A 57,671-nucleotide genomic window follows, 5' to 3' on the forward strand; every position below is an offset into this window, starting at 1 on the left:
AAAAAGACAGGTGGGGCGGGGCCCGCGGGAATCCGCAAGCGCCGCCCCACTCACCAGGCTGCTAGACCGCTGCGCCAACCGTCTCGGGCTCGGGCACTGCGTTGCGCACTGAGCGGTTCACAGCAGAAACGATGGCCTTGAGCGTCGCACGGCTCGTGTCTGGGTCGATGCCGACGCCCCACAGGCGCTGGCCGTCAACCTCGAGGTCAACGTAGGCAGCTGCGACGGCGTCGCCGCCTTCGCTCATCGCGTGCTCGACGTAGTCGAACAGCGTGACGCTGTGGCCGGAGGCGTTGAGGTTGTTGATGAAGGCGTCTACGGGGCCGTTCCCACGCGATGTTTCCTCGCGCTGCTCGGCGCCGTCGCGGAATTCGACGGTTAGTTCGGTGATCCCGTCGCCGGCGCTCACTGTCGAGGTGCGGAACAGCTCGTAGCGTCCCCAACGCTCGACGCCGTCGGCGCCAGCGGAAGGAAGGTACTCGTCCTGGAAGATGCTCCAGATCGCGTCGCTCGAAACCTCGCCGCCTTCGGTGTCGGTGACACCCTGCACGACGGCGCTGAACTCAATCTGCAGGCGACGCGGCAGGTCGAGTGAGTGGTCGGTTTTCAGCAGGTATGCGACGCCCCCCTTGCCTGACTGCGAGTTCACGCGGATGACGGCCTCGTACGAGCGGCCGAGATCCTTCGGGTCGACGGGCAGGTACGGGACGGCCCACTCGACGTCGTCGATCGAGACGCCCGCGGCGTCTGCGTCGGCCTGCATGCGCTCGAAGCCCTTCTTGATCGCGTCCTGGTGCGAGCCGGAGAACGCGGTGTAGACGAGGTCGCCAGCCCAGGGGCTGCGCTCGGGCACGCGCAGCTGGTTGCAGTACTCGGCTGTGCGGCGCACCTCGTCGAGGCGCGAGAAGTCGATCATTGGGTCGATGCCCTGCGTGAACATGTTGATGCCGAGGGCGACGAGGTCGACGTTGCCCGTGCGCTCGCCGTTGCCGAAGAGGCAGCCTTCGATGCGGTCGGCGCCCGCCATGTAGCCGAGCTCAGCGGCAGCGACGGCGGTGCCGCGGTCGTTGTGCGGGTGCAGCGAGAGGATGACGTTCTCGCGGTGGTTGAGGTTGCGCCCCATCCACTCGATCGAGTCTGCGTAGACGTTGGGGGTCGCCATCTCGACGGTCGACGGGAGGTTGATGATCACCTTGCGCTCGGGCGTCGGTTCGAGCACCTCGAGCACCGCGTTGCACACCTCGGCGGCGTACTCGAGCTCGGTGCCCGTGTACGACTCGGGCGAGTACTCGTAGTAGATTTCGGTGCCAGCGGCGATCGGCTCGGCGGCCTTGCAGAGCTTCGCGCCTTCGACGGCGATCTGCTTGATGCCCTCGCGGTCGGAGCGGAAGACGACGTCGCGCTGCAGGATCGAGGTCGAGTTGTACAGGTGAACGATCGCCTGCTTCGCGCCGACGAGCGACTCGTATGTACGGGTGATGAGGTGCTCGCGGGCCTGGGTGAGGACCTGGATCGTGACGTCGTCGGGGATCGCGTTCTCTTCGATGAGCTGGCGCACGAAGTCGAAGTCTGTCTGGCTCGCCGAGGGGAAGCCAACCTCGATCTCCTTGTATCCCATCTGTACGAGCAGGTCGAACATGACGCGCTTGCGCTCGGGGCTCATCGGGTCGATGAGTGCCTGGTTGCCGTCGCGGAGGTCGACCGCGCACCAGCGGGGCGCCTCGGTGATGGTCTTCGTCGGCCAGGTGCGATCAGGCAACTCGACGGGAATGATCTCCTGGTAAGGGCGGTAGCGGTGGACCGGCATACCAGAGGGCTGTTGCGTGTTCTTCATGGCGTTTCCTTCTTCGTTACGTTTCGCTCAGCCAAACACAAACGCCGCGACGAGGGAGGCCAGAGACTGAATTAGTTCGAAGTCGAGGACTCGTCGCGGCAGCTAAGAAGAAGCGAGCCGAACAGCATGGGCCCAGTTTAGCGTAATCTCGAGGATATGCGAAAACTTCTCCGCTCAGCTTCGCTCGCGTGTGCAATGGCCGGGGTGGTGCTCCTCGCACTGTTTGGCGCAACGCCGGCGCAAGCCGATACAGATGATTTCGTCTACGACTCGTGGCACGTCGAGTACCGTTTGGGAACCGACGCGGAGGGCGTCGCGGTTGCGAACGTCACTGAGACGCTATCCCCGCGCTTCCCGGAAACCGACCAGAACCGCGGCATCGTGCGCGGGATCCCCATCGATTACGAGGGCGTCGGGACTGACCCGCGTGACTTCAGCGTCACCGACGCGGCTGGCGAGCCTGTGCCCTTCGAGATCGAGGACGAGGACGGATACCGCATCGTCCTCGTCGGCGACGATAGCTTCGTGCACGGGTCTCAGACCTATGTGGTGAGCTACGCGCTGTCCAACGTGGTGCTCGCTCGCGATGACGGTACCGCGGACGAGTTCTACTGGGACGTCATGGATTTCGAGCACGAGCAGCCGGTCGCGAAGTTCAGCGCAGAGTTCGCCTTTACGCCGGAGCTTGCCGGGGCGCTCGACGGCAACATGCGCTGCTACGCTGGGCCGCCGCGCAGCACGGAGGAGTGCGCGCTGAGCGGGGCGGGCACGCTCGCGGATCCGATCACGCTGAGCGGCATCTCGCTTGATGCCAAGGAGGGCGTCACCGTCGCGGTCGGCATGGCCCCCGGCACCGTGCAGCAGCCCCCGCAGCGGCTGCCGAACTTCGCGCTCGACGGCCTCCCCATGATCATTGGCGGCGGCGGCCTCGCGACGGGTATCGCGAGCGCGGTCGCGGTGAGCAGGTTCAAGGGCCGAAGGAGGACGGCCCGCGGCACCGTGATTGCACAGTACGACGTTCCGTCGGACCTGCCGCCGCTCATCGCAGGCCCTGTCTTCGGCGAGCCCGTGCGCGAGCCGGTGACCGCGGAGATCGTGCATCTCGCGGTGATCGGTGCGACGCAGCTCGCCGAGGAGACCCCCGAGACCAAGAAGAAGAAAAAGAAGAAGCCTGTGCAGGTTGTGCGGGTTGTGGATCCCGCCCGCGCGGTCGACCCGCTCGACGCCGCAACGCTCGAGGCGTTGGTGCCTGGCGCGCAGCCTGGCCTGTCGCGCGCGCTGCCAGCCGAGAGCGAGGAGTTCGCGAGCGCGATGTCAGCGCTCGATGCGGAGGGCAAGCAGGCAGCGGTGGATCGCGGATACCTCGAGCGGGTGCGCGTGCCTGGCGCGAGGGCGTTCGGGTACGCGACGCTCGCGATCTCTGCCGTGCTCGCCGGGCTCGGGATCGCGGGCCTCATCTTCCGCGGTTCTCCGCTGCCGCTGCTGTTTGTCTTCGGCGCACTCCTCACGGCCGCGCTCGCAATGTACGCGCTCGCAAAACACCAGGTGCACACTGAGCGGGGCGCAGAGGCGCGCGAGTACCTGCAGGGCGTGAAGCTCTTCATCGAGGTCGCCGAGGAAGATCGCATCAAGACGCTGCAGTCTTACAGCGGCGCTGAGCGGCGTGAGGTCGACAGCGTCGAGGTGATCCATCTGTACGAGCGGCTGCTCCCCTACGCGATGCTCTTCAATCTTGAGAAGGAGTGGAGCGGGGTGCTCCAAGCGCGCTACACCGCGATGCCCGATTACCAGCCACACTGGTACCCGGGAATCGCAGTGTATGGCCTTGCTGGTTTCTCGGAGAGCCTGAGCCGTTACACCGACGTGGTGACGAGCTCGGTGAGCTACACCTCGTCGAGCGCTGGCGGCTCGACCGGCGGCGGGTTCGCAGGCGGCGGCGGGGGCGGCGGGTTCAGTGGTGGGCGCTAACAGGCAACGCCGCGTGCGCGCGGGCCGCACCGTCGCCGCTCTCGCGCTCGCCGGTGCCGCGCTGCTTTCGGGTGGCGGCGCCTCCCCCGCCACCGCGGGCGTGAATGACTTCCGCTACGATTCGTGGGACGTCGACTACCGCCTGAGCGCCGACGCCGACGGCCGTGCCGTTGCGCAGGTCACTGAGACGATCTCCCCCCACTTCCCAGATACCGATGTGAACCGAGGCATCAACCGCGGCGTCGTGATCGACTATCTCGGCTCGAGTACCAATCCGCGGGATTTCTCCGTCACCACCGCGTCTGGTGACCCCGTACCGTTCATGGTGCGTGACGAGGGCGAGGTGCGGATCGTCGTGATCGGCAACAACCGCTACGTGCGCGGACTCCAGACATATGTGCTCCAATACACGCTCTCAGACGTCATCCTCGCGCGTGACGACGGGCAAGCCGACGAGTTCTACTGGGATCTCATGGACGTCGAGCGCGGCCAGACCATTGAGGAGTTCACAGCGACCGTCTCGTTCACTGACGCCACCGCCCTTGAGCTCACGGGCAACGCCCGCTGCTACACGGGGGCCTTCGGCACCGATGCCGAGTGCACCGTCGCGGGGTCGGGAACAGCCGCCGACCCGTTCGAGATCGGCCCGCTTCCGCTCGACCCGCGGCAGGGCCTGACGTTCGCCGCGGGGCTCGAGCCCGGCACGTACACGCAGCCCCCGAACCGCCGCCCAAGCTTCGCGCTCGAGACGCTGCCGCTGCTCGCAGGCGGAGTAGCCGTTGCTGGGGGCATCGCCGGCTCCGTGCTCGTCCGCACAGGGAAGCGCCGCAGCCGCGTGTCCCGCGGCACGGTCATCGCCCAGTACGACGTACCGGCGCACCTGCCACCCCTCATCGCTGGGCCATTGGCGGGTTCCCGCGCTTCTGCGGGCGCAGCCCAGATCGTGCACCTCGCGGTCACGGGGGCCACGCGCCTCGAGGACGCCCCGCCGATATCACCCGGCCGTAACGCTCAGCCGCAGCAGGTCATCCGTGTCATCGATCCGAGCCGTGCGCGTGACCCACTCGATCAGCAGGCGCTTCACACGCTCGTGCCTGGCGCTTTCCCCGGGGCCGCGATCATCGTGCCGAAGACGAGCACACCCTTCGCCGCGGGCATCGCCGGACTCGAGCGGGCCGGGCAGCAGGCGGCCGAGCAGCGAGGCTACTTCGAGCGCGTGCGCCTGCGGGGCGCTACTCCCGCCGGGATCGCCTCGCTCCTGCTCGGGCTGCTCGCCTTCGCGCTCGGCTGCGCAACGATCGCGATCCGCGGCCCCGGTGTGCCAGCGCTCGCGGTGCTCCTGGGTCTCGGCGCTATCTTCCCCGCGGTGTACGCCATGAAGAAGCACCGCGTCCACACGCCGTTTGGCGCGGAGGCTGCCGAGTGGCTCGAGGGCGTCAAGCTGTTCATCAGGGTCGCGGAGGCCGACAGGATCCGCGTGTTGCAGTCGTACACGGGTGCTGAGCGCCGCGACGACGGCGGCCGCAGCGTGATCGAGATCTACGAGCGGCTGCTCCCCTATGCGATGCTCTTCAACCTTGAGCGCGAGTGGGCCGACGTGCTCGCCGTGCGCTACGAGGCGAATCCGCAGTACGCCGTCAACTGGTACCCGGGCGTCGTATCGCGCCGCTACGGGAGCCTGTCTTCGACGCTCTCGCAGTACACGGGTTCGTTGGGTTCGGCTGCGAGCTACCGGGCTTCGAGCGCTGGCGGCTCACTCGGTGGCTTCGGCGGCGGTGGCGGAGGCGGCGGCTATGTCGGCGGCGGGGGGCGGCGGCGGTTCAGCTCCGGGCGCTAGCCAGCACGGTCTCTAGCCAGCACGGCTGGCCCGGTCTCCCGCTAGTGCCTGACCGGAGCGTACCGCGAGTCGCCGAGGCCGAGGATGAAGTAGCCGATCGGTGGCAGCAGCCAGAGTAGGAACACGGAGAAGCCAGCGCCCTTGCCGTAGTTCGCGCCGATCCGCAGCGCGACGAAGATCGCGAAGATCCAGCCGGCGATGGGGATGAGGTACAGCAGCGACATCCATCCGGAGTAGCCGGCGATTTTCACGAGGATGATGACGTTGACGATCGGGATGAACGCGAGAATGCCGGCGTAGCCAGCCTTCGAGAACATCTTCCACGCGGCGATCGCGAAGACGACGTAGATCGCGATCATTATCACCGACGAGGTGCCGGAGAAGATCATCGCCAGAGCGTCGTCCATGGGTGTGTGTGATTGGATCATGCAGCCAGTCTAGAAGCTGTCACATAGCTGAGCGATAGTTTCCGCGCTTTCGGGACGCGAGCGTTCACCTCTCAGACACCTGCGAGACGCGCGTTCGTTGCGTGCGACTGCTGAGATAGGGGCGGTTCATCCTCCCCTCATCTCAGAAGGAGCATTCGTGCTGCAGCAACAACTCCTGGCAGGCGGCGCTGTTGCGCTCGTCGCGGCCGGGCTTCTCGCCCCGGGCCCCGCGGCGCACGCCGATGTGCCCGCTCCACGCATCTCAGAAGTCGAGTCCTCCGACGGGGTGCCTGGAGACTGGGTCGAGCTCTTCAACCCGAGCGCGGTTCCCCTCGATCTCACCGGGTACGTCTTCAAAGACTCAGACGACAGCCACGCCTACGTGCTCCCCGCCGGCACAGTGCTCGCGCCGGGCGGCTACCTCGTGCTTGACGAGCAGCAGAAGAACAGCAGCGCACCAGGCTTCGACTTCGGTCTTGGCAAGGCCGACTCCGCGAGGCTGTTCGACACGGCGGGCGCACTCGTCGATTCCTTCGACTGGACCGCACACGCCGCGACCACCTACGGCATCACCGAGGCAGGCGACTGGGCAGAGACCAGCGAGCCAACGCCGGGAGCGGCAAACCGCTTCGCGGTCCCGGCGGCCGGAACGGTCGCGCTCAACGAGGTTGACTCGCAGCCGGCAGACTGGGTCGAGCTCGTGAACACGGGCGGCGGCACGCTCGACCTCACCGGCTACGAGCTGCGCGACAACTCCGACGACCACAGCTGGCGCTTCCCGGCAGGCTCGGCGATTGCCCCTGGCGAGTTCCTCGTCGTCACGGAGACGACGCAGGGCGTTATCGGTGACACAACCGGCGCGTTCACGGACGCAATCGGGATCGGTAGTAGCGACAGGATTCGACTCTTTGCGCCCGACGGTACCCTCATCGACGACACCGGCGCGTGGGAGGGCCACGCCGTCATCGACGGCAGGGCTGACCTCGCAACGCTCGCGCGCTGCGTAGACGGAACGGGCGTGTTCGCCCTCGCGCACCCCACCCCTGGCGCGCCGAACGTGTGCGCGGCAGGCCCGGGCACCGAGCCGGGGACCGACCCCGGCACTGGCCCTGGCACCGAGACCCCAATCGAAACTGTGACCTGGCCGGGATCCGCGCTCACCCGCGTCGTCGACTCGTCTCGTATGTTCCTTGAGGACTCGTCTGGGCTGGACACCCACCTCACCGACGAAGGCGTGGTGCTCTGGGCCGTCGACAACGGCGAGGGCAGGTTCTGGAAGCTCAACGCACAGGCAGACGGCACGGCGACGTTCGCGCCCGGTTGGGAGGCAGGCAAGCGCGCCCGCTTCCAGCGCGACGCCGCGAAGCCTGCCGCAAAGGGGCCAGACACCGAGGGCATTACCGTGGCGGGCGACGGCTTCCTGTACCTCGCCTCGGAGCGGGACAACAGCGCTAAGGGTGTCAACCAGAACACCGTGCTGAAGATTGACCCGAACGAGCCAGGACCCGACGTCGTCGCGGCCAAGGAATGGGACGTGACCTCGATCCTGCCAGCGGTCGGCGCGAATCTCGGCATCGAAGCCGTCGAGTGGGTCGCCGATGCGGATCTAGCCGGCAAACTCTTCGACGAGAACACCGGAGCGCCGTATGACCCGGCTGTGTACCCCGGGCACGGCGACGGGCTTTTCTTCGTGGCGGTCGAGGACGGCGGGCAGGTATTCGCCCTTGCGCTCAATGACGACGGCACTTCACAGCGTGTCGCGGAGCTCAAGCCGAGGCTCGCTGGGGTCATGGCCCTCGACTGGGACACGGTGCGCGGCGGACTCTGGACCGTCTGCGATGACGGCTGCTCCGGAGCAGCTGCCTTCTTCACGCTTGACGGAACGCAGACGCCTGCCGTCACCCACTACACCCGCCCAGAGGGTCTCCCGAACACGAACAACGAGGGTTTCGCCACCTCGCCGGCGGTTCCCGCGCTCGCGCCCGCAGAGCGCAGCGCAGCGGATCGCGCCGCAGCGGCGGCGACCGCCGAACGACCGGCGTGGTGGTTCACCGACGGCGCAAAGGTCGGCGCGCTCCGCGCGGGCACGCTGTTCACCGACGTCAAGACTGATCCAGGCACCGAAAATCCAGGCACCGAAAACCCAGGCACCGAAACACCGGGCACTGAGACCCCGGGAGCCGAGACGCCGACCGGCACCGCGCCAGGCGCTGGCACTAATGGCGCGGGTGGATCTGGCGCGGGTGGATCTGGCAGCGAGTTGGCCGCGACGGGTGCAGCACCCTCAGGCCCGGGCCTTGGCGCGCTCGCGCTCGCGGTGCTCGTGGCCGGCGGCGGGCTGCTCACGTTCGCGCGGCTGCGGAGGCAAGAGGCGGATCGCGCCGCGCGCTAGCCCTTGACAGCACGTACGAAAAAGCCGGCGGCTCGCGTATTCAGCGGCCGCCGGCTTCGGCGTGTGTGCGTGTGTGCGTGTGTGCGCGGATATCGCGTCAGCGGCGTTCCTGCCCCAAGCCCGGTGCGAGAACGGGGTCGAGATCCGGAGCGAAAACCCGCGCGAGAACCGGTGTTAGAACCCGAGCCTGCCAAGCGCCTTCGGGTCGCGCTGCCACTCCTTGAGTACCTTCACGCGGAGCGAGAGGTATACCCGCCGCCCGAGCAGCGCCTCGATCTCGTGGCGTGCGTCCTCGCCGATCTGGCGCAGGCGAGATCCACCCTTGCCGATCACGATGCCCTTCTGGCTGTCGCGCTCGACATAGATCGACGCGTAGAGCTCGAGCAACCCGACCTCGCCCTCGTTCTCCGGCTCGCGCTCCTCACGGTCGTCGACCGTCGCCGCGAGCGAGTGCGGGAGCTCCTCGCGGGCCTCGCGCAGCGCGGCCTCGCGGATGAGCTCGGCGATGCGGTCGTCCTCTGTCTCGTCGGTCGACGCCTCGTCCTCGTACAGCGGCGGTGAGACCGGCATGAGCTTCAGCAGCTCATCGCTGAGGATGTCGAGCTGGTCGTTTGTCACCGACGACACCGGCACGACCGAGTCCCACTCGCGCAGCTCGCCGAGCCGCACGAGCTGGTCGTAGATTTCATCCTTCGAGGCCTCGTCAACCTTCGTGAGGATCGCGACCTTCTTCGCGCGCGGGAAGTCATTCAGGCGGTCGTTGATGAACTTGTCGCCTGGGCCGAGCTTCTCGTTCGCTGGCACGCAGAAACCAATGACGTCGACGTCGCCGAGGGTTGCTTCGACGAGCGCGTTGAGTCGCTCGCCGAGCAGCGTGCGCGGGCGGTGGATACCCGGGGTGTCGACGATGATGAGCTGACCGTTCGGGCGGTGAGCGATGCCGCGGATCGCGCGCCGAGTCGTCTGTGGCTTCGGGCTGGTGATCGCAACCTTCTGCCCGACGAGCGCGTTCGTCAGCGTGGATTTACCGACGTTGGGCCGGCCGACAAACGAGACGAAGCCCGCACGGAAGTCCGTTCCCTCCGGCAGCTGGGATCCGTACTGGACCTGCGGATCCGCTCCGGCTGTCGCGTCTGCTTCACTCATGGTGTTTCCTCAATCGTTATGCTGTCCGCGGCTTCCGCGGGGTCTTGGACGGCGCGTGCTCGCGCCGTAATCAGTCGTTTGCGCCTGCGCTCGGTGTCGATGGCCTCGAGTTCGATGCCTTCGCTTGTCACCCGATCGCCAACCTCGGGGAGCCTGCCGAGCCACTTTGCGAAGAGCCCGCCGACGGTGTCGACCTCTTCGTCATCAAGCTCGATGCCGAACAGTTCGCCGAGGTCATCGATCGGGAGCATCGCGCTGACGAGGAACAGCCCTGGGGCCTCCTCGACTACCTCTGGGGTCTCACGGTCGTGCTCGTCGCTAATGTCGCCGATGACCTCTTCGATGAGGTCCTCGAGCGTCACGAGCCCGGAGATCCCGCCGTACTCGTCGACGACGAGCGCGAGATGGTTCGACTCCTGCTGCATGCGGCGCAGCAGCTTGTCGGCGCGCTGCACCTCGGGCACGAACATTGCTGGCTTCATGATTCGCGTCGCTGGCGACTCTTCAGATTCCTCGGGGCGGCGCAGGACGAAGCTTGAGGCGTCGCGCAGGTAGACGACGCCGAGCACCTCGTCGACGTCGCCGCCGATCACCGGGAGGCGCGAGTGCCGTGCGTTCAGCAGCAGCTCGAGAGTGCTGCGGACGGAGACATCCGAGTCAACGGTCACCATGTCGGTCCGTGGGACCATCACCTCACGCACGAGCGTGTCGCCGAACTCGACGATGGAGTGAATGTAGTCCCTGTCGCCCTCTTCGAGCAGGTCAAGTTCGGTCGCTTGATCGACCATCGACAGCAGTTGCTGCTCGTCGCGCACCCTGCCGCGGCCGAGCGCGACCCGCTCGGCGATCCGCCTGACCGCTGTGCTCGCCCGCTCAAACAGCGGGGGAAGGTCGTCGTCGCTCATCGAGCTCACCGTTCTCGAGTGCTAAACGACAACACGAGATCGCGCTGGAGGCCGAACATCTCGGCTTCCTCGTCTGGGGTCCCGTGGTCGAAGCCGAGGAGGTGCAGCATGCCGTGCGTCACCAGTACGGTGAGTTCCTGCTCGAGGGAGTGCCCTGCCGCGTCGGCCTGCAGCACCGCGATCTGCGGGCAGACGACGATGTCGCCAAGGAGCCCAGCGGGCGCTGGTGCGTCCGGCCGGCCTGGGCGCAGCTCGTCCATCGGGAAGCTCAGCACGTCGGTCGGGCCAGGCTCATCCATCCACTGGATGTGGAGCTGCTCGATCGCGGCCTCGTCGACGAACATGAGGCTGAGCTCGGTGTCCGGGTGCACGTACATCGATTCGAGCACAAAGCTCACGAGTCGCTGCAGCCGGTCCTCGCCGACGGCGACCCCTGATTCGTTGTTGATCTCGACGCTCATCGGTCGCGCTTCCCCTCGGTTGTGCTGTCTGTCTGTGAGCGGCGCGTTGCCGTGTGCTCATCGTACGCCGCGTATGCGTCGACGATGCGGCCGACCAGGCTGTGGCGGACGATGTCGTCGGCCGTCATCTCTGAAAAGTGGATGTCGTCTACGCCGCGGAGGATCCCGCTCACGACCCGGAGGCCACTGTGCTTCACGGGGAGGTCGACCTGCGTCATGTCACCCGTGATCACCATCTTCGAGCCGTAGCCGAGCCTGGTGAGGAACATCTTCATTTGCTCGGGCGTGGTGTTCTGCGCCTCGTCGAGAACGACGAACGCCTCGTTGAGCGTTCGCCCGCGCATGTAGGCGAGCGGCGCTACCTCGATCGTGCCGCTCGCGAGCAGTTTCGGGACGAGATCCTGATCCATCATCGAACCGACCGCGTCAAACAGCGGCCTGAGGTACGGATCGATCTTGTCCTCAAGGCTGCCCGGGAGATATCCGAGCCGCTCCCCCGCCTCAACCGCGGGCCTCGTGAGCACGATCTTTGACACCTCACGCCGCTGCAACGCCTGCACGGCCTTTGCCATCGCGAGGTAGGTCTTGCCCGTTCCCGCTGGGCCGATGCCGAACACGACGGTGTTGTTGTCAATCGCCTCGACGTATTCGCGTTGGCCCTGCGTCTGGGGTCGCACCGCGTTGCCGCGCACCGTGAGGATCGGCTCGCTGAGCGTCATCGCTGCACGCGGTCCGTTGCCGTCGCGCACCATGCGCGCGATGGAGCGAACGTCGGTGCTCGAAACGGTGCCGCTGCGCCTGGCGAGTTCGAGGATCTCGCGAACGAGCTCCTCCGCGGCGCGCACTGCGTCGGTCTCGCCGCGAATCGACAGCACATCCTTGCGCGCGTTGAACACGACGCTTGGGTGCTGCGCTGCGAGATCGGTGAGCAGCTGGTCGCGGTAGCCGAGGAATGAGGAGAGTTCGACGCCGGTGAGCGTTACCGTCCGCTCGAGCTGCGGCTCAGGCCGGGTGTGCCCGGTAGCCGCTGGCACCGAGGATTCGTGGGGTGAGTCTGGTTCAGAACCCAATGAGGGATCGCTCCTCGAGGTTGGCGATAACGTGCGCGTGGACATGGAATACGGTCTGACCCGCGCTTGCACCGTTGTTGAAGACGAGCCGGTACTCACCGTTCGCGTGTTCTTCTGCGAGCTGCTTCGCGACAGCGACCACCTCGGCGAGCAACGCCGGGTCGCCGGCGGCGAGTTCAGTGACGTCTGCGTACTCTGTGGTCTTTGGGATCACGAGAATGTGTACAGGCGCCTGCGGGTTGATGTCAGGGAACGCGACAACGCGCTCGGTCTCCGCGAGGAACGTCGTGGGGATCTCTCCCGAGATGATCTTGCCAAATACAGTCTCTTCAGCCATGCGGCCAGTCTACCGACCATCCGCTGTGCCAAGGCGCGGATTTTCTGCGAAGCCGTGCCGCTGTTCGCCACGGGCGTCTGCGGGACGGGCGGCCGCGGTACCGCGGCGATGGTGGACGCGGATCACCATCTGCCGAGCGCGGCGTTCAGCACGGCGAGCGCTGCAGGGCCAGCAGACGATGTTCGCAGCACGTCGTCTCCAAGGAGCACGATCCGCCCGTCACGCGCTGCGGTTTCCCCGTCAGTCTGCCCGGCAAGCGCGGCAAGCTCAGCGTCGCTCAGCCCACCCTCAGGGCCGACGACCAGGTACACGTCGCGGCCGTCGTCTGGGAGCCAGGCGCTGAGTTTCGTCGCTCCACGGGGGTGGAGCACAAGCACGTGACCATCGAGTGCGGCGAGCTCCGCCGTTGTCGCTGGCGACAGCACCTCGGGGATCCACGCCCGCATCGACTGCTTTGAGGCTTCGCGGGCAATCCGCGCCCACTTCGCAACACCCTTACTGGCTTTGTCGTTGCCCCAGCGAGAAACTGAGCGCTCCGCCTGCCAGGGAATGATCGCGTCCACGCCAAACTCGGTCGCCTGTTCGACCGCGCGCTCGTCGCGATCCCCTTTTGCCAGCGCCTGCACGAGCACGATGCGCCGTTCCGGCGCAGCCTGCTCCTCGCTGCGTTCGACGCGCACGCTGAAGCTGTCGCGGTCGACCGCTTCCACCGTGCCGTGCGCGCGTAGGCCGCGCCCGTTGCCAACGATCGTCTGCTCGCCAACCCGCAGGCGGCTCACGCGGACGGCGTGCCGTCCCTCGTCGCCTGAGACCGTGAGGAGCTCACCGGCGAACGTGCGCGCGAGAGCCTCGTCAAAGTATAGATTTGCCACGTTGAGTCTGGGCGCTTAGCCGAAGAAACGGTCGCGAAGCTTGCCGAAGAAACTCTGCTTGAACTCACCGAAGTGCGGCGGCTCGTCTTTGCGGAGTTTCGCGAGCTGTTCAACGAGCGACTTCTCCTTGTTGGAGAGCTTCGTCGGCGTCGCCACCTGCATCGCGATCTTCAGGTCACCGCGTGTCGTCGTTCGGAGACCCTGAATGCCGCGTCCACGGACAGCGACAAGGTCACCCGACTGCGTACCAGCAGGAACCTCGACCGTCACCAGCCCATCCAGCGACTCAACCTCGACCTCGGTCCCGAGGATCGCGTCGGTCATTGAGACCTGCATGGTGCTCAGCAGATCGTTGCCGTCGCGGCTGAAGATGTCGTCGTGCTCGACCCGGAACTCGATGAAGAGGTCGCCGTTCGGGCCACCGAAGGGGCCGACCTCGCCACCGCCGCGCATCTGCATGCGGGTGCCAGTGTCGATGCCGGAGGGAATGTCGACCTGCATGGTCCTGCGCTCGCGCATGCGACCCTTGCCCGCGCACTCAACACACGGGCTCTCGATGATCGTGCCGTATCCCTGGCAGCTGCCGCACGGGTGCATGGTAACGACGTTGCCGAACAGTGAGCGCACCTCGCGCTGCATCTGCCCCTGCCCGCGGCACACATCACAGGTCACCGGGTGCGTGCCGGGCTGGCAGCCGTTGCCGCCGCACGTCTCACACAGCACTGCCGTGTTCACGCTGATGTCACGCTGCACGCCGAAGACCACCTCTTCGAGCTTCACGTCTACTCGGATGAGCGCATCCTCGCCGCGCTCCTCACGAGCGCGTGGACCGCGGGCGCCGCCGCCGAAGCCGCCACCGCCGAAGAAGGTCTCAAAAATATCGCCGAAGCCGCCAGCGCCGCCCTGCGAACCGCCCATGTCGTAGCGCTGCCGCTGCTCGGGGTCGCTGAGCACATCGTAGGCGTGCGTCACGCCCTTGAAGCGCTCAGCCGCCTCCTCGCTCGGGTTCACATCGGGGTGCAGCTGGCGGGCCAGCTTGCGATACGCCTTCTTGATCTCTTCGAGGCTCGCTTCGCGAGAAACGCCGAGCGTCTCGTAGTGATCCGCCACAGTTGTACTCCTAGGTGTTCGTGGGTTGGTGTGGAAAGTCTTCGGTGTCGAAAGTTTTTGGGGTGAAAATCTTCGGACTGGACGGCGCGTGTGCCGTACTCAGCGGTCTTCGTTGAGGAGCCGGTTCAGGTATCTCGCAACCGCGCGGACCGCCTGGATATTCCCGGCATAGTCCATGCGCAACGGCCCAAGCACGCCCAGGCGGGATGCGCCAACCGCCTCGTAGTTCGTCGCGATGATCGACGCGTCTGACAGGCCGTACGCCTCGTTCTCGCGCCCAATGGAGGCCGCGATCTCGCGCTCATCCTGCACGAGTTCGCCAAACAGGCGGAGCAGGGTGACCTGCTCCTCGATTGCTTCGAGCACGGTCGGCAGGGAGCCGGCGAACTCACCCGGGCGCGTGAGGTTCGCCGCGCCGGCAACCGCGATCCGATCGCTGCGGTTCGCCTGCAGCTGCTGCGAGACAGCGCCGAGCACGTGCAGCGCAAGATCAGCGTCCGCTGGCTCCACCCACTCCGCGACCGTTGCCGCAAGCTCGGCCACGTTGCGATCCGCGGCGTCGATGTCCTGGCCGACGACGGTGGTTGCGATGCGCTCGCGCACACCGTTCAACCATGCCTCGGTTGCGCGCGCTGCAGGCAGCGTCGCCGTCTGCTGTTCGACGACCCCGTTTCCGAGGATCAGCACGCACAGCACCCGGCTCTCACCGAGCGCGACGAGGTCGATGTGTCGCACGGCGGTCGTGCGCAGCGATGGGTATTGCACGACGGCGACCTGGTTCGTCAGCTGCGAGAGCAGCCGGACGGTGCGGGCCATGACGTCGTCGAGGTCGCTGGACTCGCCAAGAAAACGCTCGATTGCTACGCGCTGGGCGGCGGTCATCGGCCTGAGCTTCGCGAGCGTGTCGACGTAGAGCCTGTAGCCCTTGTCTGTCGGTACGCGCCCCGATGACGTGTGGGTCTGAGCGATGAGCTCGTCGTCCTCGAGCAACGCCATATCGTTACGGATCGTCGCAGCTGACACTCCGAAGGAGTGCCGCTCGACGATGGACTTCGACCCGACTGGCTCGTTGAGCGCGACGTAATCGCTCACAATCGCGTGCAACACGGCGAGGCTGCGCTCCGGAACCATCACGCACCCCCTTTCTGGCACTCGAACATTCTGAGTGCCAGTCTACTACCGGAGGAGTTTTCCGACGACTGTGTCCGCTAGGAGCCGACCGCGCAGCGTCGGAACGATCCTGCGCTCTGCCCCCGCTATGCCAAGCGCAGCGCGGCCGTCGACGAGGCCGTCGGCGATGAGCTCGGCCACAGCCTGCTTGCCGTGTTCGCTGAGAGCATCGATCGGGAAACCGTCGCGGATCCGCGTCTCGAGGAGCACACGCTCGCTGTGCCGCGCCTCCTCGGTGAGGATTTCGCGTGCGTGCGCTGGCGAGAGTCCCGCCGCCATCCGCTCGGCGTAGGCCCTGGGGTGCTTCACGTTCCACCAGCGCAGCCCGCCAACGTGGCTGTGGGCACCAGGCCCCGCGCCCCACCAGTCCTCGCCCGTCCAGTACGACAGGTTGTGGCGGGAGCGGGTCTCTGGCGTGCGCGACCAGTTGCTGATTTCGTACCAGTCGTAGCCTGCGGCCGCGAGGCGCGCGTCGAGCATCTCGTACATCTCGGCGTGCAGGTCATCGTCGGGCTCGGCGACCTGGCCGCGCCTGATCTGTCCTGCGAGCTTCGTGCCGGCTTCGACAATCAGCGCGTAGGCGGAGAGATGATCGGGGGCGTTCTCGAGCGCGGCGTCAAGCGAGCGCCCCCAGTCGGCGAGCGACTCCCCAGGAGTGCCATAGATGAGGTCAAGGCTCACCTGGAGCCCGACGGCGCGCGCGGCAGCAACGACGACGGGCACACGCTCGGGCGTGTGGGTGCGGTCGAGCGTCTGGAGCACGTGCGGCACCGCTGATTGCATGCCGAAGCTCACCCGGGTGAAGCCTGCCTCCGCGAGCGTCGCGAGGTAGGCCTCGTCTACCGAATCGGGGTTCGCTTCGGTCGTCACCTCTGCGCCTGGAGCGAGCCCCCACTCGTCGCGGATGCGCGCGAGCAGCATCGCGAGGTCGCTCGCCGGCAACAGCGTCGGCGTGCCACCGCCGAAGAACACCGTCGAAACCGGTCGCTCTGGCAGCCCTGCGCGCCGCATGACGTCTGCGCCGAAGCTCAGCTCGTTCGCGGCCTCGGCCGCGTAGCCTGCCTGACTGGCTCCGCCACCGAGCTCACTCGCCGTGTACGTGTTGAAGTCGCAGTAGCCGCAGCGCACACGGCAGTACGGAACGTGCACGTAGACGCCGAAGGCGCGATCTTCTGCCCCGTCGAGCACGCTCGCGGGGAGCGCGCCGTCGGCGGGGGCGGGCTCGCCGTCTGGGAGCACGCTCGGCACGGTCAGTCGTCCTGTGCTGGCGTTTCGGCTGCCTGCGGCTCGGTGAGCTCGGCAGTCGGCTGGGCTTCGGTCGGAGCGGTGACGCCGTTGCGAAGCGCGGCACCGGGGGCAAGCGCACCGATGAATGCCTGTGCCTGCTCGATGACCTCGCGGAGCTCGGAGCGCTGCTTGATTCCCGACATGAGCCCTGAACTGGTGAGGAACGTGAAGCCGCGAGCGATGGCCCATACGGTTCCGTCCTCGCGCTGCTCGACCGTGATGAGCTGCTCGCCGTAGCCGGGGTTCGCCTCGCGGTCGCCCCAAGCAAAGCCGAGCCGCTGGGCATCCTCAACGGTTGAAATCACCAGGATCGGCCGCGCATTCTTGCCGTCGGCGCTGAGCGTCGCAGTGGTCCCTGGCAGGATGTACGCCTCGCCCTCGGGGCTGAAGAGCTGCTCTGGCTCGTCGCCCAGCTCGGGGGTGCCAGCGTCGCTGAACTGCACTCCGAGGTACTCCGCCGCGTCGCCGCGCTCGATGTCGTTCACCGCAACCCCTGCGGCGCGGTGAGCGCCCCACGTCATGAGGAGGTTTGCTGCGGTGAGGAAGCGCTCGGAGCCGCTGCCGAGCTGCAGGGATTCCTCGTACGGCGTCGACCCTGCTGGCGGGAACCGCATCAGGTCAGCGGCTGCAGACGCACCAATCGCCGCGTAGGCGACGGGCATGCCTGTGAAGCTTTTTCTGCGGGGCCCGGTCACTTTTTGTTTACGTCCTTGCCCTCGACGTCACCGGAGAGCGCTGCGATGAACGCCTCCTGTGGCACCTCGACGCGACCGACCATCTTCATGCGCTTCTTGCCTTCCTTCTGCTTCTCGAGCAGCTTGCGCTTACGGCTAATGTCACCGCCGTAGCACTTCGCGAGCACGTCCTTGCGGATCGCGCGGATGTTCTCGCGGGCGATCACGCGCGCGCCGATGGCAGCCTGGATCGGCACCTCGAACTGCTGGCGCGGGATGAGCTTGCGCAGGCGCTCGGTCATCATCGTGCCGTATGCGTACGCGTTGTCGCGGTGGACGATCGCGCTGAACGCGTCAACGGCCTCACCCTGCAGCAGAATGTCGACCTTCACGAGGTCCGCCTCCTGCTGCCCGCTCGGCTCGTAGTCGAGGCTCGCGTAGCCCTGCGTGCGGCTCTTCAGGTGGTCAAAGAAGTCGAAGACGATCTCGCCCATCGGAATGTTGTAGCGCAGCTCGACGCGTTCGCCGAGGTACTCCATGCCGAGCAGGCTGCCGCGCCGCGACTGGCACAGCTCCATGATCGCGCCGACGTAGTCTTTCGGCGCGAGGATCGCTGCGCGCACCATGGGCTCGGAGACACTCGCGATCTTGCCGTCTGGGTACTCCGAGGGGTTCGTGACGACGACCTCGGTGCCGTCCTCCTTCGTGACCTCGTAGACAACGCTCGGCGCGGTCGCGATGAGGTCGAGGTCGAACTCGCGGCGCAGGCGCTCGGAGATGATCTCGAGGTGGAGCAGGCCAAGGAAGCCGCAGCGGAAGCCGAAGCCGAGCGCGACAGACGTCTCGGGCTCGTACTGGAGCGCAGCGTCCGAGAGCTTGAGCTTGTCGAGCGCTTCGCGCAGCACCGGGTAGTCGGAGCCGTCGAGCGGGTACAGCCCGGAGAAGACCATGGGCTTCGGGTCGGTGTAGCCGGGCAATGCTTCCGTTGCGCCGCGCAGCTTCGAGGTGACGGTGTCGCCAACCTTCGACTGGCGCACGTCCTTCACACCGGTGATGAGGTAGCCGACCTCGCCGACTGCGAGGCCCTTCGTTGGCGTCGGTCCAGGCGAGGAAACGCCGATCTCGAGCGCCTCGTACTCGGCGCCCGTCGACATCATCTGGACCTTCTCGCGCGGCGAGAGCTTGCCGTCGATCATGCGCACGTAGGTGACGACGCCGCGGTACGAGTCGTACACCGAGTCGAAGATCATCGCTCTCGCAGGCGCGTCGACCTGGCCGACGGGCGCGGGGATGCGTGCAACGACGACGTCGAGGAGTTCCTCGACACCAGCGCCGGTCTTGCCCGACACCTTGAGGATCTCGTCCGGGTTGCCGCCAATGAGATCGGTGATCTCGCGCGCGACGCGCTCCGGGTCGGCTGCCGGGAGGTCGATCTTGTTGAGCACCGGGATGATCTCGAGATCGTTTTCCATCGCGAGGTAGAGGTTCGCGAGCGTCTGCGCCTCGATCCCCTGCGCTGCGTCGACGAGCAGGATGGCACCCTCGCACGCTGCGAGTGAGCGCGAGACCTCGTATGAGAAGTCAACGTGACCCGGGGTGTCAATCATGTTGAGGGCGTAGTCGCCGCCCTCGGACTCCCAGTACATCCGGACGGCCTGCGACTTGATGGTGATACCGCGCTCGCGCTCGATATCCATGTTGTCGAGGTACTGCGCGCGCATGTCGCGGTCAGATACCGTTCCGGTGACCTGGAGCATGCGGTCGGCAAGCGTCGACTTACCGTGATCGATGTGCGCGATGATGCAAAAGTTGCGGATCATCGAGGGGTCGGTCGACGCCGGCACCTGTGGTTTAAGACTGCGAGGAGACATTGCCAGCCATTATCTCACGCGTGAGCCCCGGCCGGGGCCACCAAGCAAATAGGGCGTGCCGAAGCGGCCCAGAGAAGCACCGTAGGATGACAGGATGGCCGCTGCACAGTTTCTTCGACGTTGTTTCGCACCGGGCCGACCCGAGCGGGCGTTGCTCCTCTCAGCCGCGCTTGGGGCTGTCGCGCTCATCGACCCCGCGAAGCTCCGTCCTGGGCGCAGGGCAGCGTACCGCCTCGCGACCGCGGGAACGACGGCCGCTCTCGTCGCGGGCGACACAGGAACAGGTGCCACAGGAACAGGTCTCACAGGATCAGGTCTCACAGGATCAGGTCTCACAGGATCAGGTCTCACAGGGACACCCGTGAGCGCTGGCACGCGCGCAGCGCTCGCGACCGCCGCCGGTGGTGCCGTACTCGGCCTCGCCGAAGCGAGTGAGGCGCTCGATGCGCGACTGCAGCGCGGGCTCATCCGCCGCGGCGTGCGCCGGCCACGACTCGTCTTCGCGGCCGCCACCTTCGCGCTCACCCTCGCCGTCGAGATCCCAGCAGTCATCGCCGCGAGAAAGGCACCCCGATCCGGCATCCCCGTAGCGGGGCGTGTCACCGACGGAGACCTCAGCTACCTGCCGTTGGCCGCTGGCGCCCGCGCGCTCATTGCTGGCATGCTCGACTTCAGCGCTGAGCCGAGTTCCGAGCCACTCCGCACCCAACTCGCAGCCGCGAGGGAGAAGACGTGGGACGGCGTCTCCGGCTCGTTCGGCATGATCGTGCTTGACGTGCAGGGCGCCGAGGCGCTCCCCCGCGCGGTTCCGCACCGCCAGCAGTTCCCCGTCGTGGCAGAGTTCGCCGATCCAACGACGGGGGAGCAGCGAGTGCTCAGGCTGAGCATCGAGGACGGCCAGCTCGAGCATTTCTCGATCGAGGCTGGCGGTGTACACGCGGCAGCGCACGACATCGACTCGGGCGCGCGTGACGAACTGTGGCCGCGGCAGTGGCCCGCCGTCGCCGAGGTCACGTTCACGCTCGAAACGAGCCTGCCTGTCGACACCCGCGCAGCGAAGCGGCTGCGGGCAAGCGCCCCCGAGCGGTAGCCCGGCGAGGCCCTTTCAGCGAACCAGGCGCCGTTCGTCGTTCGCCCCGCGCGCGCTGGTCGTCGGGCGGGGCCCCGCGGGCCTTGCCCGCATGACAACTGTCACGAATCTTTCGTGACAGCGTCACCTCGCACCGCCTCCCCAGTGCCCGCCAGGCTTGAGGCATGGACACACAGGCAATTGAAATCACGGGTGCCACCCGCCACTTCGGTTCCGGCGAACGCGTCGTTCGCGCGGTCACCGGCGTAGACCTGCGGATCAAGCGCGGCGAGGTCGTCGCGCTGCTCGGCCCGAACGGGGCCGGAAAGACGACGCTGCTCGACATGGTGCTCGGGCTGAGCGAGCCAGACGCCGGGTCGATTCGCGTGCTCGGCGACGCGCCGCGGCGTGCGATCGCGCGGGGCAGTCTCTCGGCCGTGCTGCAGACGGGCGGCCTGCTCGCCGACCTCACGGTCACCGAGACGCTTGAGGTGATCGCGAGTTTCCACCGCGTAACCGCGCGCGTGCCGGAGGTGCTCGAGCTCGCAAACCTCACTGAGATCGCACGCCGCAAGGTGGGCAAGTGCTCGGGCGGCGAGCAGCAGCGCGTCAAGTTCGCGCTCGCACTCCTCCCCGACCCCGACGTGCTCATCCTCGACGAGCCGACAGCTGGCATGGACGTCACCGCGCGCCGCAAGTTTTGGGACACCATGCGCGCCGACGCGAACGCCGGCCGCACGATCGTCTTCGCGACGCACTACCTCGAGGAGGCCGAGCAGTTCGCGCGCCGCACGGTCGTCATGCACCACGGCACGATCGTCGCCGACGGCGATACGGCAACACTGCGCGCCTCGCTCGGCGGGCGCACGCTCCGCGCCACGCTCCCCGGCGACGCCAATGCGGCAACGGCCCTGCTTGCCGAGCTTCGGGCCGACGAATCGATCGCGTCCGTCGACTCCGATGCGCAGCGGGTCACGATCCACACCGCGAACTCGGATGCCATTGCTGCGCGGATCCTCGCGGCCGGCGCAACCGAGCTCGAAATCAACGCCCCAACACTCGAAACCGCGTTCGCCGCGCTCACGGAGGCCTAAGCACATGCTCTTCACCACAGCTTTCTACCGCGTCGAGGTGCTCAGGCAGTTCCGCAACCCCTACACGCTCGCGTTCACGATCGCGATGCCCGTCGCGATGTACCTACTCTTCGGGGCGAACGCCGAATACGCAGACGCGAGCGCGGGCAACGGCAACGTCGCCTTCTACGTCATGGCCTCGATGGCCGCCTTCGGCACCGCGACCGCGATGACCTCGCTGTGCGCGCTCGCAGCTTCTGAAGCCGGGCAGGGCTGGGGCAGACAGATCGCGCTGACGCCGCTGTCGATCGCCGGCTACACAGTCGTCAAGCTCGCGGTCGCGGTCTCCTTCTCGGCATTCTCAACTGTCATCGTGTTCGCCGTCGGCGCGCTCACGGGCGCCACGGCCGATTCGCTCTGGTCGTGGCTCGTAGTTGGGGGGGATCATCCTCGCGGGCGGTCTCATGTTCGGGCTCTTCGGCCTCGGCGTCGGGCTCGCCTTCAACTCTGACTCGGCCGCGTCGCTCGCGTCGATCTCGATCACGCTCTTCGGTTTCGTCGGCAACGTCTTCATGCCGCTCTCGGGCACGATGCTCGCGATCGCGCACTACACGCCGATGTACGGCTATGCGGCCCTCGCGAGGTGGCCAATTACCGAGGGCGCGCTCATCTCGGGCGGCTCCGACTCAATCTGGCTCGTAGCCGCAAACGTCGCCGCATGGGCGCTCGCGTTCGGGGTGCTCGTGCGCTTCGGCGTGCTGCGCTCGCGCCGCCGCCGTTAAGCTCGCAGCATGAGGAACCGCGAACCCGTCGACACCCGGGACGGCTGGGCACGCTACGGCTGGCTCATGGGCGCGGTCTGGCTCGTGTTCCTGTTCTACCCTGGGCGGGCGCTCGTGCGCTCGGAAGCGGAACCGTGGACGCTCGCACTCGGGTGGGCGGCGCTCGTCGCATTCGCAGCCACCTACCTCGCAGGATTCGTCTCCGGAATGCGCACCCCCGTAGGCGAGTCCGGCTGCCTCACGCAGGGTTTCTTTTGGGCGACGCTCGCCTGCGCGCTGCTCACGGTCCCCGCGATCGGGTGGGGCACGACGAGCTTCATTCCGTTCCTCATGGCGTATGCGTCGTACCTGATGAGCAGGCGCTGGCACTGGGCCGTGATGACGGCGGGCGTCGCAATCATGGTTCTCGCGGTGGTTCTTGCGGCATCCCGCGGCGATACGCCGGTGTGGTCACTGCTGTGGATCGTGCTGCTCATGGCCGCCGTGAACACCATCAACACCTGGCTCATCACCCGGAGTGTTCGCGCCGACGAACTCCGCCTCGAGCTCGCAACGAGCGAGGAGCGCGAGTCCGTTGCCCGCGACGTGCACGACTTGCTCGGCCACTCGCTCACGGTCGTGAAACTCAAGGCCGAACTCGCCGCGCGCCTGATCGACAAGCATCCCGCTGCCGCGCGCCGCGAACTCGACGAGATCGTGCACCTCACGACCGAGGCGCTCGCGGGCGTGCGCGGCACCGTCACCGGCCTCCGCGCGGAGGGCCTCTCGGAGCAGCTCGCGGCTAGCTCCGCAGCGCTGGCGTCCGGCGGGATCACGATGAAGGTTCGGGGTTCAGCGAATGCGCTGTCGGCAGCCCAGTCGCTCCCAGCAGCCTGGGTGCTCCGGGAGGCGACGACGAACATCCTCAGGCACGCCGGCGCGAGCCGGGTGCTCGTCGAGCTCGCCCCGGGCACGCTCTCCGTCGAGGACGACGGTGTTGGGCTGCCGGGTGGTGGGCTTCCCGGTGCTGGGCTAACCGGTGCTGGGTTGCCCGGCGCTGGGTTGCCAGGCGAACACCCCGTAGAGTCCGGCAACGGGCTGCGCGGCATGCGCGAGCGAGCCTCCGCCGCTGGCGCGGAGCTCTCCTTCTCCAGCGGCGAGCTACACGGAACGAAAGTGAGCCTCACGTGGTAATCACCCAGCGCCTCAGCGCCGAGACGGCGCCGAAAGTACGCCTGCTCATCGCCGACGACCAGGCGCTCGTGCGCGGCGCGCTCGGCGCACTCCTTGGGCTCGAGCCCGACCTTGAGGTGGTTGGCTACGCTGCCGACGGCGAGGAGGCGATCGCCGAGGCAGGCCGGCTTAGTCCCGACGTGTGCCTCATGGATGTGCAGATGCCAGGCATCGACGGGCTCGAGGCGACGCGCGGCGTGCGCGAGGCAAGCGAAGGCACCCGCGTGCTCATCGTCACAACGTTCGCGAAACCGGGCTACCTTCGGCAGGCCCTCGAGGCTGGCGCCAGTGGCTTCGTCGTGAAGGACACTCCAGCGGACCAGCTCGCCGAAGCCGTGCGCGCCGTGCACGCCGGGCAGCGAGTAGTCGATCCCGCGCTCGCTGAGGCTTCGCTGTTCGACGGCGCGAACCCGCTGAGTGAACGCGAGCGGCAAGTGCTCAGGCGGGCGGGCGAGGGGCTTACCGCCCCAGCGATTGCCGCCGAGGTGTTCCTCTCGGCGGGAACGGTACGCAACCTGCTCTCCTCGGCGATCGGGAAGACCGGCGCGCGCAACCGCACGGCGGCCGCGCGCATCGCCCACGACAAAGGGTGGATCTAGGGTGCGCGTACGCCACTCTCCGGGCGGAGCTGACTCCAGCACAGAGGTGAGCACGGACGCGGCGTTCAGTGCTGGATCCGGCGCCGAGTTCAGCACGGCAGTTCAGGGCAGGCATCGGGGCAGTGAGGGTCCTGGCCGGCGTCGCGGTGATCGCAGTGCTGCTCTGGACGTATGCCCTTGGCTTTGAGCAGGGCGGCGCGAACCCGTTCAACTACTTCGGCTATTTCACGAACCTCACGAACCTCCTGACATCGCTCGTGCTCATCTCCGCTGGCTGGCGTACGCTCGCCGGCCGCGGGCAGCCAGCGTGGCTGACCGGGGCGAGGGCGGTCGCAGCCTCGTGCATGGTGATCGTCGCTGTGATCTACAACACGCTGATCCCCGGCACGGGGTCGGCCCCTGCGTGGGTGTCGGCTATCCTCCACGCGATCTTCCCCGCCATCGTGCTCCTCGACTGGCTCCTCGTTGGTGACCGAGGGCCGCTCCCCTGGCGGCGACTGTGGATCGTGCTCCCCTACCCCGTGCTGTGGCTCTGCGTCGTGCTGCTGCGGGGAGTCACCGCTGGTTGGGTGCCGTACGGCTTCCTCCTGCCCGCAAACGGCCTACCGTCGCTCCTCGGGTACATCGCGCTCCTCCTCGCGGCGCTGCTCGCTGCGGCCGCGCTCGTGTGGGCACTGTCGCGGGCGGCGGGAGTGCGTGGCACGCGAGTCGCACCGCACACGCGCTCGCAACACGCTCAGGCCGCGAACTGTGATCGCAGCCAGTGATCTGCTAATGTAGGTTCTTGACTTGCGTGTGGCTCAAACCACACCCCCGTTAGGTGCCCTCTCTCACCGAGCGGATCAATCCGATTGACCTCTACTGAAGGAACCAACCCAACGTGGCAAATATTAAGTCGCAGATCAAGCGCATCAAGACCAACGCTAAGGCGACTGAGCGTAACCGCGCGCACAAGAGCGAGCTCCGCACCGTCATCCGCAAGACCCGCGAGGCAATCTCGGCTGGCGACAAGTCAGCAGCAGAGTCGGCGCTGAAGGTCGCAACTCGCAAGCTCGACAAGGCCGTTTCGAAGGGCGTGATTCACAAGAATCAGGCTGCGAACCGCAAGTCGAAGCTTGCAGCACAGGTCGCAAAGATCTAAGCATCTAGCTTCACAGGTTTCTGGCTCAGGCCCCGCTTCGGCGGGGCCTGAGCCATTTCTGTGCCTGGTGCGGAGCGCGGAGCGGTGGGCGGAGCGGTGGGCGGAGCGCGGTAGCTCAGGCGTCGCGGCCGCGGAGCGAGACGAACGAGATGAAGCGCTCGATCGCGTACTCGGGATCGCGACTGCCACCCTTGAGCAGCCACTCGGTCTCGGCGGCCAGGTCGATCGCTCGGGCGAGGTCTTCCTCGCGCCAACCACGGATGTCTTTGAGGGCGCGATCCACCATCCAGGGCGCCATGCCGAACTGCTTCGCGAGCTGCCCGGAGGATCCGCGGGCACCGTAGACGCGGGCCATACCCCTGAGCTTCATGTTCAGCACTGCCAGGATCGGGATCGGCGAGGTACCCCCAAGCATCGACTGCCTGAGCAGCACGAGCGCATCTGCGCGTTTCCCCGCGATTGCCGCGTCGGCGACCTTGAAGCCGCTCGCCTCGACACGGCCCTCTGTCGCACGGTTCACCTGCTCTTCGGTGATCTCAGCCCCAAGGTCGGAAACGAGCTGGGCGCAGGCACCCGCGAGCTCGGTCACGCTTCCGGAGGAGTACGCTGCAGCGAGCAGCCTCACGGCTCCTGGCGTAGCCCTGGCCTTGAGCCTGCGGAACTCTGCCTGCGCGAACTGCAGACGCTCCTGGTCTTTCTTGAGCTCTGGGCACGGCACCTCGATCGCGCCGGGTGTCTTGCGCACAGCGTCGAGCAGGGCTTTGCCTCGCTGGCCACTCGTGTGCCGTAGAACCAGGGTCGTGTCGTCCGCGGGTGAGGCGATGTAGCGCTTGGCGTCTTCGATAAACGCGTCAGACGACTTCTCAACCCCTACGACCCGGATGAGTCGCGGCTCCGCGAACAGCGAAGGGCTGGCAATAGTAAAAAGCTCGCCAGCACCATAGCTTGCCGCATCGATGTCGTGCACCTCGAGCTCGCTGTGCGCGTCCCTGAGAGCCTCACGGATACGCTGCGCCGCGCGGTCGGCAAAGTACTCCTCAGGACCGGAAACGAGCACGACGGGTGCCGGGGTCACATCGGTCCACTCGACTTTAGAGATCTTTGCGGTTGCCACATGTTTAGACTACCGGCTCCCTCAGACAACCCCGATGGCGGCAGGTCAACTGCCACGATCGCTCGCCCATTTGCCGCGCGGAGCACGCCGCCCCCCGGGACCAAACGTGGCGCGCTGACTCACCGGTCGGATCGCAGCAATGCGCTTCGCCTTCCCGCGCTCCAGCCTTCGAGCCCCGATTCCCCCACCCGGATCGCAATCGAGCCGTGGACGTCGGTCCGATAAGCGCGTGCTCCGGTGGCGAGGAACCGGTCGACGAGCTGCGCGTTGGGGTGCCCGTAGCTATTTGCAGATCCGACCGAGAAGAGCGCAAGCCGCATGCCGAGCCCTTCGTACAGTGGTGAGTGCTGGTCACGCGAACCGTGATGGGCGACCTTCACGATATCGGCGCGGAGCGCCGGGTGCCTCCGGACCAGCTCGCGCTGCTCCCCTTCGCCCGTATCGCCAAGCAGCAGTATTCGCACCCCGCCGACCTCGACGCTGAGCACCAGACTCGTCGCGTTCGCGGTCGCGTGAGCGCGACCGGGCTCGGGTGCGAGCACTTCCCACTTCAGGCCGCCTGGCGCGCCTCCGCGCAGGCCATCGTGGCCGACCCTAGTCGGAACCCCGGCGCCCGCCGTGGCCGTTGCGAGGGCCACGCGTCCGGCGTCTTCTGTGCTGGGCGGCGACACGAGCGCAGCACTGCTCCGGGCGAGAGCCACGCGCATTGCTCCAACGTGATCCTGGTGGTTGTGCGTGAGCACGAGGAGCGCGATGCGACGTACCCCGAAGAGATCCAGGCAGGCCTGCAGCAGCTCGGGGTCGTCCCCCGTGTCCACGAGCATGACGTTAGCCGGGTCGCCGGGGTCACGTACGAGGATCGCGTCGCCCTGCCCGACATCGCAGGCCACCACAGCCCAGTCATGGGGCACGCCCAGCCGCACGCTGGCGGGAACAATCACGACGACGGCGCACATGACCCCGACCGCAATGCCTGCGGTTGCGCCTGCGACGAGCCGCGTTCGCCTGGGGATAGCGAGAACTCTGCCACGCCATGGCCAGCGCCTACTCCCGCCGCCGCCTGCCCACCCGGTGAGCACGGCGAGAGCTACGCCGAGGAGCAGGTATGTCCCCGCGAGTAGCAACGCCCCGGTCCAGCCGCCCGGCCAGTACCAGCGGCCACCGGGCAGCGCGGTGCCGACCGCCCCAGCCGCCTCGATCCAGCGGGCTGGCCAGGCTGCCAAGCTCAGGAGCCACTCGCCGATGGGTTGACTGACGGGCAGTGAGAGCAGCGCCAGCATCCCCATCCCCGTCCCGACGGGTGCGGCTGGCGCCGCGAGCAGGTTGGCGAGCACACCGGCAACTGGCAGGCCCGGTTGCAACAACAGCAACAGCGGCGCGCACGAAAACTGTGCCACGGCAGCCACGGCGAGCGGCAGCGCGAGCACCCTCGGGAGTCGCAACCGCGCACGCAGCCAAGTTTCGAGGGGCGAGGCCCAGAGCAGGATGCCCCCGGTCGCGACCACTGAAAGCGCAAATCCAGGCTGAATCGACTGCCACGGGTTGACGATGAGCAACGCGTAGGTTGCGAGCCCGAGGGCCGGGAGCGCCTGTCGTTGCTTGCCTCCGAAGTTCGACACCAGCAGAACCGCGGCCATCACGGCGGCCCGCTGCACGCTGGGATCGGGCCCGACAATGACGACAAATCCGCCAAGCGCTGCGGCGGCGAGTACGATCCGCAGCCGCCTGCCAGCCCCCAGGCGCACAGCGATCGCCGTGACCGCGGTGATCACGAGCGCACAGTTTGAGCCTGACACCGCAGTGAGGTGCGTCAGACTCGACTCGAGCATCACCCGGTCAAGCTCCTCGCTCACGAGACTCGTGTCGCCGACGGCGAGCCCAGGCACCAGCTGAGCCCCTGCGACGCGCGATGCTGCCTCGCGCAGCTGCACACGCATGCTGGCTGCCGCCGGCCCAACCCAACGGCCGACCCCGACTGCTGGGCCGGCGTACGCCTGCGAGTTCACCCGAATCTCGTATGCGGCGAGTCCCTCCGGTGGCGCACGCACCAGACTCCCCTCAAGGGCAACATAAGCCCCCGGATACCACCCGCGCTCTGGTCCGCTCGGCAACCAGGCAATCACCGGGACACCCCCGCGCGTCGGGGCGCCAGCTGCGGCGACGACGGAGCCACGCACCCAGGCACGTTCCTCACCATCAAACGACGCCACCCCGGAGGGGTAGCCGGCGAGCTTGGCGAGCACGGCGACCTGTCCTCCGCGCGCTGCAGCGTTCGCGAGCGCTCCGGTGGCTCGGCCCTGTTCGAGCAGATCGATGCGCGCCCCGAGGCAGATGAGGAACGCGCAGCTCAACAGTGCCACCCCAAGAAATCTCGCGTCGCGCAGCGAAGTGGTGGGCGCGGCGCGGCGTCTCCGGATCACCCAGCGCACGCACAGGGCAGCGCCGAACACCCCGCTGACGATGGCGATGGCTCTCGCCGCCCCTGGCAGGTGGATCGTCGCCGCAGCCACGCACCAGCACACAACGGCGGGCCCGAGGAGCCGCCACTGCCCCCGAACGGTGGCCGTGCTGCGCCATGGAGCGTTCACAGGCCAACGTGTTCCCGAAACTTGTCGAGGGTCTTCGCCCCGATCCCGCTCACCTCGAGCAGCTGCTCAACACTCGTGAACGCACCGTTGGAATCGCGCCAGTCAATGATCCGCTGCGCGAGGGCTGGCCCGATGCCGGACAGCTGAGTGAGCTCGTCGGCCGTCGCGGTGTTGATGTTCACCGTTCCACTGCTGTTGACTCCTTGCGCGGCCCCCGCACCCGTTTCACCGACGCTTGGCCGCTCGCCGCTCTCGCGAATCCTCTCCGCGGCCTCAACATCATAGACCTCGATCTGTTCACCGTCGTTGAGCGGCAGCGCCAGGTTGAGCACGGTGAGATCCGCCTGCTCCGTCGCTCCTCCCGCCGCCGCGATCGCGTCGAGCACTCGTGACCCAGCCTCGAGTTCAACGACGCCCGGTTGGCGCACTTCTCCGATGACGTGCACGATCACTTCGGTCGCCGCCACCGCCTCGCCCGCAGCATCTGTGCCTGCCCCCTCACCCGCCAGCGCAGCGCCACCCGGCGCTGCTTCGAACGCATCAAGAGCCGGCTCAGCACCGCTGGCAAGGCTGCGGAGCATCACGACGGCGGTGATCGCGATCGCCGCAATGAAGAGCGTGACGCCGACGGCCGCCGGCATGCTCACCCCTCGCAGGGCCCGCTGCAGCAGCGTCGGCGTCGGCTCCCACGAGAGCGGCTCCTGAGACGCCTCAGCAGTTGTTCCGGTTCGCCACCGCCCTGGAGTCTCCTCGCGCGCCGAATCTCGGGTCGCCTCGTGCGCCTCGTCTTGCTCCGTCTCAGCCGCCCCGTCGAGCCATTCCTCGCGCAGCTTCGCAAGTGCGCGGGAATCGGTGGCGCGGGTCGGATGGCGCGGCATCGCGGTGACGTTGGTTTGCTCTCGTGGCGATTGCATGCCACCAGGATGAGTTCCGGTGAGGAGCTTCGGGGGTGAGCGCCAAAAAGAGTGGAAGGAATGCACCGTTTGAGTGGCAATGCGCCACTGTGCAGAACCCCACGCTGAGCGCGTCGGGGTTCCCGCCGCCGCTACGGTGCCTGCGCCACCCAGTCAGGGTTCGCGGCGCGCAGCTTGTCAAAGACGAGCTCGATCGGCGCCGAGCCACGCTCGCCGAAGGAAGCGACCCAGATGTCACCAACGAAGCCGTACCAGGTCGTCGCGCGTGGCTCCCCAAAGGTATACGAGAACAGCGCAATGCCGTCGGCGCTGGTCTCATCGTAGGCTGATGCCCTGAGGGATGTGAGCAGCTCCGCTCGCACGTCGCTAGGAAGCTCGGCAACGAAGAGGTGCTCGATGAGCCCAGAGAGCGGCACGCCCCAGTAGCACGGCACAAACTCGGTGACCTGCTCGTAGGCGCTCACGGCGTCAGGGCCGAGCCTGCTGCGCCGAATCTCTTCTCGACTCTCGGGGCTTGGCCCGAGACCGGATTCGAAATCGGGGGCGAACAGGTCTCGCGCCTCGGCGGGTGTGATGAGCTCGTCACACGAAGGAATGGTGATGTCGAGCTGCTCGCCGTCCGCTGGCGTCTCCTCCGCGGGATCCGGGTTGGCGGGCGCGGTAGCCGATGGCTCGGGAGGCTCGGTCGATGCCGGAGCCTGCAGCTGGGTGCAGGCGGAGAGCGCAAACCCAACACCGATGAGCAGGGCAAGTACTGCCGTCGGCCGTCGAGAAGCGCTCTGCCTTGAGATCATGCTCTGAGCGTAGCAACGAACGAGGCGCCCCGGCCAGGGCCGGGGCGCCTCGTTCTGCGTGCGTGCTCGGTTTGCCGCTACGCCGCGGGCTTCGTCGCGATCGACACGATCTTCGGGGCGCGCGCGATGACCTTCACGATCTCGCGATCCCCGATTGCGCGCTGCGCGTTCGCCGACGCGCGTGCCGCGGTCTCCGCGTCCGCATCGGTGATCGACGCAGAAACGGTGATCTTGTCGCGGACCTTGCCATCGACCTGCACGATCATGAGTACCTCGTCGACGACAGTGAGGGACTCGTCGCCCTTTGGCCATTCGACGAGCGCAACGGTCGGTTCGTGGCCGAGCATCGCCCACATGTCTTCCGCCGCGTATGGCGCGTACATCGAGAGGACAACGGCAATCGCCTCGGCTGATTCGCGCACGGCGGGGTCGGCGACCCCGCAGCCGGAGTCGATCGCCTTGCGCGTGACGTTAACCTGCTCCATGAGACGAGCGATGAGCACGTTGAACTTGTAGGACTCAGCGAGCTGCGGGCCGTCGATGAGCAGCTGGTGGGTGCTGCGCCGAAGGGCCTTGTCGCCGCCATCGAATGCTACGCCGACGGGCGCTCCCCCAACCTCAACGTCGTGTGCGATGCGCCAGGCGCGTGCGAGGAACTTCGCTGAGCCCTGCACGGAAACGTCTGCCCAGTCGATGTCGTCCTCGGGTGGGCCCGCGAACGCGAGCGTCACGCGCAACGCGTCAGCTCCGTGCTCCTCGAGCTCTGAGGCGAATTCGACGAGGTTGCCCTTCGACTTTGACATCTTTGCGCCATCGAGCAGCACCATGCCCTGGTTGAGCATGTCAACGAAGGGCTCTTCGAAATCGATGTAGCCAAGGTCGAACATCACCTTCGTGATGAAGCGCGAGTAGAGCAGGTGAAGAATCGCGTGCTCGACGCCGCCGACGTACTGGTCAACCGGCGCCCACTTCTTCGCCTCGGCGGGGTCGAAAGCCTGCGTCGGGTCGTTCGCGGAGAGGAACCGGAAGTAGTACCAGGAGCTGTCGACGAAGGTATCCATCGTGTCCGGGTCGCGCGTGAGCGTCTCGCCGGTCTCAGGGTCGACAACGGTTGCCCACTCGGTTGCGGCGCCGAGCGGCGAGGAGCCCTTTGGCTTGAGGTCGAGACCGGCTGCCGCTGGCAGCTGCACGGGCAGCGCCGCCTCAGCAACGGGCTGCATCGTTCCGTCCTCTGCGTAGAGGATCGGGATCGGCGTTCCCCAGTAGCGCTGGCGGGAGATGAGCCAGTCGCGGAGACGGTAGGTCGTCGTTGCACGACCTGTGCCGCGGGCCTCGAGGGTTTCGATGGCCCGAGCAATTGCGTCATCCTTGCCGAGCCCGTCGAGCTCCGCTGAATTGAGCATGGTGCCGTCGCCCGAGGTCGCTACGCCCGAGACCGCTGGATCCTGGAGGGGCTCGCCTTCCTCATCGCGGACGTCGACGACGACGCGCACTGGCAGGTCGAACTTCAGCGCGAAGTCGAGGTCGCGCTGATCGTGAGCAGGGACGGCCATGATCGCGCCGTGGCCGTAGTCCGCGAGGACGTAATCAGATGCCCACACCGGAATGCGTTCGCCGTTCACGGGGTTCACCGCGAAGTGGTCGAGGAAGATGCCGGTCTTTTCGCGGTCCGTGCTCTGGCGTTCGATCTCGGTCTGCTTCTGCGTCGCCTCGAGGTATGCCTGGAACTGCATCCGAACGGGGCCAGAGGCACCTGCCGCGAGTTCAGCGGCAAGGTCGGAGTCTGGGGCGACGACCATGAACGTTGCGCCGTGGAGGGTATCTGGCCGGGTGGTGAACACGGGAACGCGCGCGTCGCGCCCCTCGATTTCGAACTCCACCTCTGCGCCGCGAGACCGCCCAATCCAGTTGCGCTGCATGCTCAGCACCTTCGCGGGCCAGCGGCCTTCGAGCGCGTCGAGGTCGTCAAGCAGCCGGTCTGCGTAGTCCGTGATGCGGAAGTACCACTGAGTGAGCTTCTTCTTCACGACCATCGCGCCGGAGCGCTCGGAGGTACCGTCAGCCAGGACCTGCTCGTTTGCGAGCACGGTCTGGTCTACGGGATCCCAGTTGACCCAGCTCGCCTTCCGATATGCGAGGCCCTTCTCGTACATCTTCAAGAAGATCCACTGGTTCCACTTGTAGTACTCTGGGTCGCTCGTGTGGAGCACTCGGCTCCAGTCGAAGGAGGGCGCGTACGCCCTGAATGAGGCCTTCTGCTGCGCGATATTCGCGTAGGTCCACTCGCGAGGATCCACGCCGCGCTTGATCGCGGCGTTCTCGGCGGGCAGCCCGAAGGAGTCCCAGCCGATCGGGTGTAGCACCTCGTGCCCCTGGCCGCGCCAGTAGCGGGCGAGGATGTCGCCGAAGCAGAACGCCTCAGCGTGCCCCATGTGGAGGTCCCCCGACGGGTACGGGAACATGTCGAGCACGTACTTCCGTGGCTTGTCGGATTCGTGACCAACTGGCACCTCGAACGGCTTCAGCTCGTCCCAGACGGGGAGCCAGCGGTCCTGGATGGCCTTGAAGTCATAGCCCTGCTCAGCATCCTGCTGACCGGTTCCCTGCTCGCTCACACGCACCTCAACACTCGTCGATCATTTCCGGCCTCATGGGCCGCACACATCCACCCAGTTTATCCCGCCAAGCGTCAAAGGATTGCCAGCATCGCTGCCGCCTTCAAATCCCGCTCGCGACGCTCGGCAGCGGGATCCGAATCTATCGTGATCCCCCCGCCTGCACCGACGAGGGCGCGCACGGCGTCGGGCGCCCGCAGCGCATCAGCTTGCGGTAGTTCTCCACGCAGCTCAACCCCGCGAATCGTCATCGCGAGCTCCGCATCACCCGAGTCATCGATCCACCCGAAGCAGCCCGAGTAGAGACCGCGCGGGCCAGCTTCGAGGCCGGCGAGTATCTCCACGGCGCTGCGCTTTGGCGCTCCTGTCATTGAGCCGCCCGGGAAGCAGTACTCGATCGCGTCGTACACGTCACGACCGCTCTCGAGCTGCCCCGTGACCGTGCTCACAAGCTGGTGAACGCGCGGGTGCGTTTCGACCTCCAGGAATCGTTCGACGCGAACGCTCCCTGGCGCGCACACCCGGCTGAGGTCGTTGCGCATGAGGTCGACGATCATGAGGTTCTCGGCGCGCTCCTTGGGGTCCGCAGCGAGTTCCCGCGCAAGCTCCGCGTCGCGTTCGGGCGTCTCGCCGCGTGGCCGCGTGCCCTTAATGGGGTGCGTCGCGACGGTGAAGCCTGCCTCGTCCGGTAGCGCGCGCACGCTCAGGAAACGCTCGGGGCTCGCGCTCACAAGCGCGCGATCTGGCAACGCGATCACGCCGCCGCGCATCGCGCCACCGCGCAGCCGCTCGTAGAGTTCGAGCGGGGTCCGAGCGGTCTCGGCTTCGGCGGAGTCGGTGAGGCACAGCACATAGGCGTCGCCGCGGCGGATCGCCGAGCGGCACTCCTCGACAGCGCCACCGTAATCGGCACTTCGCCAGGCGGGCTCGGTCGCGGCTCCCGCGGTGCTCGCAGCTGCGCTGATCGCAGGAGCAACAGCGGCGACGCTCGATTCGGGGGCGAGCAGCTCGCACAGCTGCCGCACCGCGGCGGGGTCCCCCGAGATGCTCGCCGCCCCGGACACGTGATCCAACGCGAGCACTGCATCAACGCGCAGGGCGAACGCGGCAGCCGCGTCGTCTGGATCGGGATCAATACCAAGCAGCGCCACTCCAAACTCGTAGCCGAGTGCGACGATCCACCCCGAGCTGAAGCCGCGACCTTGCTCGGCAGGGCGAGCGTGCCCAGATCGCAGCGCAGCGAGGAACGCCTTCTCCTCGCCCGCGATCGCCTCGCGCACCTCGCTCGCGACACCGAGGTAGCTGACCCGCTGCTCACCGGGGGCCGCGGCCTCGCCGTCGAGCCAGAACCACGGGGCCCCGGTGCGGGAGAGCGCGCGGGCAACGTCGAGCGCGTTCACGTCAAGTCCCCCGATTTCCACTATCACAGCGTAGTGCTTCCCGCGGTCCGCGGCATCGCTCTGCGCCCCGAGCGCAGCATGGCAGACCGCCTCAGCGGCCGACCGCGTCGCCCTAGCGCGCGTTTCCCTCCGGCGCCTGCGCGGAGAGCAGTGCACCGAGCTTCTCTGCGGTGCGCAGCAGCGGCTGCGTGTAGTCGCGAATATCGCGGTACTCCTCGCGCTTGTGCTCGCCAAGGCTTACCGAGCCGACGGCACGGCCGAGCACGAAGACTGGCGCGGCGATCGCCCGCGTGTTGCTGTCGTACTCGCCCTCGGAGTACGCCCACCCCACGTCTGCGACGAGCAGCATCTCGGCCTCGATCGCGTGCGCGTCCTGCGAGGTCAGATCGCTGAACTTCGCGAGCGGCCGGTGGTACATGAGCGACTGTCGCTGCGAGGGCGAGAGGAACGCAAAGTAGGCCCGCGATGTTGCGCCCGCGTGCGCCGGGTAGAGCTCGCCGACGAGCGGGTGATCGCGCATGGGCGCGTTACCTCCGTCGACCGCGGCGACGCAGCGCACATACGAACCATCGGCAAGGTTGAAAGATGCCGTGCGGCCCGTGGCATCCGCGACCTCCGCGAGCACCGGCTCGACAAGCAGCGCCATGCCCCCGCGGCGCTCCCAGGTGCTCGCGATCCGCCACATCGCCGGGCCCATGCGGTACCGCCGAGTGATCGGGTCAGCGTAGAGGAAGCCACGGTGAGTCAGTGTGCTGAGCAGGCGCTGCGCGGCAGATTTGTCGAGGTCAAACTCCTCGGCGAGTTCCATCACTCCCCACTCGGTGCGGCGTGTGGAAAACGAGAGCAGGACTGCGAGCGCGCGATCCACAGTCTGCAAAGCGGGGCGTGCGGGGCGGGGATCCGAGGGTTGAGTGGCGATGTTGACACTCCTTTCTTCGTTGAATCCTAGCCAGACCGAAGCCAAATCACCCCTACCTTCTCAAATAGTGAGACGGAGTTGTCTTGTCGGCAACCGTGCGTCAATAATCAGAACCGTCCCAGCTCGAACAGCCTGGTTGCAGGTGGACTCAAAGAGGAGAGAAGTGCAGACCATAGTTCGACGCATACTCGCGATGATCCCGACTCTGTTGGGCGTCATCATCAGTATCTTCGTGATCACCCGCGTCCTGCCAGGTGATCCCGCTCGCACGCTCGCCGGCGAAAACGCTGCCGACAGCGTTGTCGAGAAGCTGCGCGTGCAGATGGGGCTCGACCAGTCCATCTGGGCACAGTTTTTCGAGTACTTCACGGGCCTCTTCCGCGGCGACCTCGGCTTCGCGTGGCACACAGGCCGCCCTGTCGCAGAGGACTTCGCGGCTCGCTTCCCCGCGACCGTGGAGCTCGCGATCATGGCGCTGCTCATCGGCATCGTCATCGGAGTGCCGCTCGGCATCCTCGGCGCAACCAAGCGCGACCGCATCGCCGACCACGTCACGCGCATCATCTCGCTGCTCGGCGCGTCAATGCCGCTCTTCTGGCTCGGCCTGCTCGTCATCTCCGTGTTCTACGGCACGCTCGGCTGGGAGCCCGCACCCGTCGGCCGCATCGACGACGCGATCAACCCACCAACACACGTCACGGGGCTCTACCTCATTGACAGCCTGCTGACGGGCGACTGGGTCGCCTTCCAGAGCGCGTTCTCGCACCTCATCTGGCCAGCCATGGTGCTCTCGGTCGGTGCCCTCGCAATCATCTCGCGCATGACAAGGTCCGCCATGCTCGAGGTGCTCGGCCAGGATTACATCCGCACCGCGCAGGCGAAGGGCATGGGACAGTTCACGGTGATCGGCGGCCACGCGCTCAAGAACGCCTCCCCCTCCATCGTGACAGTCGTCGGACTCGAGTTCGGCCAACTGCTCGGCGGTGCCGTGATCACGGAGACGATCTTCAACTGGCCAGGCATTGGCGGCTACGTCGTCGAGTCGATCGAAGCGACAGACTACGCGCCGGTCCAGGCAATGACGCTCCTCGCGGCCGTAATCTTCCTCGTCGTGAACCTCATCGTTGACCTCTCGCAGGGAATATTTGATCCGAAGGTGCGCAATGCCTAAGACAACAACAGTCGCAATTCATACGCAGGGCCTCCGGGCGAAGTCCGAGACGAAGGCCGTCAGCGCATTCTCGCTGCTTATCCGCAACCCCTCCGCGATGGTAGGCGCAGCGTGATCCTCTTCTGGACGCTCGGCGGGATCGTGACAGCATTCTGGAGCCCCTACCCGCCAAACATGACCGGAGCCGGTCCGCTGCTTGAGCCACCGAGCTGGGAGCACCTCTTCGGCACGGACAACTTCGGCCGCGACATCCTCTCCCGGGTGCTCGCCGGCGCACGCGTCTCGCTGTGGACTGGCCTGCTCGCCGTCGCGCTCTCGCTGGTGATCGGGGTGCCGATTGGCGCGATCGCCGGCTACTTCCGCGGCAGCGTCGGCATGGTGCTCATGCGCCTCATGGACATGCTGCTCGCGTTTCCCTCGCTGCTGCTCGCGATGACCCTCGCGGTCGCCCTCGGCCCGGGCCTCTCCTCGGCAATGATCGCCGTCGGCATCGTCGGCATTCCCGAGTTCGCGCGCATCATGTACGGCCAGACAGTCTCGCTCCGCGAGAAGGACTACGTCGAGGCGTCGCACGCGATCGGCCTGAAGAACAGCGTGATCCTCTTCCGCCACATCCTGCCGAACGGCATCGTGCCCATCATCGTGCGCTGCGCGCTCGGTATGGGCTACGCGATCCTCACCGCCGCCGCGCTGAGCTTCATCGGCCTCGGCGCGCAGCCCCCGATGGCCGAGTGGGGCGTCATGATCTCCGATGGCCGCGGCTACATCATCTCCGGCGAGTGGTGGATGACATTCTTCCCCGGCCTCGCGATCGCCTCGTCGATCCTCGGCTTCAACCTCTTCGGCGACGGCCTCCGCGACGTCCTCGACCCGCGGCTGCGCACGTCAGCGAAGTAGCGGCGGGCCCCACCCAACAGCCACCCGAACCACCCACACCACCCACGCACCGAAAGGGCACCATGAGAACCAACAAACTCCTCGCGACGGTTGCCATCGCAGCAACCATGGCACTCGCCGTCACCGGCTGTGCGCAGAACGCGAACAACGCAAACAGCGGCACCGCCGACACAGGCTCGACGCTCAGCATCGCCTATTCGGAGGGCGGCACGACGCTCGACCCCGCTGAGGCCAACGACGGCACCAGCGACACGCTCGTGCTCGCTGCCTACGACCAGCTCGTCACCTACGGCACGAAGGAGGAGGGCGGCAAGCGGGTCTCGGACACCTCGACGATCGAGCCGATGCTCGCCTCAGAGTGGTCGGTTGACGACTCGAACACCGTGTACACCTTCAAGCTCCGCGACGACGTCGTCTTCCAGTCGGGCAAGAAGCTCACCGCCGACGACGTCGTGAAGTCCTTCGAGCACATCGCGGCCTCGGCCTCGGCGAGCTTCCTCTACGGGATGGCAGGGATCGACTCCGTCGAGAAGACAGGCGATCACGAGGTCAAGATGACGCTGACCGCGCCGAACCACCTCTTCCTCCAGATCATCCCGATGTACTCGTTCTCGATCCTCGACATGGATCTCGTTGAGGAGAACGGCGGGGCCGACTGGCTCAAGCAGAACACCGCGGGCTCCGGCCCCTACGTCCTCGACAGCTGGGATCCGGCGAGCGAGGCAAAGCTGCACCGCAACGACGACTACTGGGGCACCGCACCCGACCTCGAGAAGGTCAACCTCAAGTTCATCGGTGACGCATCGAACCGCCTGCAGCTGCTCACCAAGGGCTCGGTCGACATGGCACTCGAGGTCGCACCGAAGGATCTCGAGGGGCTCGACGGCAAGGACGGCGTCGTCGTCGACTCGCGTCCGAGCAACAAGATCCTCTACTTCGCGATGAACAACAACGTCGCGCCCTTCGACAACGAGAAGGTCCGCCAGGCAGTGACCATGGCGATCCCCTACGACAAGCTGCTGAACGACGTCATGAAGGGGCAGGCGAGCCCGATGCGCTCGTCGGTCGCAAGCTCGACCCCCGGTTGGACCGACGCTGGCAACAACGCCGAGTACAACCTCGACAGGGCCAAGGAGCTGCTCGCCGAGGCAGGCTACGCCGACGGCTTCGAGTTCACCTTCACGCTCGGATCCGGCTTCCCCGACTGGAACGACGACGCCGTGCTCATCCAGGCCGAGCTCGCGAAGATCGGCGTCACCATGAACATCCAGAACATGGCGCGCGCCCAGTTCCTCGAGGCGCTCGCTGAGAAGAACGTTCAGGCGTACATCTCGCGCTGGACCTCGTTCGTGAACGACCCCGGCTACCACCTCGGCCTCCTGCTCGTCGACTCCGGCACGAGCAACTACGGCAACTACAACAACCCCCGCGTGAACGAGCTGTGGGCGCAGGCCGCAACCGAGTCCGACGTCGACAAGCGCAACGAGCTCTACGGCGAGATGCAGGAAATCATCAACACGGATTCGCCCTGGGGCTACCTCTACGAGTACAACATCGCGGTCACTCACCGCGACGGGCTCGAGGGCTACACCTCGTACCCCGACGGCCTCGTGCGCTTCGCGCAGCTGAGCAAGAGCGAGTAGCCCAACCACCGTCCGCGCCCCGCGCCCCTTACCCGCAGAAAAGAGAGTTCAATGTCACAGGCTTCAACTTGGGAAACACGAGTACTCCAGGCGATCGACGAGTCGTCCGAGGAGCTGCTCAAGCTCGCCGGTCTCCTCATTCAAACCCCGAGCGAGAACCCCGAGGGAGACTGCACGGAGATTGCCGAGGTCATCTCGGGCCATCTCACGCAGTCCGGAGTGGAGACTGAACTCTTCGACGCGGGTGAGGGGCGCATCAGCGTCGTCGCTCACCGCGGCGAGAAGGGCGCGGACGACCGCCACCTCGTCTTCACGGGGCACCACGATGTCGTGCCCGTCGGCGACCCGAACCGCTGGGACTTCCCGCCGTTCGCCGGCGACGTCGTTGACGGCTGGCTCCGCGGCCGCGGCGCGAGCGACATGAAGGCTGGCCTCGCCGGCCTCATGCACGCCTACATCGTCTTCGAGCGCCTCGGCGTTCCGCTCAAGGGGAAGCTCTCCTTCGCCTCGGTCCCCGACGAGGAGACGGGCGGGCCGCTCGGCGCGCACTGGCTCCTCGAGCAGGGCGTGCTCGACGGCGCGACGGGCGGCATCATCGCCGAGCCCGCCGAGCGCAACCACCCGACGATCGGGCAGAAGGGCAGCAACTGGTTCCGCCTGACGATCCACGGCACGCCGGGGCACGGCAGCCTGCAGCCGCTCCACGGCGTGAGCGCGAACCTGCTCGGCGCGCGGGCAATCCTCGCGCTGCAGAAGCTTTGGGACATGAAGCCAACGCAGTCTGAGGACCTCAAGCAGCTCATCGCGGACTCGAAGCAGTACGCCGAGGAGCGCGAGGGCTACGGCCCCGGCATCGGCGACGTGTTCGAGCACGTCACCATCAACGTCGGCAAGATCAGCGGCGGCACCTCGACGAACGTCGTCGCCGACACCTGCGTCATCGAGTTCGACACCCGCGTGCCGCTCGGCCTCACGCGCGACGCCGTCAATGAGCGGGTGCGCGAGATTCTCGCTGAGGAGGGCATCGAGGCTGAAATCGAGTTCCTCGGTTTCATGAGCGAGCCGAACTGGACGCCACCGACCGACCCGATCGTCGAGATCCTCGTCGACGCGCTCCGTGACCTCTCCGCCCCCGAGGCGCAGGGTGTTCTCCAGTGGGCCTCCTCCGACGCCCGCACGTTCCGCAGCCACGGGGTCCCCGTCCTGCAGTACGGCCCAGCCGACCTCAAGACAATCCACAACTTCAACGAGCGGGCGCTGGTGGCCGACGTCGTGCTTGCCGCCAAGGTCTACGCGCTCACCGCGCTGCGCTACCTCGGTCTCGCTGAATAACCCTCCGTCGCCTCAACAGAAAGATTCAACGCATGCTTCGCTATGTTCTCGACACCGTCGAGCTCCTCGACACTCCCAAGACCACCGGAGAGTCGCTCGCCTCGTTTCTGCGCAGCCAGGGCGCTGCCGGCGCGGAAATCTCGGTGAAAACTATCGAGGGCACGAACGGCCTCTCAACGGACTTTGTTCGCGTGTTCATCCCCGGATCAGACGGAAAGGCCGTCGGTGGATCGGCGCCGACGCTCGGCGTCATCGGGCGCCTCGGCGGCGTCGGTGCGCGCCCAGAACGCATCGGCTTCGTGTCCGACGGTGACGGCTGCGCTGCGGCACTCGCAGCGGCCGCAAAGCTGCTGAACATGGCTGCGCAGGGCGACGTGCTCCCGGGCGACGTCATCATCACGACCCATGTCACCGGCTGGGCACCCACCGAACCGCACGACCCGGTACCGTTCATGGGCTCGCCCGTCGACATGGGCACGATGAACGATCACGAGGTCGAGGAGGCGATGGACGCCATCGTCTCGATCGACACGACGAAGGGCAACCGCACGATCAACCATCGCGGTATCGCGATCTCGCCAACGGTGAAGTCAGGCTACATTCTTCGGCCGAGCGAGGACCTCGTGAGCGTTGTCGAGACCGTCACTGGCGAGCGCGCAGTCGTCTTCCCGCTCGCAACCCAGGACATCTCGCCCTACGGCAACAACCTCCACCACGTGAACTCGATCCTGCAGCCCGCCGTCGCAACCGACGCCCCCGTCGTCGGCGTCGCGATCACGACGGCGGTGCCCGTCGCCGGCTGCGCGACAGGCGCGAGCCACGCGACCGACATCGAGTTCGCCTCGCGCTTCGCGATCGAAACCGCGAAGTACTTCGGTGCGGGCCAGATCTCATTCCACGACGCCGAGCAGTTCGCGCACCTCGTGAACCTGTACGGTGAGGCAACCCACCTGCAAACCTTCGGCCGCACCCAGTAAAGCGAGCACGGCATGTCAGCACTCCTGAAAGTTGAAGATCTCGTCGTCGAGGTGCAAGCCCGGCGCGGCACGAGCACCCCTGTCGACGGCATCAGCTTCGAGATCCACCGCGGCGAGACCCTCGGGCTCGTCGGCGAGTCAGGCTCCGGAAAGAGCCTCACCGCGATGTCGATTATCAAACTGCTCCCCACGCGCGCGGTGCAGATGGCCGGAGGCCGAATTCAGCTCGACGGGGTCGACATGGCGTCCTTCTCCCCCAGGCAGATGCGCGACGTCAGGGGCATGCGCATCGGCACTATCTTCCAGGAGCCGATGACGGCGCTGAACCCGGCCTTCACGATCGGGTTTCAGATCGCCGAGCCGCTGCGCAGACACCTCGGTCTGAGCAGGGCCGCGGCGAAGAAGCGCGTCATCGAGCTCCTGGAGATGGTCGGGATCCCCCGCGCGGGCGAAATCGCGAAGTCGTACCCGCACCATCTCTCGGGCGGCATGCGGCAGCGCGCGATGATCGCAATCGCGATGTCGTGCGAGCCCGACCTGCTCATCGCCGACGAACCCACGACGGCGCTCGACGTCACGACCCAGGCGCAGATCCTCGACCTCATCCTCGACCTGCAGGAGGAGCACGGGACCGCGGTGCTCCTCGTGACGCACGACCTCGGCGTCGTCGCCCAGGCGTGCCAGAATGTCACGGTGATGCGCCGCGGCACCATCGTCGAGCAGTCGAGCGTCATCGATATCTTTGAGAAGCCGTCGCACCCGTACACCCGGGCGCTGCTCGAGTCGATGCCCGCGCGCAACGCGGGTGTGGATCGCCTGCCCTATATTGCTGAAGGAGTGTTCGAGTAATGACAGTTCTCGTACGCGCACGAAACCTCGTCAAAGAGTTCCCGCGCCGCGGCGCGAAGCGGGGCGAGCTCCCGTTCCGGGCCGTGGACGACGTCAGCTTCGACCTGCGCAAGGGTTCGACGCTCGCGATCGTTGGCGAGTCGGGTTCCGGAAAGTCGACAACCGGCCGGTGCGCCCTGCGGCTCATCGAACCGACATCCGGCGAGGTCCACTTCGACGGCGTCAATCTCATGGACCTCTCCCCCGAGGAGATGCGCCGCAGGCGTCGCCAGATGCAGATCGTCTTCCAGGACACCTACGCGTCGCTCGACCCGCGCTGGAGCGTCGGCCGCCTGCTCGCCGAGCCGCTGCAGCTCCACGAGAACCTCAGCAAGGGCGAGGTCAAGCAGCGTGTCGGCGACATGCTCGTGCGCGTCGGGCTCGAAGCGCAGCACGCCGACCGCTACCCCCACGAGTTCTCTGGCGGTCAGCGCCAGCGCATCGGGATCGCCCGCGCGCTGATGCTCAACCCGCAGCTCGTCGTCTGCGACGAGCCGGTGTCGGCGCTCGACGTCTCCGTGCAGGCGCAGGTGCTGAACCTTATGAAGGACCTGCAGGAGGAGCTCGGGCTCAGCTACATCTTCATCTCCCACGACATCTCCGTCGTCGAGTTCATCGGCGACGACATCATCGTCATGAACAAGGGCAAGGTCGTCGAGCAGGGCGACTGCCGCGAGGTCCTCCGCAACCCGCAGGATCCCTACACCCGCGCGCTGCTCGCTGCCGTGCCGATCCCCGATCCGCGGCAGGTCTCCGACCGCGAAGAGCGCCGCCGCATCATCGCGGCCGGCCTGCGGGGCCAGCATGCGTCGTAAGACGCTCGCGCTCGTCACGATCGGCCAGTCGCCGCGCGTTGACGTCACCCCTGACATCCTGCCGTTCGTCGGCGACGCGCACGTCATCGAGGAGGGCGCGCTCGACGAGCTCTCCGCGCCCGGGATCGCCGAGCTCGCGCCGCGCGACGGCGAGGGCGTGCTCGTCTCCCGGCTGCGCGACGGCGGCCACGCCGTGCTTTCCGAGGAGCGGCTGCACCCGCTCGTCGAAACGGCAGTCGCCCGCGCGGTTACCAGGGGTGCCGACGCCGTGCTCATCATCTGCACGGGCAGCATTGCGGGCATCGAGGCTGCTGTCCCCGTCTACATGGCCGAGTCGCTCGCGCACGGCGCGATGGCCGCGCTCGTCGGGCAGACGCCGCTGACAGTTGTCGCCCCCGAGCCCGAGCAGGCCGCCGGCATCGGCGGCAGGTGGGCCAAGCGCCTCGGCCGCGAGGTGCGCGTCGTCACCTGTGACCCGTACACGGCGGCCACAGCGGACTTCGCAGCACTCGGCATGCAGCTCGCGGACGCCCCTCCCGCCTGGGTGTTCCTCGACTGCATCGGCTACTCGGAAGCCATGGCGGACGCGATGCGGCAGCACCTGGACACGCCCGTGTTCACCGCGCGGGCGCTCGCCGCGCGACTCGTCGTCGCGGCCCTCTAACCCGGGTCGGAACCCCGCCGCTTCAAGGTGCTACGCTCACGCCATGGGAACGTCTAACGCCTCCGCGACGCTGCTCGCGGCCGATTCCTTTCGCGTGCGGGTACGCGATGGTGTCGCCGAGGTGCGCGGATTCGAGGCTCACCTCGACCGATTCCGCCGCGGCGTTGAAGCGGCGCTCTACCCGAACGCGGCAACAGCTCACGCCAGCGACGGCGCGCACGGAAACCGTCTTGCCGAGGCAGCACTGCGCGCAATACTCGACACAGCCGCCGAGCCCTCCGCCGCACCGTCGTCAACGCTCACGTGGGAGTCTCCTCTCACCGACCACGAGCAGATGCAACTCGACAGCTTCATCGAAGAGTCCCGCGACGCGATCCACCGCTTTGGTGAGGGCTTCCCCAGGCTCGAATTCTGGCGCGACGCAGACGGCTCGTCGCGGCTCGAGTGCACGCTGCGCCCGCTCCCGCAGCTTACGGACTCGCTAGCGCTTCGCAGCGTCATCGCAGAGCCGGGCCCGGTCGACCGCGTGAAGGGCCCAAACATCGCGCGCTACGCGGCGCTTAACCGCTCACTCGGGGCCGAGGCGCTGCTCGTCGGTGCCGGCGGCCTCGTGCGCGAGGGCGCGACGACGAGCCTGCTTTTCTGGACCGAGGAGCGCGATGACTCCGGCCACTTCATCGACTTCACCGAGCGGGTCTCTTCGGTGACCGAGGGGATCCTCCGTGCCGCGGCGGATCAGCGGCTCGTCGGCACGAAGCCGGCCGGCACCCGCTCCGGACGACTGCACGGTGCAACGCCCACTGTCGCCGAGCTGCAGGGGTACGAGGTCTGGACGCTCAATGCGCTACACGGAATCCGCCCTGCGACCCACATCGACGGACTCGCCCTCCCCGCGTTCAACCCCGCGAGGCTGCAGTGGTTCAGTGAGGCGCTCGACCGCTCGTGGGAGCCCGTGACGGGCATCGTGGCCAGCTAGCCTGTCCCGCATAGTCTGCCGACCGCATACCTCCTGGTGCTTGAGCGCGCGTACCCTAAAGCTCCAGCCTTGCGGAGACGCGAATTTCATCGGGTAGGCCGGTGTGCGTGATGAGGATGACGGCACGGTCGTCGGGGATGGCGCCAACAAGGTCGACAAGCAGCTTGTCAGCAAGCAGCTGATCGACTCCCGCAGTTGGCTCGTCGAGCACAACCACCGGGAAATCGGCCAGAATCACCCGTGCCAGGGATATCCGCTGCATCTGCCCACCAGAGACCAACGTGCCGCGCTCCCCGACCATCGCGTCGAGGCCGCCGCGTTCGCGTACCCATTCGCCGAGGCCAACGCGCTCGAGCACCGAAAGCAACTCTTCGTCACTCGCGTCCTCCCGCGCAAACTTGAGGTTTTGCCTGATGTCGGTGTTGAAGAGGTGCGGCTGCTGCTCGCACAGCCCGACGAAGCCGCGCACGGCAGCACCGGTGAACTCGCGGGCTTCGATCCCACCCAGCCGGTAACTACCGCGGTAGTCGAGGAAACGGCTGAGCGCGAGCGCGAGCGTCGACTTTCCCGCTCCGCTATCACCGGTCACCACGAGCAGCTCGGCGGGCCGGAGGGAGAACGACAGCCCCGACACCACCGTCTTGCCACCTGGGTGGGCGACGGAGAGATCAGTGACCTCCACGAGCGGCACTCCCGGCACCGCTGACGGCACCGCAAGCCGTCCGGAGATAGGCGCGGTTGCGTCGTGCACGGGGTCTACGGGGTCTACGGGGTCTACGGGAATCTCCGTCGGGAGCGCCCCGTCGGTGAGGTGCGAGACGCGCTCAGCACTGGCCGCCACCGTGCGCCGCGCCGTGAGCGCGGCGAACACCTGCGCGAAGACGTCGAAGACCGCCGCCGGTACCACGACGATCGCCGCGAACACCGGCGCGGTGAACGCTGTTCCAGCGCCGGGAGCCGCGACAAGCAAAATCGCGACGGAGGCGATGCCCGCCCCGAGCGCGACGATCGCACCGGTTAGTCCGGCTGCTCGCGTCCGCGTGAGTTGCACCCGTGTGAGGTGCGCCTCAGCGTCGGCGATGCGCGCGCGCTGTGCGCCGAGCGCACCGAACGCGTGGAGCACGCCTGCCGAGGCAAATCGGTCGAGCAGCGCGTCCGTGAGCGCCGAGCGCGCCGCGGCAAGCTCACGGTCGCTGCGCCCCGCTATCCGCTTCGATAGCGTAGCGCCGACGAGCACCGAAAGCAGCAGCACCACGGTGAGGATCGCGGCCGCCACTGGCGAAGCTATTGCGATGACCAGGATGGTGAGTGCGGTGACGGTGAGGCTGACGATTAGCGGCTGCCGCACCCTGAGCGGGTGATCTTGCAGCTGGTCGACGTCGTCGACAAATGTCGCAAGGATCTCGCCGCGACGAGACGACTCGATCGCCCCTGGAACGCGGGGCACAAGCGCAGTGAACGTCTCGGCGCGGAGCTGTGATAGTTGCGCCAGTGCTGCGTCGTGGCTCGAGAGGCGTTCGGCGTAGCGAAACGCTGCGCGGCCGATCGCGAGCGCCCTGACCCCGACGATCGCGAACGTGAGGTGCAGGATGGGAGGTTGCGCACCTGAGCGGGTGATGAGCCACATGCTCAGCGCGAGCAACCCGATTGCCGAGCCGTCTGAGAGGATCCCGAGGAGCTGGCCTGGCAGGGCTCGCCGCCAGGTGGGTGTTGCGCGCTGAAGAACGGTCTCGACGCTCATGGCCGCACCTCCTGGTCTGACCCTGACGGTTCTGCAGCGGCTGAGGCGGTCGCGGGTTCGAGCGTCGCCGGGGAGCCGCCGCTGTCTTCGGCGACGCTTGGCTGCGTGGCCGGGGCGATCGTGATGATGCGCTCTGCTGCATCGAGGAGCGCCTGGCGGTGGCTGACGACGAGCACCGCGCGCCCGGCAAGCGCCTCGGCGCGGGCTGCCTCGATGACGAGAGACTCGCTGTCTGAATCGAGCGCCGAGCTGGGCTCGTCGAGCAGGAGCAGCGTCGCCGAGACGTCGGCGGCGCGGTACAGCGCGCGCGCGATGGAGACACGCTGCGACTGCCCACCAGAGAGCCCTGACCCGAGAGCGCCAAGCTCGCGGTCGAGGGCGAGGTCATGCAGCCCGACGCGGTCGAGCACTGATCGCGCCAGCGCGGGGTCGGGGTTGTCACTGCCGAGCGCGATGTTCGCGAGCAGTGTTCCCTGAATGAGCCCCGGCTGCTGCCCTGCCCACGCGATCGGCCCGACCGCGGTCACCGCTCCGCCTGCTGGCTCGACAAACCCGAGCGCTGCCGCGAGCAGCGTCGATTTCCCGGCGCCGGACGGGCCGGCGAGCGCGACGAATTCGCCGCGGCGCACGTCGAACGTGACGGGCCCGGCAACGACGCGTCCGTCGCGTTCGATCCGCGCATCGGCAACGGAGAGGCCAACGGCTGAGCCCGCAGCAACATCGCTGGCGCGAGTGCCAGCGGCTGGCTCCGCTGCGCCATCGCCGGTCGAGCCGTTGCCCTCGATGAGCGCGAATACGTCCTCGGAGGCTGCCAGCCCCTCGGTCGAATCGTGGAATGCGGCGCCCACCTGCCGGATGGGCACGAACACCTCTGGGAGCACGAGCAGCACGAAGAGTCCGAGTGCGAGCGGGAAGTCACCTGCGACGAGCCGCGTGCCAACGGTCACCGCGACGAGGGCGATCGAGAATGTACCCGCGAGATCGAGCACGAAGCCCGAGAGGAACGTGACCCGCAGCACCTTCATGGTGCGCGAGCGATACTCGTCGGTCTCGCGCGCGATGCGGGCAGCCTGGCGCTGTTCGCGCCGGAAGATCTTGAGTGTCGGCAGCCCCTCGACGACGTCGAGGAACGAGGCCGAGAGCCGCTGCAGCTGATCCCACTGCTTGCCCTGCACAGACTGCGTTGCGAGGCCGATGAGGATCATGAACAGCGGAATGACCGGGAATACCAGCAGCACCGTGATGCCGCTGAGCAGGTCGGAGAACAGCACGGTGGCGACGAGGATTGGCGTCGCAACGACCGCGAGGATGAATTGGGGGACGTAGCCGGAGAAGTAGCCGTCGAGCGCGTCGAGGCCGCGGCCGAGCACGGTCGCGAGCTTCGCTTCAGAGGATCCGGCTGTCGCTTCCGGGCTGCGAGCGTCGAGCGCGTCGAGCGCGGCAGATCGCAGCTGCGCCTTCACCTTGACGGCGCCGCGCGCCGCGACGAGATCCATTCCCCACCCGGCGAGGGCACGGACGACGGCGGCGGCGAGAGCGCCTGCGGCGAGCCAGGGCAGGCTATCGATGGCAAACACACCATCGGCAACCTGCCCGGCCTCCCGCGGAGTCCCAAAGCCCCTCGTACACCGGAATAGCGACTGCAGCTATGGCCTGCGCGAGGAACCAGCTCCACGCGATGATCGCGAGGGTGCGCACCAATCCAAGGAGCGCACCCAACGCGAACACCGAGCGGGCGGCGCCAGCGAAACGCAGCAGGCGTGGGTCGAGGGGCTTCATCAGGGTCGGGGCCGCCTAGGCGGTGGCCTCGGCGTGCTCGTCTGCAGGGATCATGTCGTGGGTCAGCCGCTTGCGGAAGACCCAGTACGTCCAGCCCTGGTAGAGGAGCACGAGTGGGAGCGTGAACACGGCAACCCAGGTCATGAGCTCAAGTGTCTTCTGGGAGCTGGCTGCCCCGACGACGGTCATCGACTCAGCTGGGTCGATGCTGGAGATCATGAGGTGCGGGAAGAGCGCGGAGAAAATCGTGAGAAGCGCGAACGCGATCGTCACGGTATTCCCGACGAACGCCCACCCCTCGCGGCCTGCCACGTTCGCAATCCACGCACCGATCAGCGCGAGCGCAGCGATCGCAGCGCAGGCAATGATGAGCACAAGGTTCGGGTTCTCGATGTGGGCAACGATGGTCCAGACAAGGAACGCAGCGGCGAGGACGATGGTCACCAGACCAACGTTCTTCGCCAGCTTCCGCGCGTTGTCACGCATGTCGCCAACGGTCTTCAGCGCGACGAACACGAGTCCGTGCGTGAAGCAGAGCAGCGTCACGACGATGCCACCGAGCAGGCTGTACGGGTTGAGGAGCGTGAGCACCGTTCCCTCGTAAAGCCAGCCGCCACCGTCGACTGTGCGAAGCGGGACACCATTGATGAGGTTCGCGAACGCGACGCCCCACAGCAGCGGCGGGACGACCGATCCCCAGAAGATGAACTGGTCAAACCAGCGAGTCCACTGCTCGCCCTTGCGCTGGTGCCGGAACTCGAAGGAGACACCGCGGAGGATGAGCGCAACGAGGATGATGAGCAGCGGCAGGTAGAAGCCGGAGAACATCGTCGCGTACCACTCGGGGAACGCTGCGAACAGCGATGCTCCGGCGACGATGAGCCAGGTCTCATTGAGATCCCACACCGGGCCGATCGTGTTGATAAGCACGCGGCGATCGGTATCGGTCTTGCCGAGGAAGGGCAACGACATCCCAACGCCGAAGTCGAAGCCGTCAAGTACGAAGTACCCGATGAGCATCACGCCGACGATGAGGAACCATACGGTAGTCAATTCCATGATCCGTGTCCTTTCCTAGTAAACCGTCGCGAGTTGGTTGTGGTCTGGCTTTCCTGAGCCGTCACCGTCTGCATCATCGAGCAGTGGGATCTCAGGTGGGCCTTCCTTCACGGTCTTCACGATAAGACCGAACTCGACGACCGCGAGCGCGCCGTACACAACCGTGAACACGGCGAGGGACACGAGCACCATCCAGCCGGGCACACCCGGCGATATTCCTTGTTCGGTAGTCATCACCCCAAACACGATCCAAGGCTGACGCCCCATCTCGGTGAATACCCAGCCAACGAGGGATGCGAGCATCGGGATCGGGGCCGTCCAAATCGCAACGGTCCAGACCCACTTTGGCAGGTCGATGGTCTTGCGGGTGATCCACAGCCCGACGAGGGAGACCAGCGCAGCAAGCGCGCCGAGTCCGATCATCCAGCGGAATGCCCAGTACGTGACCCACACGATCGGCACGAAGGAGCCGTCGGTCGGGCAGGTGAGGAGCGTATCGCCCGCGCCGCAGTACATCTCGGTGTACTCCGCCTGCAGGTCGTTGATGCCCTCGACGGTCCCGTCAAGCGAGTTCGTGGCCAGGAACGACGCGAGGTACGGGATACGTACCGAGAAGATCTCGTGCGCACCGTCAGGTGTTCCAAGGCTGAAGAGCGAGAACGATGCGTCTCTGCCGCTCGCGGTGTTGTACATCGCTTCTGCTGCTGCCATCTTCATGGGCTGCGTCTGCGTCATCACGAGACCGAGTGCGTGGCCGCTGATTGCCACGCCGGCGAAGGCGATGAGGTTTGTCCATGCGCCGAAGCGGAGGGTCGTGCGCATCTCGTCAACGAACTGGCGTCGCTTGAGGTGCCAGGCCGCAACCGAGACCATAACCACGCCGGCAAACATGAGCGAGGCGAAGATCGTGTGCGGGAACTGGGTGAGTGCCACAGGGTTGAGCAGCACGTCGCCGATGCTCTCGAGCTCGGCGCGGCCGCGCTCGCCGTTGATCTCAAAGCCGACCGGGTTCTGCATGAACGCATTGGCCGCGAGGATGAAGTACGCCGAGAGGACGGTACCGATCCACACAAACCAGATGGTCATGAGGTGGAGCTTCTTCGGCAGCTTGTTCCAGCCGAAGATCCACAGGCCGATGAAGGTCGCCTCGAAGAAGAAGGCAATGAGGCCCTCCATCGCGAGCGGGGCACCGAAGATGTCGCCGACAAAGCGGGAGTAGTTCGACCAGTTCATGCCGAACTGGAACTCCTGCACGATGCCGGTAACGACGCCCATCGCGAAGTTAATGAGGAACACTTTGCCAAACAGCTTCGTCAGGCGGAGATACTTCTCTTTACCTGTTCGTACCCACGCGGTTTGCAAAATGGCGACGAGGAGCGCCATTCCGATCGTGAGGGGCACAAAGATGAAGTGATACAGGGTAGTCAACCCGAATTGCCAGCGCGCTAGCGCTACCGGGTCAAGGAACTCATTCATTTGTTCTCCTAAAACCAGGAGGTGGGCGCTCGCCGCGCGGGAACGCAATACTCCCGTAGGAATTCCCTACGGGCGGGTGTACCCGCGGGGCGTCAGCTAAACTGCCAACTGTTGCCAGTATATGCAAGCTGAGAGTTTCCTGCGAATCAATTTTGACGTCAAGATTCTTTTCCCTTGGAGCCGCACATCGCTCTCGCTGATTCGTCATACACTGGCTGAGTGACTTCGCCAGACGACCTGCCCGACAGCCGACCCCGCTTTGCGGCTCGGTTTGAAGATCGGATGCACCGGAGCAGGGCGAAGCAGGCCATCAAACGTGGGAAGACTCCCTCGGTCATTCCGTACATCGGCTACGGCACAACGGAGTGGGTACGCGTGCTCGGCCGCGTCCTGTACTTGCGGCCAGACACCAGTGAGCATTCCCGCTTCAGGCCCGACGTGCAGGAGGTGTCGCGCATTCGCGGCTGGCGCACCTTCACGAGCGTCTACGTGCCCTATCAGCGCATCACCGTGCTCGTCGACGACGTTCCGACAGCGGAGGTCGTCGCCGACCGCGGCGGCGTAATCGACTCGATCGTGCGTGTCGCCCTCTCCCCCGGCTGGCACACGGTCACGCTCCAGGTGAGCGACGAGGAAGCGGCGCACGCCCCCGTGAAGATCGTTGAACCGGCATCACAGCTCGGCGTCCTCTCCGACGTCGACGACACCGTGCTCATCACCGCGCTGCCCAAACCGTTCGTTGCCGCGTGGAACAGCTTCGTCCTCGACGAGACCGCACGGCGGGCAACCCCGGGGATGCCCGTGCTGTACGACCGGCTCGCGAAGCGCCACCCAGGCTCCCCGTTCATCTACCTGTCGACGGGTGCGTGGAACGCCGCGCCAGCCCTGAGCAGGTTCCTCGCGCGAAACCTCTACCCCATGGGCCCGTTGCTCCTCACCGACTGGGGCCCGACACACGACAGGTGGTTCCGCAGCGGCCGCGAGCACAAACAGCGGGAGCTCAAGCGCCTCGCCACCGAGTTCCCGGGAGTCCGGTGGATCCTATTCGGCGACGACGGCCAGCACGACGAGTCCCTCTACGCGGAGTTCGCTCGTGAGCACCCGGGCAATGTAGCGGCGGTGGCCATCAGGCAGCTCTCCGTCGGTCAGGCAGTGCTCGCTGGCGGGCGCTCAAAAGCGGAGCAGCAGAAGGACGCGAGCGGGATCCCCTGGGTGTACGGGCCAGACGGCGCGACTCTCAGTGAGGAGCTCCGCAAGCTCGGTCTGCTGTGAGCGAGCTCGTCGATCCGTGGTGGCGCCGCGCGGAGCAGCGCGTCACCGGCAGGTTCACCGTTGCGGCAAGGCCACCGTGGCTGCAGCTCGCAAAGGCTGGCAGCGCCGCGATCCTCAGCTGGTTCGTGTGCCTGATGATTTTTCCAGGCACGTTGCCCATGTTTGGCGCTATCGCCGCACTCATCGTCGTGCAGGAGAGTGTCGACCAGTCCCTCACGAAGGGCATCGAGCGCGTCGTCGGCGTACTGTTCGGGGTGTCGGTAGCGCTTGGCGCTGGGGCGCTATTCGGGACCAGCTCGTGGCTATTCATTGCGGCGATCGTCGTCGCGATGGGCGTTGGCTGGCTCTTGCGAATGAGTGCGACCTCCACGAACCAGATCGCGATCACCGCGATGCTCATGATCGCGCTCGGTGGATCAGAGCTCGGCTACGGCGTCGAGCGGCTCGTGGAGACGCTCATCGGGGCCGCGATCGGTGTCGCGGTCAACGCCGCGATCGCCGCTCCGGTGCGGACGGGCATCACCCGCCAGGAAATCACCTCGCTCACGGTGCACGCCGCGGCGGCGCTCGAGCGCCTCGCTGACGCGCTCGACGAGCCGCGAGACGAGCCCTGGCTTGAGGACATGCTCGATTCGGCCCGTGAGCTACACGAGGAGCGCGCGAAGGTGCACGCGTCACTCAGGCGAGCGCGCGAGAGCCTCAGGCTCAACCCGCGCGGCCGCCGCCACATGCGCCAACTCCTCGAAGACGACGCGCTTTTCCAGCGTGTGCAACCGATAGTGACGCAGGTCATCGGGATGTCGAGGGCACTCTACGACCTCTACGATCCCGAGCTCGTCGAGGATCCCTCGGTGATTGGAATGCGGCAAGAGATCCACCGCGCCGCCCACGACCTTCGGCTCCTTGTCGTCCGCGAGGACAGCGCGGAGGCGGCCCCTGAACCGCCGGCGCTTACCGCACCGTACACGATTCAACGACCGCCTCCGCGTCACTGGGTGCTCATCGGCTCGCTCATGGAGGACCTCAGGCGCGTACGCGGGAGGATCACGGGCGAGCTCGAATAGCCGGCCGCCTACCTGGGCGAAGCCGCCCTACTGGGCGAGCTACTGGGTGAGCTACTGAACGAGAGCTGCCTGGACGTCGATCGTGATGGTGACGTCGTCGCCGAGCAGGAAGCCGCCCTTTTCGAGCGGAGCATTCCAGGTGAGGCCGAAGTCTTCACGCTTCACGACGGACTTCGCGGTGAAGCCAGCCTTGTAGTTGCCGTAGGGGTCCTCGCCAAAGCCGCCGAACTCGAAGTCGAACGTGACGGGCTTCGTCACGCCGCGCATCGTGAGCTCGCCGTCTACCTTGAAGTCGCCGTCGACGACGCGCACGCCGTTCGATGCGAAGGTGAGCTGTGGGAACTGCTCCGCTTCGAAGAAGTCACCGGTGCGGAGGTGTCCGTCGCGGTTCTTCTCGTTCGTGTTCACCGACGCGACCTCGGCCGATGCGGTGACGCTCGAATCGAGCGGGTTTTCGCCGGTCACGAATGTGGCATCGAAGTCTTCGAACTTGCCCTTAACCTTGCTGATCGCCAGGTGACGGATCGCGAACCCGACCTCGGAGTGCGTGGCGTCAATCTTCCAGGTGCCTGCGCGGTAGCCGGGGATCTGATCTGCGGTGAACGTCATGAGAATAAACCTTTCAAGATGTGTTGTGCCAATGAGTGTCGGACTCATTGCTGTGGCGCCGTTCGGCTACTGCCAAACTTGCAACGTGCGGCGTCCGACACTGTCGCGGACACCTGGAACAACTTACATGCGCATGCATCTATTCCCAGATTGTGAAAATACTTTTCCTCGCTTCGTCCGCGCACCGGCGGCCGCACCCGAGGGAGCAGGCGCTCTGGCTAGCGCGGGCGACGCTTCGCAGCAGCGCGCGCCCGATCCGCAGTCGCGTCTTCTCCAACGCGCGGCACGAACTCCCCGTAGCGCCTGACTGCCGCCGTCTCAATGAGGAAATCGCTGATGGCAGGGTTCTTCGGGAGCAGCGCACCGTGCAGGTAGCTCCCAAGGACGTTGCCAGTGCGCGCGCCCTCTGTGCCGTCGTCCGGATTGTTGCCAGCGCCCTGCACGACCTTGCCGAGGGGCTCGGAGCCAGGGCCGAGGACGGTGTATCCGCTGTGATTCTCGTAGCCGACGATCTCACCAAAGTCCCGCGATTCGACTACGACGTTGCCGATCATCCGCTCGGCTCCCCCGCGCGTCTCAACGTCGAGCACGCCGATCCCCTTCAGCGTGTCACCCGAGTGAGTGAGGAAGCGATGCCCAAACAGCTGATAGAGGCCACAAATAACCAACATGGGGGTTCCGTCAGCAGCGAGCGCCGTGAACTCCTCAGCGCGCCGTTCAAGGTCGACTGAGACCCGACCCTGCCCCGAGTCCTGCCCACCTCCCCCGATGACGATGTCGACCTGTTCTGGCATCGCATCGCCGACGTTGAGATCCACGACGCGGGGCGAGAAACCGTGCGCGACCGCCCGCCGCGTGAGCGCGAGCAGGTTGCCACGGTCCCCGTAGATGTTCATGTCGCGCGGGTACAGCGACACGATGACGAGTTCGCGTTCAGCAGCCATCAGATTTCCTCCACGTCGGTCACCTCGGAGAGCCGCTTGCGCAACCCCAGCATCGCCGTATAGGTGCAATAGATCCTCCGCGGCTGCCCAAGCGTGCGCTCCCGGAACGCACCGAGGGCATCCCCGAGGTCTTCCTCAACGACCCCAACCGGCACATCGTCGTGCTCGAGCCTGAGCACCATGTCCCACGCTCGCGTGCCGGAGACGGTATCCACACCGCCGGCAGCGAGCGAACCGAAGTCCACGTCCCACAGCCACGACATGTCACGCCCATCGGCGTACTGATCATTGATCGCGATCATCACCGCCACGCCTTCAGCGTCGAACGACGCGAGGCCGAGCCGGAAGCCGGCGGGATTCTTGACAAGCACGAGCTCGAGCGGCTGGCCGTCGAGCTCGAGCTTCTCGCCGCGACCAAACGCCGGCCGAACCACAGCGAGCGATTCCAGCACCGCCCCCGTCGCCGCCGTCTTAGCAGCCCCGACAGCAACCGCCCGCTCAAGCACCGCGCGCACAGTGACGAGCGCAGCAGCGGCGTTGTAGGTGTTGTACAGCCCCTCGAGCTGCAGCGGGGTCTCGTGCACCTCGCCGTCGATGCGGAACGTCGCTTCGTTCTTCCCGAGCGCGAGAAGCGTCACGTCGGCCTCGGTGCGCACGTCGACCGCAGCTGCGCCACCGGCAGCATCGGGCTGCGCCCCCGCCCCGGTAGCAGTCGCCGGCGAAGCGTGAAAGTCGTCGTCGCCCGGAAAGGTGCTCAGCAGCGCCGGTGCGAGCCCAAACTCCCGCACCTCCGGGCCCGGGCCCGCCTCCGACCTGGCGCGCGTTCGCTCACCGATCTCTGCGATCAGCCTATCCTCGCGGTTTACGACAAGCACGTCGGTCGTCGCGTCCGCGATACGCTGCAGGTACCGCGCGGTGGTATCAATCTCACCAAAGCGGTCGAGCTGGTCGCGAAGCACGTTGAGCAGGAGCGTGAAGCGGGGCTTGACTCGCTCAATGAAGAACATCGCGTGCGCTTCGTCGAGCTCGAGCACCGCGACGTCAGCGTCGAGCTTGCCCCCGAGCGAGCTCTCGCCGACGATCGCCGCGACGACGCCGCGAGAGAAATTCGAACCGGTCTTGTTCGTAAACACTCTGAGCCCCTGGGCCTCGAGCATCTCAACGATCATCTTCGTTGTCGTCGTCTTGCCGTTCGTACCGCTGACGGCAATGACGCCGAGCGGCAGCCGCTCAAGCACCCTGGCCATGAAGCCAGGATCGAGGCGTTCGACAACGAGGCCGGGCATCGCCGACCCCCCACCGCGAAGTCTGGCCAGTGCTCGAACCGTTTTGCCGGTCGCCGCTGAGAAAAAATCACGCATGCATCAAGATTAGTCGTCCAGCAGGTCCGGCCTCACGCGTCTGGTGCGTTCAAGGCTCTGTTCGTGTCGCCACGCGTTGATCGCAGCGTGGTTGCCAGAGAGCAGCACGTCAGGAACGCGCCTGCCACGCCACTCCGCTGGCTTCGTGTAGCTGGGGTACTCGAGCAGCCCATCCTCGTGCGATTCCTCGACGAGACTGTCCGGGTTACCGACCACGCCTGGCAGCAGCCGGCCGATGGCCTCGATCATTGCGATGGAGGCGACCTCACCGCCGTTCAAGACGTAGTCACCAATGCTCACCAGGCGAACCCGGCCGCGCTCACCGTATTCGTCGAACACGCGCTGGTCGATGCCTTCGTATCGCCCGCAGCCAAACACGAGATGGGCCTCACTCGCGAGCTCGCGTGCCATCGCCTGAGTGAAGACCTCACCGGCTGGCGAGGGAAAAATGATGAGTGGTTCGTCGGACTCCCCCGGCTCGGCGCCGACGGAATCCGCAAGGATCCCGTCGAGCGCCTGAGCCCAAGGTTCCGGCTTCATAACCATGCCAGCACCGCCACCGGTCGGCGTGTCGTCGACCGTTCGATGCTTGTCGTTGGCGGACTCGCGCAGGTCGTGCACGCGGAGGTCTATGAGCCCCCTGTCGCGGGCCTTCCCCATGAGCGAGAGCTCGAGGGCATCGAAGTACCCGGGGAAGATCGTAACGACGTCGATCCTCACGCGCCTGCCCCCGGGTTCTGCGTCCCGTCCTCGATTGCACCGTCACCGAACAGCCCGGTTGGTGGCGTCACGGTGACAACACCGGCCTCGATGTCGATGCTCGGAACGATCGCTTCAACGAAGGGCACGAGCACGGTTCCGCCCGGGGTGTTCACCGAGAGCAGATCCTGCGCGGGGAAGTGCTGCACCTCAGCTACGGTTCCAAGCTTCTCGGTGCCGCCGCCCTCGACGGGCTGCACGACGTCGAGCCCAACGAGCTCATGGTCGTACCATGCGTTCTCCTCGGAACCCGCCGCAACAGCCTGCTCGTCGATCCACAGGATCGCGCGCACGATGCTCTCAGCTGCGGTGCGGTCAGGCACCTCAGCAAAGAAGCCAACGGGCATCCCGTTGTACCAGCGCAGCTCCCGGAGCTCGATGTCCTTGCCGAACCAGGGGGAATCCTCTGGCACCTGCAGGAAGAACTTGGCCCCTGGGAAAAATCGGAGACCCGGGTTGTCCGTGAACATTTCAAGCTTCACGCCACCCTTGAGACCGTGCGGCTTCGTCAAGCGTCCGACACGCAAACTCCCCGCCCCGCTAGCGGGACGGGGGAGCTTGCGCACGCTTGGGAGCGTCCGCCATCAGCCGGCCTCTGGTGCGTCTGTGTCGACAATGTCGACACGCACGCGATCGCCGGTTGCAAGCGCTGCGATCACCGT

At 66.6% G+C, this 57,671-nt stretch carries 53 protein-coding genes (1 of these 53 running past the window's edge); 23 read left to right on the forward strand and 30 right to left on the reverse strand.

The features are described from left to right. Positions 1–61: 61 nt before the first annotated feature. Entirely contained in the window at positions 62–1,834 is a 1,773-nt protein-coding gene (leuA, locus tag SD72_RS11340) for a 2-isopropylmalate synthase (RefSeq protein WP_042544585.1), read from the reverse strand. Positions 1,835–1,990: 156 nt separating this feature from the next. Between leuA and SD72_RS11345 the strand changes: the two genes are divergently transcribed. Next, complete coding sequence (locus SD72_RS11345) at positions 1,991–3,802, forward strand: DUF2207 domain-containing protein (RefSeq protein ID WP_042544586.1); 1,812 nt, start codon at positions 1,991–1,993, stop codon at positions 3,800–3,802. After that, a complete protein-coding gene (locus SD72_RS11350; protein ID WP_232299737.1) occupies positions 3,789–5,639 on the forward strand; it encodes a DUF2207 family protein in 1,851 nt (616 codons plus the stop codon). Before SD72_RS11345 ends, SD72_RS11350 begins: the two co-directional genes overlap by 14 nt. A 41-nt stretch (positions 5,640–5,680) precedes the next feature. On the opposite strand, the gene SD72_RS11355 is transcribed toward SD72_RS11350, so the two are convergent. Continuing rightward, a complete protein-coding gene (locus SD72_RS11355) occupies positions 5,681–6,067 on the reverse strand; it encodes a DUF5684 domain-containing protein (RefSeq protein WP_232299738.1) in 387 nt (128 codons plus the stop codon). A 157-nt stretch (positions 6,068–6,224) separates the two neighbouring features. Between SD72_RS11355 and SD72_RS11360 the strand changes: the two genes are divergently transcribed. Continuing rightward, positions 6,225–8,459, forward strand: coding sequence for a lamin tail domain-containing protein (locus tag SD72_RS11360; RefSeq protein ID WP_042544589.1), 2,235 nt, complete (start codon positions 6,225–6,227; stop codon positions 8,457–8,459). A gap of 174 nt (positions 8,460–8,633) precedes the next feature. On the opposite strand, the gene era is transcribed toward SD72_RS11360, so the two are convergent. The 11 genes from era to lepA all read right to left on the reverse strand — a co-directional run bounded on the left by era (position 8,634) and on the right by lepA (position 19,362). Continuing rightward, the gene (era, locus tag SD72_RS11365; protein ID WP_198141947.1) at positions 8,634–9,605 is read right to left on the reverse strand and encodes a GTPase Era; all 972 of its coding nucleotides are present in this window, start codon (positions 9,603–9,605) and stop codon (positions 8,634–8,636) included. Next, the gene (locus SD72_RS11370) at positions 9,602–10,510 is read right to left on the reverse strand and encodes a hemolysin family protein (RefSeq protein ID WP_084767170.1); all 909 of its coding nucleotides are present in this window, start codon (positions 10,508–10,510) and stop codon (positions 9,602–9,604) included. The genes era and SD72_RS11370 overlap by 4 nt, the downstream gene beginning before the upstream one ends. Before the next feature lie 5 nt (positions 10,511–10,515). Then, positions 10,516–10,971 (reverse strand): rRNA maturation RNase YbeY, encoded by a 456-nt coding sequence (gene ybeY, locus SD72_RS11375; protein ID WP_042544590.1) that lies wholly within the window; start codon positions 10,969–10,971, stop codon positions 10,516–10,518. Then, positions 10,968–12,041 (reverse strand): PhoH family protein, encoded by a 1,074-nt coding sequence (locus SD72_RS11380; protein WP_420038428.1) that lies wholly within the window; start codon positions 12,039–12,041, stop codon positions 10,968–10,970. Before SD72_RS11380 ends, ybeY begins: the two co-directional genes overlap by 4 nt. Further along, on the reverse strand, positions 12,031–12,378 hold the full coding sequence (locus SD72_RS11385; protein WP_042544592.1) for an HIT domain-containing protein: 348 nt from the start codon (positions 12,376–12,378) through the stop codon (positions 12,031–12,033). Before SD72_RS11385 ends, SD72_RS11380 begins: the two co-directional genes overlap by 11 nt. Before the next feature lie 122 nt (positions 12,379–12,500). Next, positions 12,501–13,250 carry a 16S rRNA (uracil(1498)-N(3))-methyltransferase gene (locus SD72_RS11390; protein WP_042544593.1) on the reverse strand — a complete coding sequence of 250 codons (750 nt, stop codon included), beginning with the start codon at positions 13,248–13,250 and terminating at the stop codon, positions 12,501–12,503. 15 nt (positions 13,251–13,265) lie between these two features. Further along, entirely contained in the window at positions 13,266–14,360 is a 1,095-nt protein-coding gene (gene dnaJ, locus SD72_RS11395; protein ID WP_042544594.1) for a molecular chaperone DnaJ, read from the reverse strand. A gap of 99 nt (positions 14,361–14,459) precedes the next feature. Continuing rightward, complete coding sequence (gene hrcA, locus SD72_RS11400) at positions 14,460–15,491, reverse strand: heat-inducible transcriptional repressor HrcA (RefSeq protein ID WP_042544595.1); 1,032 nt, start codon at positions 15,489–15,491, stop codon at positions 14,460–14,462. 45 nt (positions 15,492–15,536) lie between these two features. Beyond that, positions 15,537–16,778, reverse strand: a complete 1,242-nt coding sequence (gene hemW, locus SD72_RS11405; protein ID WP_042544596.1) for a radical SAM family heme chaperone HemW — start codon at positions 16,776–16,778, stop codon at positions 15,537–15,539. Positions 16,779–16,780: 2 nt separating this feature from the next. Continuing rightward, positions 16,781–17,479: a DUF1990 family protein gene (locus tag SD72_RS17010; RefSeq protein ID WP_052492634.1), complete on the reverse strand. Its 699-nt coding sequence runs from the start codon at positions 17,477–17,479 to the stop codon at positions 16,781–16,783. Positions 17,480–17,508: 29 nt separating this feature from the next. Further along, positions 17,509–19,362 (reverse strand): translation elongation factor 4, encoded by a 1,854-nt coding sequence (lepA, locus tag SD72_RS11415; RefSeq protein WP_042544597.1) that lies wholly within the window; start codon positions 19,360–19,362, stop codon positions 17,509–17,511. 94 nt (positions 19,363–19,456) lie between these two features. Here lepA and SD72_RS17990 point away from each other — a divergent pair, with 94 nt between their 5' ends. From SD72_RS17990 to rpsT, 8 genes are all read left to right on the forward strand, one after another. Further along, a complete protein-coding gene (locus SD72_RS17990) occupies positions 19,457–20,452 on the forward strand; it encodes a hypothetical protein (RefSeq protein WP_198141948.1) in 996 nt (331 codons plus the stop codon). Positions 20,453–20,616: 164 nt separating this feature from the next. After that, entirely contained in the window at positions 20,617–21,525 is a 909-nt protein-coding gene (locus SD72_RS11425) for an ABC transporter ATP-binding protein (RefSeq protein ID WP_042544599.1), read from the forward strand. A 4-nt stretch (positions 21,526–21,529) separates the two neighbouring features. After that, entirely contained in the window at positions 21,530–22,015 is a 486-nt protein-coding gene (locus SD72_RS18260; protein ID WP_232299740.1) for a hypothetical protein, read from the forward strand. Beyond that, positions 21,969–22,286: a hypothetical protein gene (locus SD72_RS18265; protein WP_232299741.1), complete on the forward strand. Its 318-nt coding sequence runs from the start codon at positions 21,969–21,971 to the stop codon at positions 22,284–22,286. The genes SD72_RS18260 and SD72_RS18265 overlap by 47 nt, the downstream gene beginning before the upstream one ends. A gap of 9 nt (positions 22,287–22,295) precedes the next feature. Further along, positions 22,296–23,459 carry a sensor histidine kinase gene (locus SD72_RS11435; protein ID WP_042544600.1) on the forward strand — a complete coding sequence of 388 codons (1,164 nt, stop codon included), beginning with the start codon at positions 22,296–22,298 and terminating at the stop codon, positions 23,457–23,459. After that, on the forward strand, positions 23,453–24,097 hold the full coding sequence (locus SD72_RS11440) for a response regulator transcription factor (protein WP_232299742.1): 645 nt from the start codon (positions 23,453–23,455) through the stop codon (positions 24,095–24,097). The genes SD72_RS11435 and SD72_RS11440 overlap by 7 nt, the downstream gene beginning before the upstream one ends. Positions 24,098–24,219: 122 nt before the next feature. Further along, a complete protein-coding gene (locus tag SD72_RS11445; RefSeq protein ID WP_232299743.1) occupies positions 24,220–24,864 on the forward strand; it encodes a Pr6Pr family membrane protein in 645 nt (214 codons plus the stop codon). 113 nt (positions 24,865–24,977) lie between these two features. Beyond that, on the forward strand, positions 24,978–25,238 hold the full coding sequence (gene rpsT / locus SD72_RS11450; protein WP_042544601.1) for a 30S ribosomal protein S20: 261 nt from the start codon (positions 24,978–24,980) through the stop codon (positions 25,236–25,238). A 115-nt stretch (positions 25,239–25,353) separates the two neighbouring features. On the opposite strand, the gene holA is transcribed toward rpsT, so the two are convergent. The 7 genes from holA to SD72_RS11485 form a co-directional block, all read right to left on the reverse strand. Further along, positions 25,354–26,352, reverse strand: a complete 999-nt coding sequence (holA, locus tag SD72_RS11455; RefSeq protein WP_042544602.1) for a DNA polymerase III subunit delta — start codon at positions 26,350–26,352, stop codon at positions 25,354–25,356. A gap of 119 nt (positions 26,353–26,471) precedes the next feature. Next, entirely contained in the window at positions 26,472–28,940 is a 2,469-nt protein-coding gene (locus SD72_RS11460; protein ID WP_052492635.1) for a ComEC/Rec2 family competence protein, read from the reverse strand. Further along, the gene (locus tag SD72_RS18270) at positions 28,937–29,854 is read right to left on the reverse strand and encodes a ComEA family DNA-binding protein (RefSeq protein ID WP_052492636.1); all 918 of its coding nucleotides are present in this window, start codon (positions 29,852–29,854) and stop codon (positions 28,937–28,939) included. Before SD72_RS18270 ends, SD72_RS11460 begins: the two co-directional genes overlap by 4 nt. 131 nt (positions 29,855–29,985) lie before the next feature. Continuing rightward, positions 29,986–30,648 carry a hypothetical protein gene (locus SD72_RS11470; protein ID WP_042544603.1) on the reverse strand — a complete coding sequence of 221 codons (663 nt, stop codon included), beginning with the start codon at positions 30,646–30,648 and terminating at the stop codon, positions 29,986–29,988. Between the two features lie 77 nt (positions 30,649–30,725). Further along, positions 30,726–33,263: a leucine--tRNA ligase gene (gene leuS / locus SD72_RS11475; protein WP_042544604.1), complete on the reverse strand. Its 2,538-nt coding sequence runs from the start codon at positions 33,261–33,263 to the stop codon at positions 30,726–30,728. A gap of 74 nt (positions 33,264–33,337) precedes the next feature. Next, complete coding sequence (locus SD72_RS11480; protein WP_232299744.1) at positions 33,338–34,684, reverse strand: anthranilate synthase component I family protein; 1,347 nt, start codon at positions 34,682–34,684, stop codon at positions 33,338–33,340. Between the two features lie 91 nt (positions 34,685–34,775). Then, positions 34,776–35,531 carry an IclR family transcriptional regulator gene (locus tag SD72_RS11485; protein WP_198141949.1) on the reverse strand — a complete coding sequence of 252 codons (756 nt, stop codon included), beginning with the start codon at positions 35,529–35,531 and terminating at the stop codon, positions 34,776–34,778. A 214-nt stretch (positions 35,532–35,745) separates the two neighbouring features. On the opposite strand from SD72_RS11485, the gene SD72_RS11490 reads away from it, so the two are divergent. The 10 genes from SD72_RS11490 (at position 35,746) to SD72_RS11530 (ending at position 44,945) form a co-directional block, all read left to right on the forward strand. Beyond that, positions 35,746–36,753, forward strand: a complete 1,008-nt coding sequence (locus SD72_RS11490) for an ABC transporter permease (RefSeq protein WP_198141950.1) — start codon at positions 35,746–35,748, stop codon at positions 36,751–36,753. After that, complete coding sequence (locus SD72_RS18485; RefSeq protein ID WP_269745583.1) at positions 36,746–36,868, forward strand: hypothetical protein; 123 nt, start codon at positions 36,746–36,748, stop codon at positions 36,866–36,868. Before SD72_RS11490 ends, SD72_RS18485 begins: the two co-directional genes overlap by 8 nt. Continuing rightward, positions 36,865–37,650, forward strand: a complete 786-nt coding sequence (locus SD72_RS11495) for an ABC transporter permease (protein WP_198141951.1) — start codon at positions 36,865–36,867, stop codon at positions 37,648–37,650. The genes SD72_RS18485 and SD72_RS11495 overlap by 4 nt, the downstream gene beginning before the upstream one ends. Before the next feature lie 62 nt (positions 37,651–37,712). Further along, a complete protein-coding gene (locus SD72_RS11500; protein ID WP_042544606.1) occupies positions 37,713–39,293 on the forward strand; it encodes an ABC transporter substrate-binding protein in 1,581 nt (526 codons plus the stop codon). A 51-nt stretch (positions 39,294–39,344) separates the two neighbouring features. Then, on the forward strand, positions 39,345–40,625 hold the full coding sequence (locus tag SD72_RS11505) for a M20 family metallopeptidase (RefSeq protein ID WP_042544607.1): 1,281 nt from the start codon (positions 39,345–39,347) through the stop codon (positions 40,623–40,625). Positions 40,626–40,657: 32 nt separating this feature from the next. Next, positions 40,658–41,602 carry a DUF1177 domain-containing protein gene (locus tag SD72_RS11510; protein ID WP_042544608.1) on the forward strand — a complete coding sequence of 315 codons (945 nt, stop codon included), beginning with the start codon at positions 40,658–40,660 and terminating at the stop codon, positions 41,600–41,602. A 12-nt stretch (positions 41,603–41,614) separates the two neighbouring features. After that, on the forward strand, positions 41,615–42,451 hold the full coding sequence (locus SD72_RS11515) for an ABC transporter ATP-binding protein (RefSeq protein ID WP_052492637.1): 837 nt from the start codon (positions 41,615–41,617) through the stop codon (positions 42,449–42,451). Beyond that, the gene (locus SD72_RS18490) at positions 42,451–43,305 is read left to right on the forward strand and encodes an ABC transporter ATP-binding protein (protein ID WP_052492638.1); all 855 of its coding nucleotides are present in this window, start codon (positions 42,451–42,453) and stop codon (positions 43,303–43,305) included. The genes SD72_RS11515 and SD72_RS18490 overlap by 1 nt, the downstream gene beginning before the upstream one ends. Then, positions 43,295–43,969: an AroM family protein gene (locus SD72_RS11525; RefSeq protein WP_042544609.1), complete on the forward strand. Its 675-nt coding sequence runs from the start codon at positions 43,295–43,297 to the stop codon at positions 43,967–43,969. The genes SD72_RS18490 and SD72_RS11525 overlap by 11 nt, the downstream gene beginning before the upstream one ends. A gap of 43 nt (positions 43,970–44,012) precedes the next feature. Then, positions 44,013–44,945, forward strand: a complete 933-nt coding sequence (locus tag SD72_RS11530; protein WP_042544610.1) for a hypothetical protein — start codon at positions 44,013–44,015, stop codon at positions 44,943–44,945. Between the two features lie 55 nt (positions 44,946–45,000). Here SD72_RS11530 and cydC read toward each other — a convergent pair whose 3' ends face one another. From cydC to SD72_RS11550, 4 genes are all read right to left on the reverse strand, one after another. Next, on the reverse strand, positions 45,001–46,686 hold the full coding sequence (gene cydC / locus SD72_RS11535) for a thiol reductant ABC exporter subunit CydC (protein ID WP_042544611.1): 1,686 nt from the start codon (positions 46,684–46,686) through the stop codon (positions 45,001–45,003). Then, on the reverse strand, positions 46,683–48,263 hold the full coding sequence (cydD, locus tag SD72_RS11540; protein ID WP_232299745.1) for a thiol reductant ABC exporter subunit CydD: 1,581 nt from the start codon (positions 48,261–48,263) through the stop codon (positions 46,683–46,685). The genes cydC and cydD overlap by 4 nt, the downstream gene beginning before the upstream one ends. 217 nt (positions 48,264–48,480) lie before the next feature. After that, the gene (cydB, locus tag SD72_RS11545; RefSeq protein ID WP_042544612.1) at positions 48,481–49,524 is read right to left on the reverse strand and encodes a cytochrome d ubiquinol oxidase subunit II; all 1,044 of its coding nucleotides are present in this window, start codon (positions 49,522–49,524) and stop codon (positions 48,481–48,483) included. Positions 49,525–49,539: 15 nt separating this feature from the next. Beyond that, positions 49,540–51,000 (reverse strand): cytochrome ubiquinol oxidase subunit I, encoded by a 1,461-nt coding sequence (locus tag SD72_RS11550; protein WP_042544613.1) that lies wholly within the window; start codon positions 50,998–51,000, stop codon positions 49,540–49,542. A gap of 219 nt (positions 51,001–51,219) precedes the next feature. Here SD72_RS11550 and SD72_RS11555 point away from each other — a divergent pair, with 219 nt between their 5' ends. After that, positions 51,220–52,272: an App1 family protein gene (locus SD72_RS11555; RefSeq protein WP_042544614.1), complete on the forward strand. Its 1,053-nt coding sequence runs from the start codon at positions 51,220–51,222 to the stop codon at positions 52,270–52,272. Next, on the forward strand, positions 52,269–53,336 hold the full coding sequence (locus SD72_RS11560) for an FUSC family protein (protein WP_052492640.1): 1,068 nt from the start codon (positions 52,269–52,271) through the stop codon (positions 53,334–53,336). Before SD72_RS11555 ends, SD72_RS11560 begins: the two co-directional genes overlap by 4 nt. Before the next feature lie 51 nt (positions 53,337–53,387). Here SD72_RS11560 and SD72_RS11565 read toward each other — a convergent pair whose 3' ends face one another. The 6 genes from SD72_RS11565 to SD72_RS11590 all read right to left on the reverse strand — a co-directional run. Beyond that, positions 53,388–53,945 carry a YceI family protein gene (locus tag SD72_RS11565; protein WP_042544615.1) on the reverse strand — a complete coding sequence of 186 codons (558 nt, stop codon included), beginning with the start codon at positions 53,943–53,945 and terminating at the stop codon, positions 53,388–53,390. Positions 53,946–54,163: 218 nt separating this feature from the next. After that, on the reverse strand, positions 54,164–54,889 hold the full coding sequence (locus tag SD72_RS11570) for a type 1 glutamine amidotransferase (RefSeq protein WP_042544616.1): 726 nt from the start codon (positions 54,887–54,889) through the stop codon (positions 54,164–54,166). Beyond that, positions 54,889–56,250, reverse strand: coding sequence for a Mur ligase family protein (locus SD72_RS11575; RefSeq protein ID WP_042544617.1), 1,362 nt, complete (start codon positions 56,248–56,250; stop codon positions 54,889–54,891). The genes SD72_RS11570 and SD72_RS11575 overlap by 1 nt, the downstream gene beginning before the upstream one ends. A gap of 9 nt (positions 56,251–56,259) precedes the next feature. Continuing rightward, positions 56,260–56,970, reverse strand: coding sequence for a tRNA (guanosine(37)-N1)-methyltransferase TrmD (gene trmD / locus SD72_RS11580; protein WP_042544618.1), 711 nt, complete (start codon positions 56,968–56,970; stop codon positions 56,260–56,262). Further along, entirely contained in the window at positions 56,967–57,479 is a 513-nt protein-coding gene (rimM, locus tag SD72_RS11585; RefSeq protein WP_232299748.1) for a ribosome maturation factor RimM, read from the reverse strand. The genes trmD and rimM overlap by 4 nt, the downstream gene beginning before the upstream one ends. A gap of 114 nt (positions 57,480–57,593) precedes the next feature. After that, on the reverse strand, positions 57,594–57,671 hold the 3' end of the coding sequence (locus SD72_RS11590; protein ID WP_042544620.1) for an RNA-binding protein. It continues 174 nt past the right edge of the window; 78 of the gene's 252 nt are visible here — the last part of the coding sequence; the start codon falls outside the window, past its right edge; it ends in the stop codon at positions 57,594–57,596.

Source organism: Leucobacter komagatae, assembly GCF_000834055.1.
Classification (GTDB): Bacteria; Actinomycetota; Actinomycetes; order Actinomycetales; family Microbacteriaceae; genus Leucobacter; species Leucobacter komagatae_A.

Bases quoted from the DNA above. Each gene is read 5' to 3' on its own strand.
- cydB (WP_042544612.1), bottom strand. From the start codon at position 49,524: ATGGAATTGACTACCGTATGGTTCCTCATCGTCGGCGTGATGCTCATC.
- SD72_RS11355 (WP_232299738.1), bottom strand. From the start codon at position 6,067: ATGATCCAATCACACACACCCATGGACGACGCTCTGGCGATGATCTTC.
- SD72_RS11515 (WP_052492637.1), top strand. From the start codon at position 41,615: ATGTCAGCACTCCTGAAAGTTGAAGATCTCGTCGTCGAGGTGCAAGCC.
- SD72_RS11525 (WP_042544609.1), top strand. From the start codon at position 43,295: ATGCGTCGTAAGACGCTCGCGCTCGTCACGATCGGCCAGTCGCCGCGC.
- SD72_RS18485 (WP_269745583.1), top strand. From the start codon at position 36,746: ATGCCTAAGACAACAACAGTCGCAATTCATACGCAGGGCCTCCGGGCG.
- SD72_RS18270 (WP_052492636.1), bottom strand. From the start codon at position 29,854: ATGCAATCGCCACGAGAGCAAACCAACGTCACCGCGATGCCGCGCCAT.
- SD72_RS11435 (WP_042544600.1), top strand. From the start codon at position 22,296: ATGAGGAACCGCGAACCCGTCGACACCCGGGACGGCTGGGCACGCTAC.
- hrcA (WP_042544595.1), bottom strand. From the start codon at position 15,491: ATGGTTCCGGAGCGCAGCCTCGCCGTGTTGCACGCGATTGTGAGCGAT.
- SD72_RS17010 (WP_052492634.1), bottom strand. From the start codon at position 17,479: ATGCCCGTCGCCTACGCGGCGATTGGTGCGTCTGCAGCCGCTGACCTG.
- SD72_RS11345 (WP_042544586.1), top strand. From the start codon at position 1,991: ATGCGAAAACTTCTCCGCTCAGCTTCGCTCGCGTGTGCAATGGCCGGG.
- SD72_RS11575 (WP_042544617.1), bottom strand. From the start codon at position 56,250: ATGCGTGATTTTTTCTCAGCGGCGACCGGCAAAACGGTTCGAGCACTG.
- rimM (WP_232299748.1), bottom strand. From the start codon at position 57,479: ATGTTCACGGACAACCCGGGTCTCCGATTTTTCCCAGGGGCCAAGTTC.
- ybeY (WP_042544590.1), bottom strand. From the start codon at position 10,971: ATGAGCGTCGAGATCAACAACGAATCAGGGGTCGCCGTCGGCGAGGAC.
- SD72_RS18490 (WP_052492638.1), top strand. From the start codon at position 42,451: ATGACAGTTCTCGTACGCGCACGAAACCTCGTCAAAGAGTTCCCGCGC.
- SD72_RS11385 (WP_042544592.1), bottom strand. From the start codon at position 12,378: ATGGCTGAAGAGACTGTATTTGGCAAGATCATCTCGGGAGAGATCCCC.
- leuA (WP_042544585.1), bottom strand. From the start codon at position 1,834: ATGAAGAACACGCAACAGCCCTCTGGTATGCCGGTCCACCGCTACCGC.
- SD72_RS18260 (WP_232299740.1), top strand. From the start codon at position 21,530: ATGCTCTTCACCACAGCTTTCTACCGCGTCGAGGTGCTCAGGCAGTTC.
- SD72_RS11425 (WP_042544599.1), top strand. From the start codon at position 20,617: ATGGACACACAGGCAATTGAAATCACGGGTGCCACCCGCCACTTCGGT.
- SD72_RS11510 (WP_042544608.1), top strand. From the start codon at position 40,658: ATGCTTCGCTATGTTCTCGACACCGTCGAGCTCCTCGACACTCCCAAG.
- cydC (WP_042544611.1), bottom strand. From the start codon at position 46,686: ATGAGCGTCGAGACCGTTCTTCAGCGCGCAACACCCACCTGGCGGCGA.
- SD72_RS11565 (WP_042544615.1), bottom strand. From the start codon at position 53,945: ATGACGTTCACCGCAGATCAGATCCCCGGCTACCGCGCAGGCACCTGG.
- SD72_RS11530 (WP_042544610.1), top strand. From the start codon at position 44,013: ATGGGAACGTCTAACGCCTCCGCGACGCTGCTCGCGGCCGATTCCTTT.
- SD72_RS11370 (WP_084767170.1), bottom strand. From the start codon at position 10,510: ATGAGCGACGACGACCTTCCCCCGCTGTTTGAGCGGGCGAGCACAGCG.
- SD72_RS17990 (WP_198141948.1), top strand. From the start codon at position 19,457: ATGGCCGCTGCACAGTTTCTTCGACGTTGTTTCGCACCGGGCCGACCC.
- SD72_RS11470 (WP_042544603.1), bottom strand. From the start codon at position 30,648: ATGATCTCAAGGCAGAGCGCTTCTCGACGGCCGACGGCAGTACTTGCC.
- SD72_RS11505 (WP_042544607.1), top strand. From the start codon at position 39,345: ATGTCACAGGCTTCAACTTGGGAAACACGAGTACTCCAGGCGATCGAC.
- SD72_RS11570 (WP_042544616.1), bottom strand. From the start codon at position 54,889: ATGGCTGCTGAACGCGAACTCGTCATCGTGTCGCTGTACCCGCGCGAC.
- SD72_RS11550 (WP_042544613.1), bottom strand. From the start codon at position 51,000: ATGAATGAGTTCCTTGACCCGGTAGCGCTAGCGCGCTGGCAATTCGGG.
- SD72_RS18265 (WP_232299741.1), top strand. From the start codon at position 21,969: ATGTTCGGGCTCTTCGGCCTCGGCGTCGGGCTCGCCTTCAACTCTGAC.
- lepA (WP_042544597.1), bottom strand. From the start codon at position 19,362: ATGTCTCCTCGCAGTCTTAAACCACAGGTGCCGGCGTCGACCGACCCC.
- SD72_RS11500 (WP_042544606.1), top strand. From the start codon at position 37,713: ATGAGAACCAACAAACTCCTCGCGACGGTTGCCATCGCAGCAACCATG.
- era (WP_198141947.1), bottom strand. From the start codon at position 9,605: ATGAGTGAAGCAGACGCGACAGCCGGAGCGGATCCGCAGGTCCAGTAC.